Consider the following 56904-nt stretch of genomic DNA (forward strand, 5'->3'; position numbering starts at 1 on the left):
GGACCGGCCGCCTGGAGCGGTCGCTCAACGCCTCCAGCCCGTGCTCCTTGTAGCGGTCGAAAATCTTGTAGCCGGTCTTGCGGGAGATACCGAACTCCCGGCACACCTCGGTCATGGCTTCCCCATCCAGAAGCCGGGCGACAAAGCGCAGGCGCTCTTCCATGACCGAACTCGCTTTCCACGGCATCCACGCCTCCCGCAGAACAAAAGCGGAAAGTGTAACCCATGTGTCCGGTACGATTTGTCACCTATGTCTCGGGCCGCTCACTATTTCAAAACAATTGTTTGCTGGATTCCGCAGGCGAGCTTCGGGCGTCTTTCCTGATTTTCATACAACGCCCGCACAGCGAGGCACGAATTCTGCGTGCAACCGTCTGGGCGAGGTCGACGTCGATAAGCACGGACGCGTTGCCAAGAAAACGCGCTGGGAGAAGCGACGATGACGAATAACCCCTTGCCGGTCGTATTCGGCTGCGCCGGCCCGGTGCTCAGTGACGCCGAGGTCCGCTTCTTCCGGGAGACAAATCCGCTTGGCTTTATTCTGTTCGGACGCAATTGCCTCGCCCCGGATCAGATCAAGGCGCTGGTTGACGATCTGAGAAACTCGATCGGCCGTGCAGACGCGCCGGTGCTGATTGATCAGGAGGGCGGGCGGGTCTCTCGGCTCAAGCCGCCGCATTGGCCCGCCTATCCGGCCGCGCGCGCATTCGGCGATGCAGCGCGTGCCGACCGCACGGCGGCGCTCGAGGCGGTCCGGCTGAACAGCATGTTGATCGGCCTCGATCTGAACGCGCTCGGAATTTCAGTCAACTGCGCCCCGACGATCGATGTCCCCATCCCAGGCGCGCATGAGATGATCGGAAGCCGCGCCTATGGGCCGGATCCCCTTCTGGTGAGCGAGATGGGGCGCGCCGTCTGCGAGGGCCTGTTCGACGCCAACGTTCTTCCAGTGATCAAGCATTTGCCCGGATACGGCCGCGCCATGGTGGACAGCCATCTGGCGCTGCCGGTCATCGCAGAAGGTCTCGATGAGCTCGACGCGACAGATTTTGTGCCGTTCAAGGCGCTCGCGTCCATCCCGTGGGGCATGACAGCCCACGCGCTCGTTCGCAGTGTCGATCCGGATCGGCCCGCAACCCTGTCACCCGCCGTCATCAAGGACGTGATCCGGCAACGCATCGGATTCAAGGGCATCTTGATTACGGACGATTTGTCGATGAACGCGTTGGCGGGCGATGTGAGCACTCGCTCGATGCAGGCACTCGCGGCCGGTTGTGATGTGGCGCTTCATTGCAATGGCGACATGGCCGAGATGGAAAGCATTGCCAGGGTTGCGAGACCGATGTCGAGCCGCCTTCTGGGCGACATCGAGGCGGCGGAGCGGATGCGCGTTGAGCGCGTGCGGCCTGACATCGATCCGCAGTGGGCGCGGGGCCGCGTCCAACAGATTCTCGGGAACTCCTGAAGCGTGCGCCGATACACTTCAGGATAGGGAGATCACCCCCGAGCCCGTTCAATCCTTCAACGCGTAGGCGATGACGTAGTCGCCGCGCTTGGTGCCGAACGAGCCGTGGCCGCCGGCTGCGGTGACGACAAATTGCTTGCCGCCCGCCTCATAGCTCATCGGCGTTGATTGGGCGCCGGCCGGCAGGCGGTCTTCCCACAGCACCTTGCCGTCGCGCACGTCGTAAGCCCTTATCGTGTACTCATAGGTCCCGGTGTAGAACGCGACCCCGCCGGCGGTCGTGATCGGCCCACCCAGCATCGGCACGCCCATCCTGAACGGCAGCGGCAGCGGCGTGGTGTCCCGGATCGTGCCGTTCGGATGCTGCCAGACGATCTTCATCGTCTTCAGGTCGATCGCGGCCATCGAGCCCCATGGCGGCCGGTAGCACGGCACGGAGAGCGGCGAGAGAAAGCTCTGGATATCCACGCCGAACGGCGTGCCATACATCGGTTGCGTCCCGACCTCGCTGCCGACGGGCTTCTCGGCCGTCGGCGCCGGAGGATTTTGCGGCCCGCGCGGGATGAGCTTCGAGACGAACGGCAGTGACATCGGGTTGGCGATGGCGATCTGTCTCACCGGATCGATCGCGATGCCGCCCCATTCGAACATGCCGAGATTGCCGGGAAAGACCAGCGTGCCCTGCAGCGAGGGCGGCGTGAACGTGCCCTCGTAACGCAGCCGCTTGAACATGATCCGGCACAGCAGCTGATCGAAGATCGTGCCGCCCCACATGTCCGCGCCGGTCAGCTTCGCTTCGGGGCGGAACGTCAGCTCGGAGAACGGCTGCGTCGGCGCGGTGCGGTCGCCGGGCGCGGCGCCTTGCGGCACGGCGCGTTCCGGCGCCGGCACGATCAGCTCGCCGGTCCGTCGATCGAGCACGAAGATGTTGCCCACCTTGGTCGGCTGGATGATGGCGGGAACGACGCCCTTGGCGGTGGTGACATCGACCAGGCTCGGCTGCGAGGGCACGTCCATGTCCCAGAGGTCGTGATGCACCGTCTGGTATGACCAGGCGCGCTTGCCGGAGGCGATATCGAGCGCGACGATCGAGCTGGAATAGCGCTCGACCAGCGCATTGCGATTACCGCCCCAGATGTCGGGTCCGTTGTTGCCGGTGGGGATGTAGACGAGGTTCAATTTCGGATCGAACGAGGCGGTGATCCACGAATTCGGCGAGCCGTTGGTGTAGTGACGCGTCGGCGACGGCAGTTCGTTCTCGTCAGCCGCGCCGGAGTCCCAGGCCCAGATGAGCTTGCCGGTGTAGACGTCGAAGCCGCGGATCACGCCCGAGGGCACGTCGACCCCGTAATTGTCGATCACCGCGGCGGCGACGACGAGGATCTTGTCGCCGACGACAGGCGGCGACGTCGGCTCGAAGAAGCCCGCTGTCTTGTTGCCCATGCCCTGTTGCAGGTCGAGGCTGCCATGATCGCCAAAGCCCTCGCACGGCTTGCCGCTGTCGGCATCGAGCGCGATCATGCGCCCGTCATTGACCGGCAGGAAGATCCGCCGCGGACATTCGGCGGGCGCGGGAGCGCCAGTGCTGTCGAGGGCGCCTTCAGCGGTTTCGTGATAGGAGACCCCGCGGCAGGTCATGTGCTGGAACGTCTTGTTGAACACCAGCTTGGGATCGTATCGCCAGCGTTCCTTGCCGGTTCTGGCGTCGAGCGCAAACAGCACCTGGTGTTGCGAGCAGAGATAGAGCGTGTCACGCACCTTGATCGGCGTCACCTCGAAGGTGGTCTCGCCGGAATCCTCCGGCGTCGGCATGTCGCCGGTGCGGAAGGTCCAGGCGACCTGGAGCTTGCTGACATTGTCGGGCGTGATCTGCTTCAGCGGCGAATAACGTTGCCCGAATTGCGTGCGGCCATAGGCGCGCCAATCGCCGTCCGGCTGCGGGTCGGCTTCGCTTTGCGGCACGCTCGCCGCTCTCTCGGCGATCGTGCCGTTGACGTCGTGATAGCTGGAGAGCAGCGCGACGACGAGCACGACGCAAGACGCGGCAACGCCGATCCAGAGCGGCAGCGTCGCGCTGCCGTAGGCGACCTGCTCGCCTCGCACCAGCCCGCGAACGATCACCGGCGTCAGCAGCCAGAGCGCCATCGGCAGGACGACGTCACCGCGCGATGCCAGCGGCCACCAGTCGAACTGCACCTCGGAGATGGCCCAGCCCAGCGTGCCGACCAGCACGATCGCAAACAGCCACAGCGCCTGATGGCGCCGCGCCAGCAACAGCGCAGCCGTGGCAAGAATGCCGAACCCGAGCACGACATAGAAGATGGATCCGCCGAGTGCGGCGAGCCAGACGCCGCCGCCTGCGAGCACAAGACCGATCAGGGCGTAGACCACACCCGTGATGAAGACGGCCCTGGATCGCTGCATGGCTGCTCCGGCGCGGCAAGGGGATCAAGCCGGTCCGATGCAAACGCAGCAGACGGCGCTTCGTTGCAATCACTGTGGTCCAGTCAACCCCGGAGGGCAACCTTGAACTGCTGCGCCTGTGCCACATCTGCGCGCAAAAGCTCGCGATCCGATGTGATAAGCCTTTGTGCGGAATTGCGCGCCGGTTGAATAGGATCATTGTTGCGCATCGCAGTCTCCGCGCTCGCAGAATTCGGGAACCAGATTCGTCATGTATCTCGGCATCGATCTCGGCACCTCCGCGGTCAAGACCGTTCTCGTCGACGGCGCCCAGCGCGTGCTCGCGAGCGAGAGCCGGCCGTTGACGATGGCCTCGCCCCATCCAGGCTATTTCGAGCAGGATCCTGCGCAGTGGATCGCGGCGGCCTTTGCCACGCTCGATGCCTTGAAGGCGTCGCACGGAACGGAGCTCGCGGCGGTCGAAGGCGTCGGCCTTTCCGGCCAGATGCATGGCGCCACGTTGCTCGATGCGAACGACCGGCCGCTGCGGCCCTGCGTCCTCTGGAACGACGGACGCGCCGCCGCGGAGTGTCGCATTCTGGAGCAGCGCTGGCCCGGCTTGCGCGCGATCACGGGCAACAAGGCCATGCCGGGATTTACCGCGCCGAAGCTGCTGTGGATCGCGGCGCACGAGCCCGAGATCTTTGCGGCGACGACACGCGTCCTGATGCCGAAGGCCTATCTGCGTCTGGTGTTGTCGGGCGAGGCGATCGAGGATGTCTCGGACGCGTCGGGATCGCTGTGGCTCGACGCGGCGCGCCGGGACTGGTCGGATGCGGCATTGGCTGCGACCGGCCTGTCGCGCGCGCACATGCCGCCTCTGGTGGAGGGATGCGCGCCGACGGCCAAGCTGCGCAGCGAACTCGCGCAGCGCTGGGGCATGGCGAGGTGCCCGATGATCGCGGGCGGTGCCGGCGACAATCCGGCCGGCGCCGTCGGCATCGGCGCGATCAGGCCTGGAACCACGTTCATCTCGCTGGGAACCTCGGGCGCCTTGCTGGCGCCGACCGATCATATTGCCGCCAATCCGGACCGCGTCGTTCACACCTTCTGCCACGCCATTCCGGGCATGTGGATTGCGGCCGGCGCCATCCTGTCGGCGGCATCGTGTCTTGCCTGGGCCGCGCGGCTGTTCGGCGTCGCTGAGGCCGAGCTGCTGGCGCCGCTGGGAACGCGCCCACAGGCGCCGTCGCCCGTGAGCTTCCTGCCATATCTTGCAGGCGAGCGGACGCCGCACGATGATCCCGTGGTGCGCGGCATGCTCGATGGATTGAGCCACGGCACCGATCGCGCTGCAATTGTCCAAGCGGTGCTCGAGGGTGTCGCCTTCGCGCTGGCCGATTGCCGTGACGCGCTTGGCGATGCCGGCTTAGGGGTGACGGAGGCGGATGTCATCGGTGGCGGTTCACGGTCCCGGTTCTGGCTGGCGGTGCTGGCGAGCGTCCTGAACCTGCCGATCCATCGCTTTGCCGACGGCGAAACCGGCGCAGCGTTCGGTGCGGCGAGATTGGGGCGACTTGCTGTCACCGGCGAGGCAATCGAAACCGTCTGCACGCCACCGCAACGCGTCGAGACTTTCGAACCCGATCGCACGTTGGCGGAGGCCTATGCGATGCGGCTTCCCGCCTGGCGCGAACTGTATCGGCCCCGCCACTAGCTTCGCTTTGATTGCGCAATTCTGGCTGTTCGCTGTTGCCCTGTGCGGGGGCCTTTTGTTTAATGGGTGAACCGCGCTCGAAACGAAACGCGGACGAAAAACGCATTGTGCGCCGGGAGGCACGATGAACGATCCGATCCTCGAGATGCGGGGAGTCTCAAAATCCTTCTTCGGCATCAAGGCGCTGCGTGCGGTCGACCTGACCGTCTATGCCGGCGAGGTCCATGCCCTGATGGGCGAGAACGGCGCCGGCAAATCGACCCTGATGAAAATCCTGTCGGGGGCCTATCGGCCTGATCCCGGCGGCGAGATCCGCATCGAAGGCCAGCCGGTGCGGATCGAAGGTCCGCTCGGCGGCCGTGCCGCGGGCATCTCGATCATCTATCAGGAACTGTCTTTGGCCCCCAATCTGAGCGTTGCGGAGAATATTTATCTCGGCCGTGAGATCTCGCGTTCGGGTTTGCTGGCGCGCGGCGCCATGCGCGAGGGCGTCGGCCCGATCCTGGAGCGGCTGGGAGCCGATTTCCTGCCGTCGACCTTGGTGGCGCATCTCTCGATGGGGCAGCGCCAGCTCGTCGAGATCGCGCGCGCACTGCACGCGCGCTCGAAGATCCTGATCATGGACGAGCCGACCACCGCGCTGTCGGCCGGCGAGAGCGAGCGGCTGTTCGCGCTGATCCGTCAGCTTCGCGCCGAGGGACTTGCCATCATCTACATCTCGCACCGCATGGACGAGGTCTATGCGCTCGGGGACCGCGTCACCGTGCTGCGCGATGGCCGTCTGGTCGGCTCGCTCGACAAGCGGGACATCCGCGCCGAGGCCATCGTCCGCATGATGGTCGGACGCGATGTCTCGTCCTTCTACAAGAAGGATCACGATCCCGGGGCCGGGAAGGGGCACCCCGTGCTCACCGCCACCGACATGGCCGACGGGAAGCGCGTCAAGGGCTGCTCGCTCACGGTGCACGCGGGCGAGGTGGTGGGGCTTGCCGGCCTGATCGGCGCCGGCCGCACCGAGCTTGCGCATCTCATCGTCGGTGCAGCACCGAAGATTTCGGGCCGCCTGGAACTGGAAGGCCAGCCGATCGATATCCGCACCACAGGTGAAGCGCTCGAGGCCGGCATCGCCTATCTGACCGAAGACCGCAAGGCGCTCGGCCTGTTCCTCGACATGTCGTGCCTGGACAACATCAACCTTGCCGTGCTCGGGCGCGATGCCAAGCTCGGCTGGTTCCTGGATCGCGACAAGGCGCGCGAGCGCGCCGACCGCGCGTTTACGGGACTCAGTATCCGCGCCGCCAATGTCGGCGTGCCCGCAGGCGGCCTCTCCGGTGGCAACCAGCAGAAGGTGCTGCTGTCGCGCCTGCTCGCCATTGCGCCGAAGGTGCTGATCCTCGACGAGCCGACGCGCGGCGTCGATGTCGGTGCCAAGTCGGAGATCTATTCCATCATCGACAATCTCGCCAAGGTCGGCACGGCGATCCTCGTCATTTCGTCGGACCTGCCCGAGATCATCGGCATCTGCGACCGCGTCCTCGTGATGCGCTCCGGGCTCATCGCGGGCGAGGTGAGGCGAACCGAGACGGCGCCTTTGACTCAGGAGGACATCATGGCCCTCGCCACGGGGACGGAGCATCTCGATGCCTGACAACGCTGCCTCGAAGGCCCAACCCGCTCCGGTGATGACCAACGGGGGCGCCGCGGAGACGAAGCGCCAGCGGGTGAGGATGCTGATCAGCGCGCTCGGCATGCTGCCGGTGCTGCTGATCCTCTGCATTGGTTTCCACTTCCTGTCCGAGGGGCGTTTCTTCACCGGCCAGAATCTCGGCATCGTGTTGCAGCAGGCTGCGGTGAACACCGTGCTCGCCGCGGGCATGACCTTCGTCATTCTCACCGGCGGCATCGACCTCTCGGTCGGCTCGATCCTGGCGGTGTCCGCGATGGCGGGCCTGACGATGTCCAAGCTGCCCGCGGTGGGCGCGCTGTGGCTGCCGGTCGCCGTGCTCACCGGCCTCGGCTTCGGCGTCGTCAACGGCGCGTTGATCGCGCTGCTGCGCCTGCCGCCCTTCATCGTCACGCTGGGCTCGCTGACCGCCGTGCGCGGCCTGGCGCGGCTGTTAGGGGCCGATACCACGGTGTTCAACCCCTCGATTCCCTACGCCTTCATCGGCAACGGTTCACTGATACTCGTGCCCGGCGTCGCCTCGATCCCGTGGCTCTCGGTGATCGCGCTGCTCGTCATCCTGGTTTCCTGGCTGGTGCTGCGCCGGACCGTGCTCGGCGTGCACATCTATGCGGTGGGCGGCAATGAGAGCGCGGCGCGGCTTGCCGGCATCAAGGTCTGGGCCGTCCTGATCTTTGTCTATGGCGTGTCGGGTCTGCTGGCCGGGCTCGGCGGCGCGATGCAGGCGGCGCGGCTCTATGCCGCCAACGGCCTGCAGCTCGGACAGAGCTACGAACTCGACGCTATCACCGCGGTGATCCTCGGCGGCACGTCCTTCGTCGGCGGCATCGGTTCGATCTGGGGAACGCTGATCGGTGCGCTGATCATCGCCGTGCTCTCGAACGGTCTGATCCTGATCGGCGTCTCAGACATCTGGCAATACGTCATCAAGGGTCTCGTCATCATCGGCGCCGTCGCGCTCGACCGCTATCGGTTGCAAGGCTCCGCCAGAACCTAAAGAGGCTCCGCCAGAACCTAAAGAGGCTCCGCCAGAACCTAAAGAGGCTCCGCCAGAACCTAAAGAGGCTCCGCCAGAACTTAAGGGGGCTCCGCCAGGAAACCCGGAAGGAATCGGCGCGCGGGCAGAAATACGAGGTTCCGTTACGGCATCTGGTCTGCCGTGCCGGCTCTGAAGACAGACCAGGGAGGAAGCCAATGTTGAAGACCACCACGCTCGCCGGCGCCGCGATGGCGCTCGTCCTGACCACTGCGCCGTGCTTTGCCAAGGACCTCAAGTCGATCGGCGTCTCGCTGGGATCGATGGGCAATCCGTTCTTCGTCGCATTGTCGAAGGGCGCCGAGTTCGAAGCCAAGAAGACCAATCCCAATGTGAAGATCACCACCGTTGGCTTTGAATACGACCTTGGCAAGCAGGTCACCCAGATCGACAATTTCATCGCCGCCGGCGTCGACCTGATCCTGCTCAATCCCGGCGATCCCAAGGCGATCGGGCCTGCGATCAAGAAGGCGCAAGCCGCCGGCATCGTCGTCGTCGCGGTCGACACCGCGGCCGAAGGCGCCGATGCCACCGTCACCACCAACAACGTCCAGGCCGGCGAGATCTCGTGCCAGTACATCGTCGACAAGCTCGGCGGCAAGGGCGACGTGATCATCGAGAACGGGCCGCAAGTCTCGGCGGTGATCGACCGCGTCACCGGCTGCAAGAACGTCTTCGCGAAGAATGCCGGGATCAAGGTGCTCTCGAGCGACCAGGACGGCAAGGGCTCGCGCGAAGGCGGCCTCACCGTCGCGCAAGGCTATCTGACCCGCTTCCCCAAGATCGACGCCATCTTCGCCATCAACGACCCGCAGGCAATCGGCACCGATCTTGCGGCGCGCCAGCAGAACCGCAGCGGCATCATCATCACCGCGGTGGACGGCGCACCCGACATCGAGGCCGCGCTGAAGGATCCGCAGTCGCCGCAGATCCAGGCGTCGGCCTCGCAGGATCCGTTCTTCATGGCGCGACGCGCGGTGCAGGTCGGCGTCGGCATTCTCAATGGCCAGAAGCCGGCCTCGACCGTCGAACTGCTGCCGTCGAAGCTCGTGACCCGCGACAATATCGGGGATTACAAGGGTTGGACCTCGGACCGTTCGCAGTAGAACGGGGGTGATTGTGGGCGGCGATCCTGTTGCGGGATCGCCGTCCATTTATTCTCGCTCGACCAGCCGCTTCGGCAACGTCAGCAGCACCATCGGCACGGCGACTGCAAGAATAGCGACACCGATGGTCCACACGAGCCCGGTCCAGCCCGGCCGCGATAGCGCGTAAATTCCACCGAAGGCGAGCGGGCCGAGGATGGCCGCGAGGCTGACGAAGCTCGCGACCACGCCCTGCAACTGGCCTTGGCGGTCGCCATCGACGGCCTTGGATTGCAGCGCGCGCAATGCGGGCGCGCTGATGCCCCCGAACGCGATCAGCGGGATCAGCGCGAAGGCGATCCAGCCTTCTTGCGCGAAGGCGAGGGCGAGGAGAGCGATCGCCTCGCATGAGATGCCGAGAAGCAGCGTGCCGCGTTCGCCCAGCCGTCCCGTGAGCGGTGCAATGGCGAAAACCTGCACCAGGGCCACCAATGCGCCGAAGATGCCGAGCGAGATGCCGATATCGGTCGCCGTCCAGTGGAAGCGGTCGGTGACGAACAGCACCCAGACCGTGCTGTAGGTCTGGCCGACGAGACTGACCAGCAAGAACACCAGCAGCAACGGGATCAGGGCGCGAAACGTCAGCGCCCAGCGCAGCGGCGCGAACGGGTTCAGCGTCCGCCATGCGAACGGCTTGTGCCTGGTATGGTGCGTTTCCGGGAGAACGAAGAGCGCGATCAGCACGTTCACGCTGCTCAGCGCCGCGGCGGCAAGGAACGGCGCGCGCAACGAGATATCGCCGAGCATTCCGCCGATGACGGGCCCAATGACGAAGCCGGCGCCGAAGCAGGCGTGGAACAGGCCGAAGCGGTGGGCGCGCATCTTCTCCGGCGTGATGTCGGCGATGGCAGCGGTGATCATCGCGACGCCCGCTGCCGTCAATCCGGCGATGGTGCGGCTGAAGAACAGCAGCCACAGATATGGCGCGAAGGCCATGACCAGATAGTCGATGGTCGAGCCGGCCAGTGCGAGCAGCAGAACCGGCCGGCGGCCGAGCCGGTCGGAGAGAACGCCGAGCACCGGCGTGACGATGAATTGCGTGAGCGCGTGCAGCGCCAGCAGCGCGCCATAGAGCGCAGACACGTTGTCCGTGCCCGCCATGGCGCGCAGCAGATGAGGCAGCGTCGGGAAGATCAGCGCGATGCCTGATGCCTCGAGCGCGGCACAGGCGAGGATCGCGACGAGCGGCCGGCTCATGGGGGTTCGCGGCCTGTCAGTCAGCCGACCGTTTCCGGGAGCACGGACGATGTCAGGGGCGGCGCCTCCGTCCAGCGGATGGGGTCAGTTTGATCGGAGCCCGTCCATTTGGCATGCGCGGCTTCCACGGCGAGTGCGACGGCCTCGTCATCCCCAGGCACCAGCGCGGTCAGCAGATCCGGGCGCTGCCGCTCTGCGATCGCGAGATAGGGATCGTTGGGGATGGGGTGCCAGAGCCAATAGGCTGCGGGCTGCTCTGCCGTAAAGCCATCGACGCGGCTCGCGATGTCTTGCGTGAATTCGCGCGCCGCGGCCTCGACCGGCATCCATGTCCGGTAGGCGATCGGATCAAGGATGTTCATCGAAAAGCCGGCCGCGTCGCGGCGCGACGCAAAGCCGGGCAGAACCAGCGTACCCGTCCGCGCATAGCGCGCAGGTCCAGGTGGATAGCGGAAATCAGAATCGTGGGTCTTGACGGTGATCCCGGCATATTTGGCGCTGGGATAGACGTCGACGACCATGAAGACAACGCCGTTGTTCCGAAGCACCCGCGAGATCTCGGCGCCGGTGTTGCGTCGTGCAAACGCGATCGGGGTGGCCGCAGTCGCACTCCGGCCGGCATAGATCCAGCGTTCGGTCGGTGTCGGCTGGCGGCCGATTGAATAGACGAAGCCGACGTCGAAGCCGCGGTCTTTGAGATGGGCTGCGAACAATTCGAGGCTGCCGATGTGAGGCACTGCAATGATGCAGCCATTGTGCGATTGTGAAAGCGCCCGTCTGAGCCGGGCAACAGCCTTGTTCGGAAGTCTCGCTTCGAGCCTCATGGCCCTGTCGCGATCCTGCTGAAGGTTGGCAAGGTCGAACAGGACGGTGACCCAGGCGGCCAATCCATCGATCACCTGATCTGATGTTGCCGTGGCGCGGCGAATGATGCTCTGGCGCAGGAACATGTTGGCGGACATCGCGCTCGGCAGGCTCGCGATCAGGCTTGCGATCTCGCGCGCAACCTCGATCTGGCGCGCGACCGGGACGAGGGGGGCCAGATGGTCGACGAGGTTCACGACGGCGGTCTGGATGTCTCCGTGCTCGCGGGCAAAGGGGCGCGGATTCGCCTCGCGCGGTTCGGTGCCTGCTGCTGTGTCCCGGAACGTCACTTGAACCCCAAACCCGCCAGATATTGCCGGAAAATCACACCACACAAGTGTTACCAGCCTCTCAAGACGTCGCTTCGGCCGTTGACGGCCGCCTTGATTTCGCAACCGGAATCCTCGGAAAAAGAACGGTTTAGCGCCAGAGTGGGTTGACCCCGGCGAACGATATGGCAGAGAAGGACAGGTTTTGGCTGGAGCTGGAAGCCGGCCCACTCGGGCGCCCTTGGGAGCATTTGCGGATATGGCTGAGCGTGTTGCTCTCATTACCGGTGTGACGGGTCAGGACGGCGCCTATCTCGCCGAACATCTGCTGTCGCTCGGCTATGTCGTGCACGGCATCAAGCGGCGCTCGTCCTCGTTCAACACCGCGCGCGTCGATCATCTCTACCAGGACCCGCATGTCGGCAACGTGCCGTTCCTGATGCACTATGGCGACATGACTGACTCGACTAACCTGATCCGCCTGGTGCAGCAGATCCGCCCCACGGAGATCTACAATCTTGCGGCGCAGAGCCACGTCGCCGTCAGCTTCGAAAGCCCGGAATACACCGCCAATGCTGACGCCATCGGCGTGCTGCGGCTTCTGGAGGCGATCCGCATCCTCGGCATGGAGAAGGAGACGCGGTTCTACCAGGCCTCGACGTCCGAGCTCTATGGCCTCGTGCAGGAGATCCCGCAGAAGGAGACGACGCCGTTCTATCCGCGCTCGCCTTACGGTGTCGCCAAGCTCTATGGCTACTGGATCACGGTGAACTACCGCGAAGCCTATGGCATGTTTGCCAGTAACGGCATCCTGTTCAACCATGAGAGCCCGGTCCGCGGCGAGACCTTCGTCACCCGCAAGATCACGCGCGGCGTGGCGCGGATCGAGGTCGGGCTGGAGGAGACGCTCTATCTCGGCAATCTCGAGGCCAAGCGCGACTGGGGCCACGCGCGGGATTACGTCGAGGGCATGCACCTGATCCTGCAGGCCGACAAGGCGGACGATTTCGTGCTCGCCACCGGCGAGACGCGCTCGGTGCGCGAGCTGGTCGAGCTGTCCTTTGCCCATGTCGGCCGCCGCATCGAATGGCGGGGGAAGGGCATCGATGAGACCGGCATTGACGCAAAGAGCGGCAAGACGGTCGTGAAGATCGATCCGACCTATTTCCGTCCGACCGAGGTCGACCTCCTGATCGGCGATGCCAGCAAGGCGCAGAAGGTGCTGGGCTGGAAGCCGAAGCGGAGCTTCGCCCAGCTCGTCGAGGAGATGATGGCGAGCGATCTGGCTGAGGCCAAGCGGGACAGCGCGAATGGCAAGCGTACCGTTTGAGCTCAGCGGCAAAAGCGTCTACGTCGCCGGCCATCGCGGCATGGTCGGCAGCGCGCTTCTGCGCCGGCTGGCGCGGGAGGACGTGAATCTCGTCACCGTCGACAGGCGCGAGGTCGATCTCTGCAACCAGGCCCAAGTGTTCGCCTGGTTCGCGCAAGTGCGGCCGCAGGTGGTGTTCCTCGCCGCAGCCAAGGTCGGCGGCATCGTCGCCAACGATACGCTGCGCGCCGAATTCATCTACGACAACATCGCGATCGCCGCGAACGTGATCCACGCCGCGCATGTGAACGGCGCCGAGAAGCTGATGTTCCTTGGCTCGTCCTGCATCTATCCAAAGCTGGCGGCGCAGCCTTTGCGTGAGGATGCGGTCCTCACCGGTCCGCTGGAGCCGACCAACGAGCCCTATGCGATTGCCAAGATCGCCGGCATCAAGATGGCGGAAGCCTATCGCAGCCAGTATGGCAGCGACTTCATCAGCGTGATGCCGACCAATCTCTACGGCCCCGGCGACAATTATCACCCCGAATTGAGCCACGTCGTTGCGGCCCTGATCCGGCGCTTTCACGAGGCGAAACTGGCGGGCGCCAGGAGCGTCGCGGTCTGGGGCACGGGGACGCCACGGCGCGAGTTCCTCTATGTCGACGACATGGCGGATGCCTGCGTGCACCTGATGAAGACCTATTCGGGCAGCGAGCTGATCAACATCGGCACCGGCGAGGACATCGCCATCGCCGAGTTCGCCCGCGTGGTCGCCGAGATCGTCGGTTACAGCGGCGAGATCAGTTTCGACACCTCGCGCCCCGATGGCACCCCGCGCAAGCTGCTCAATGTCACGAGGCTTTCAAAGCTCGGCTGGCGCGCGACGACCTCGCTTCACGACGGCTTGAAGCGCGCCTACGAGGCGTATCAAGCGAGCCTGCTGGTTCCGGCGCAGCCATAGGAACCATCGCCGCAAGCACGAGTTGGCCGCTGGGGCAGGACGACATGCCACACGAGGCCCTCAGTGCAAGACATCGTGCGCGTGCGCTCGACAGCGCAGATCGCAGGCCATCCCATTCACCCGATGCTGGTACCGGTCCCGATCGTGTGCTTCGTCGGCGCGCTGCTGACCGACATCACCTATCTGGTTTCCGCCGAGATCATGTGGGCCGATTTCTCGGCCTGGCTTCTGGTCGTCGGCGTCATTTTCGGCGTGCTGGCGGCGATCGCCGGCCTGACCGATTTTCTCGGCAATCGTCTGGTGCGCGCGCAGACGCCCGCCTGGCCGCATCTGATTGGCAACGCCATCGCACTGATCCTCGCAATCATCAACGCGCTCATTCACACGCGTGATGCCTGGACTTCGGTGTGGCCGTGGGGGCTCGTGCTTTCGCTGCTCACCGTGCTGATCCTGCCTGTGACCGGCTGGCTCGGCTGGGCCATGGTGTACCGCCACGGCGTAGGAGTTGCGCGATGATGTCTTTCATCTCACGTGCGCTGCTATGCGCTTCGCTCCTTGCTCTTCTCGCCGGCTGCAACGACGGCAGCGGCGATCCGAAGGCGCAAATTGGCGCCAACCCCGTCTTGCCCGAGATCCAGCAATATCTGCTGCCGCCGATGCACATCGCCCGCATTATCGGCTGGAAGAAGGATGAGACGCCTGATGTCGCGCAGGGCTTGCAGGCCAAGGCCTTCGCGACCGGCCTGCAGCATCCGCGCTCGCTCTACGTGCTGCCCAATGGCGACGTGCTGGTGGTGGAATCCAAGGCGCCGAAGGCCGCCGCGATCAAGCGGCCCAAGGAGATCGTGATGGGCTACGTCGAGTCCTGGGCGACCTCCGGCGGCGATCCCGGCGAGAGCAACCGAATCACGCTGCTGCGCGACACCAACGGCGATGGTGTGCCTGACACGCAGAGCGTCTTCCTCGACCATCTCAACTCCCCGTTCGGCGTCGCCCTCGTCGGCAACGATTTCTATGTCGCCAATACCGACGCGATCGTGAGATATCCCTATAGCGAAGGCGACACCAAGATCACCAAGCCGGGCACGGTGCTGACGCCGTTGCCGGGCGGCCCGATCGACCACCACTGGACCAAGAGCCTGGTCGCGAGCCCCGACGGTTCGAAGCTCTATGTCGGCGTCGGCTCCAACAGCAACATCACCGAGAACGGAATGGAGGCCGAGCACAACAGGGCCGACATCCTCGAGGTCGATCGCGCCAGCGGCCGCTGGCGGATCTTTGCCAGCGGCCTGCGCAATCCCAACGGTCTCAGCTTCGAGCCGCAGACCGGCGCGCTGTGGACCGTGGTGAACGAGCGCGACGAGCTTGGCCCTGATCTGGTGCCTGACTACATGACCTCGGTGAAGGACGGCGCCTTCTATGGCTGGCCCTACAGCTATTACGGCCAGCACGTCGATCCCCGCGTCAAGCCGCAGCGGCCGGATCTGGTGGAAAAGGCCATCGTGCCCGACTATGCGCTGAGCTCGCATGTCGCGCCGCTCGGGCTTGCCTTCTCCGCCGGCAGCAGCCTGCCGGATGCTTATCGCCATGGCGCCTTCGTCGGCGAGCACGGCAGCTGGAACCGGCAGGTGCTGAATGGCTACAAGGTCGTGTATGTGCCTTTCTCGGACGGTAGGCCGAGCGGGCCGGCGCAGGACGTCGTCACCGGTTTCCTCACCAGCGACAACCAGGCGCGTGGCCGCCCGGTCGGCGTTGCCATCGACAAGTCAGGCGCGCTGCTGGTCGCCGACGACAGCGGCAACACGGTGTGGCGGGTGACGGCGGCGCATCCGCAAGTGACGCAGCGATAGGCAAGCCGCGCAGCGACAAGTATGCCGCGCAACAATAGGAGAGGGATGATGGGCCTTGCCCAATACGCGATCGTACCGGTGCAGGACGAATGGGGTGTGCTGCACGACGGCAACGTCAAGAGCAGATACGCCACGAAGGAAGCCGCCTTCGAGTCGGCGGTGGCCGCAGCATCGCTGGCGCTACGTGAGGGCCACGAAGTCCATGTCAGCGTGCCCGGCCGCGAGGCGGGCGAAAACGCGCTCGGAATCTAGCTGCTTCACACGATCAGCCGGCCGCGCCGCCTGGCGATTCCGATCGTGACCTCGGCGCCCGCATTGAAATCGAGGCGATCGGCTTCGACGCCGTCGCTGAAGATCACGCCGTTCTCCGCCATCAACGAACGGACGCGCAATTGTTGGTCGGATGCGACTCTGCCGCAGACGAGGTTGGTCTGCGAGGAGCGGCTCGGGAAGGGCTCGCGCACGGCGAAACGCAACTCTGCTGCGTCCCAGGGCAGGGTGTCGTAACCGCCCGGCAGGGACGGCTGGCCAAAGCTGCCGGCAATCGCCAGCGAGCCGGTGACGATGCTCTTGAACCAGGCGGTTGATCCGAGCCCGGTTGAGACGATCAGCCCGCTCGAGGATTGCCGCTCGGCCGTCCCGCCGCAGGCAATCTCGTAGATCGCCGAAACATGCGTGCGTGCCCCGACGAAGAGGTCGTTCACGGCATGCAGCACCTGGCCGTCGCTGAGCCGCGCTTCCGCCATCGTCACGGCCTGGCTGTCACGCTTGTCGGCGGCCACATCAGGCAGCAGCTTTGCAAGATCGCGCGGCGCGAAGGGAAGCAGGATGCCGTCATAGCGCGCGGGATCAGGGTTGAGGCCGATCAGCGGATGGCCGTCGAGATATTTCATCGTGTTGGCGACGACGCCGTCCTGTCCTAACGCGACGACGATGTCGTCGGGCGCGAAGATGAAGTTCGGCAGGAAGGCGCGCTCGATCACCTGATACCGCCCCCATTGCTCCAGCACTTCAACCGTCGTGCGCCGCTGCGCCTGATAGACCTCGTGCTCCCTTTCATAGTCGGAGAAATCGGCGCCGAGATGCTCGACATAGAAGCGTGCCTGCGCCGCCGTCAGGTAACGCGCGACCAGCTCCTCCAGCCTGGTCTTGCGCGTCACCAGCACGATCTTGCGGTCATTGCCGGCGGGCATTGGCGGCCTCCACCTTCGGCCTCTCGATCAGCTGGCTGAGCAGATCAGGCGAGACGTTGAGCTGACCGATCTTCTCGGCCTTTTCGGCGATGCCGGAGAAGGCCTGCGCAATCAGCTGGCCCGGCTGCATGCCGGCGGCGGCCAAAGCCTGGATCACGCGGGTATCGACACCCTCGAAGATCTTCATCAGCGCGCCAACGCGATAGGCCTCGGCGTCGGCCAGCGTGCGGGTGTTCTCGGCGTTGAGGCCGACGAAATCCTTGCGCTTACCCTCCAGCACGATATCAGCGGCCATGCCGGCCTGACGCAGCTCGTTGCGCTTGGCGGCCACGCTCGCCTCGGCGTCCATCTGGGTCTCGCGGATCGACCGCTTCTTCTGCTCGACAGCGATCTCTGTGTCGAGCTCGCTCTCGCGAATGGCGCGCTCCTGCTCGACGGCGAAATTGCGCCGCGCGAAGATCGCTTCGTCCGCGTTCTTCAAGATCGCCTCGCGCGCCTGCGCCTCCAGGGCCTTGGCGGTGTCAGGCGTGGGCTTGATGCCGCGGATCGAGACGCCGAGGATTTCCAGGCCAAGCGCTTCGATGTCGGCGCGGCCGCGCAAGCCGCCGGCGATGATGTCGGCGATGCGGTCGGAAGCCTGCAGCGCCTCTTTCAGCGTCAGCTCCTTGATGGCCTGCTGCGCCAGCACCTCGACCGTGCCGAGAATGCGCTCCGGCAGCTTCTCCGGATCGTCGCTCTCATAGGTCTTGCCGTCGCCCTTCAGGGTGAAGTTGAGCATCGAGGCCGCCTTCTTCGGCTCGCTGACGCGATAGGTGACCTGGCCCTGCACGGTCAGCGTCTGAAAGTCGCGTGCGATCAATGGGAAGATGAAGGAGGCGTCGCGGCTGCCGACGGGCACGGCAACGAGCGTGGTCACCGGCGCGTAGTAGAGCGCCGAGAGGCCGGTGCCCTCGGCGACAATGGCGCCGGCGCGATATTTCATCAGATAGGTGGTGGGCTGGGCCTTGATAAATCGGATGCCGAACATGGCTTGCCTCCTGTGGCTATAAGTTGGTCTGGGCAACTAAGTAAGTTGGACTGTACAACTAACTATGCTAGTGTCAAGGCCGAACAGGGGAGGTTGCCGATGGCGGGTAAGGACCGCGCCCAGGAATCTGGACAAGGACTTGGAAAGTCAGGGCATTTGGACTTCCCGCGTCCGCTGACCACGGTCGACGTCGTGATCTTTTCGATTTCTGGCGACAAGCTTCAGGTGCTGCTGGTGCAGCGTCCGGCCGGCGAGGGCGAGCCGTTTCCGCTTCTCCTGGCGCTGCCGGGCGGCTTCGTCGACGTTGCGAAGGACCGTGATCTGGCGGCCTGCGCGGCGCGCAAGCTCAAGGAGAAGACCGGCGTCACCAGCCCCTATCTGGAGCAGCTCGGAAGCTGGGGCAGCGCGTCGCGCGACCCGCGCGGCTGGTCGGCGACACACGCCTATTTCGCGCTGATTCCGGCGGAGGCAAGCGTGCTCACGCCAGATGCGCGCTGGTGTCCGATCCACGGCGGAAGGCTGAAGGAGAAGCTCGCCTTCGATCACGGTGACATCCTGGCAAGCGCGATCCAGCGCTTGCGCAACAAGGTGGAGTACACCTCGCTGCCCGCTTACCTGATGCCCGCGGAATTCACGCTGCCGGATTTGCAGCGCGTCTACGAGATCGTGCTCGACCGTCCGCTGGAGAAGAGCGCCTTCCGCACAAGGATCCTGTCGGCCGACATGATCGAGCCGGTCGCAAAGATGCGGCGCGGCCCGAACCGCCCGGCACAGCTCTATCGCCTGAAGAAGAGCAGCGAGCCCGTCTATTTCGTGCGGACATTCAATCCGCCGGAGTGATGAGCGTTCGGGCGCTCCGGACGCTGGAATAACATCATGTTAGGTTTATCGCATAACTGGGTAATTGTGTTAGCCCGGCGGAAGCCTAAAGTCGCGTCAATCAAATACCTATCGGCAGCGACGTACGCTTGCGGAAAGTCCGCACCGCGCGCGGAGAGGGCTGCCCCATTTCTCCAAGAAGCCCCGCCAGGGGACGCCAAAAAAACCAGTTCGGAGGACTCCCAGGATGACCGGAATCCATCAGTCGAGCCAGTCGAGGAAGGCCGCTGCGAGCGGCTGGATCGGGTCGGCGCTCGAATATTATGACTTCTTCATCTACGCGACCGCCGCCTCGCTGATCTTCCCGCAAATCTTCTTCCCGTCGAACAATCCCACGGTCGCCATCGTCGCGTCGCTGGCAACCTATGGCGTCGGCTATGTGGCCCGGCCGATCGGCGCCTTCGTGCTCGGGCATTGGGGCGATACCCATGGCCGCAAGACCGTTCTCATCGTCTGCATGTTCCTGATGGGCCTCTCGACCATGGCGGTCGGCATCCTGCCGACCTATCACCAAGTCGGCATCCTCGCGCCGATCCTGCTCGTCATCCTGCGCCTGATCCAGGGTTTTGCCGTGGCCGGTGAAATCTCCGGCGCCAGCTCGATGATCCTGGAGCACGCGCCGTTCGGTCGGCGCGGTTTCTATGCGAGCTTCGCCCTTCAGGGCGTGCAGGCCGGACAGATTTTGGCGGCCGCGGTCTTCCTGCCACTGGCCGCCTACATGCCGGCCGAGGCCTTCAACAGCTGGGGCTGGCGGATTCCGTTCCTGCTCAGCTTCTTCGTCATCGTTGCCGGCTACATCATCCGCCGCGAAGTCGAGGAGACACCAGCCTTTGCCCGCGAGGGCGAGCGCGGAGAAACGCCGCGGGCGCCGATCGTCCAGGCCATCAAGCTGAGCTGGCCCGACATGCTCAGGGTCATCTGCATGGCTTTGATGAACGTCATCCCGGTGGTTGCCACCATCTTCGGCGCTGCCTACGCGGTGCAGCCGGCCTACGGCATCGGTTTTGCCAAGGACGTCTATCTGTGGATCCCGGTGCTCGGAAACATGCTCGCCGTGTTCGTCATTCCCTTCGTCGGCCATCTCTCCGACAAGGTCGGTCGCAAGCCGCCGATCATCGTCGGCGCGCTGCTCTCGGGTCTGCTCGCGTTCGGCTATCTCTATGCCATCAGCATCAGGAACGTACCGCTGGCGATCCTGCTGTCGCTCTTGATGTGGGGCGTCGTCTATCAGGGCTATAACGCGATCTTCCCGAGCTTCTATCCGGAGCTGTTTCCGACCCGCACCCGCGTCTCGGCGATGGCGATCTCGCAGAACATCGGCACCACCATCACCGCGTTGCTCCCCGCGCTGTTTGCGACGGTGGCGCCTCCCGGCTCGGCCAACATTCCCCTGACGGTGGGGGCAATCGCCTTCGGCATCACCGTCATCGCGGCGCTGGCGGCGGTCACGGCCCGGGAAACCTACCGGATCAGCATCGACGATCTCGGTAATCCCCAGGCCGTTCCAATCCCTCGGGCCGACTATGATCGGCAGCGGACGGAGGCGGCGACCGGTGCGGCCGCAATTCAGACCTGACAAAGGCGCAAGGAGGCCATGCCGTTGCGATCGATGATTTGCAACAGCATGGCTCCGCGCGTTACGTCATCGCCTATTCGAACTCCGTGCGCGTGAGCGCGATCATCATGAGGCCGCCAGATGAACCCCGTCGTCGTCGCCGTCGCCATCACCGGCTCCGTTCCGCGCAAGAAGGACAATCCCGCGGTGCCGATCCTGCCGGCCGAGCAGATCGAATCGACGCACCAGGCTTTCGAGGCCGGCGCCACGCTGGCGCATATCCATGTTCGCAACGATGACGAGACGCCGTCCTCCGATCCGGAGCGCTTCGCGCTGGTGCAGGAGGGGATCCGCAAGCATTGTCCCGGCATGATCGTGCAGTTCTCGACCGGCGGGCGTGGCCGCGATCCCTCGGCGCGCGGGTCATCGCTCTATCTGAGGCCCGACATGGCCTCGCTGTCCACGGGGTCGGTGAACTTTCCGACCATTGTCTACGAGAACAGCGCCGCTTTGGTAGAAACGCTTGCCACCGGCATGAAGGCCAATGGCGTCCGGCCGGAAATCGAGATCTTCGATCTGTCGCATCTGCACGGCGCCCGGCGCCTGATCGAGGCCGGGCTGATCGATGCGCGTCCCCACGTGCAATTCGTCATGGGCGTCAAGAACGCGATGCCGGCCGACGAGCATGTGCTCGACATCCTCTTGGCAGAGCTGCGGCGCCTGATGCCGCAAGCGACCTGGACCGCGGCCGGGATCGGACGCCACCAGGCAGAGGTCATGGGCTGGGCCCTGGCGCGCGGTGCCGATGCGGTTCGCACCGGCCTAGAGGACAATATCAGGATCGACAAGACGCGCCTCGCCGCCAGCAATGCCGAGCTCGTCAGCATCGCCTGTGCAGCCGTCACGCGCCACGGCCGGCGTGTGGCGACCGCGGCCGAGGCGCGGTCCCTGCTCGGGCTTATCAGGTAGGTAGGGGGCGACCGTCCCTGACATTGGCCTGACATGCTTCTGGCCGCCTTCTGCCATTCGGCGGCCGGCGTTCCCGTGCGCCGAGTCTGCGGGTAAGACGGGTTCACAGGCGTGATCGGCGCCTGCCGGGCAGGCGACGACTGGAATGCGGTTCTTGAAATCTGACAGCAGGCTCATCGGGGTCCTGCTGGTGCTTGCAATCACCCAACTCATCGGATGGGGTACGATCGGCCTGCCGGCCGTGGTCGGCCGCGATCTCGGGGCCGATCTCGGCATGAGCCTGCCGGCGGTGTTCTCGGGTAGCTCGGTCCTCTACGTCACCATGGGCCTGTGCGCGCCCTGGCTCGCCAAGGCCTTTGCGCGGCACGGCGCGCGCAAGGTGATGATGGTCGGCACCGTCGTCTCTGTGCCCGGCTATGTCGTGCTGTTCTTCGCGCGCGAGCCGATGCTCTATTTTGCCGGCTGGATCATCCTCGGCATGGGCGGCAGCGCCACCTTGTCGACCGGCGCCTACATCATGCTCAACGAGGTCGCGGGGCGGGGCGCCAAGAATGCCATCGGCGCGCTGATGCTGGTGACCGGCCTCTCCAGCAGCATCTTCTGGCCGACCACCTCGTTCCTCAGCTTCTGGCTCGGCTGGCGCGGCACCTGTCTGGTCTATGCGGCGATGATGCTGGCCATCAACCTTCCGCTTTATGCGTTTGTCGCGCCGCGCCGCAAGATCGCCGCTGACGATGGTGGCGAGGCCATCAAGGCTGCGCCGCCGCCTGCGATTCCAAAAAGCACCTTCGGTCTCGTCGTCTGCGTGATCACGATGAATGCCTTCGTCAATTTCGGCATCAGCGCCATCCTGCTCGAGCTGTTGCGAGCGGAGGGCCTTGCGCCCGCGCAGGCGCTTGCATTCGGCTCCATGCTCGGCGTGATCCAGGTCAGCGCCCGCGGCCTGGACCTTCTCGGCGGCGGTCGCTGGGATGGCATCACCACCGGGATCGTGGCGGGCACGGCGCTTCCCGTCGCCATGATGCTGCTGATGCTGAGCGAGGGCGCGACCTGGGCGGTGGCGACCTTCATCCTGCTCTATGGCGCGGGCAGCGGCGCCATGGCGGTGGCGCGAGCGACGATCCCGCTCGTGTTCTACGACCAGGCCGAATTCGCCAAGGCGATGTCGATGATCGCATTGCCGCTCAATCTCGCCTCCGCGATCTCGCCGCCGCTGCTCGCCGGCCTGCTCACCCAGTTCGGCAGCCGCGGCGCGCTTGGCCTGACGCTGGTGATTTCCTGTGCGACGGTGCTGATCCTGATGATGCTCGGGCGGCGACGTCCGCGATTGGCTGCGGTCGCCGCGACCTGAGGTGTTATTCGCGGCGTGGAATTCGTCGCCGCGGGACTGCGTCAGCCGCCGGGGCAGGGATGGCCGTATGCCGCCAGTGCAGTGCTCGGGACACCAAAATGGTGTATCCGCAGGAAGCGCACGGCCTTGGGCACAGCGCCAAGATCCAGTTCAAGATCCAGTTCCCCGGAGGAAATCGACATGTCGGCCCTGCCGCTCTCAGGCATCAAGATCCTTGACCTCACGCGCGTGCTCGCCGGGCCGCTGTCGGCCCAGATGCTGGGCGATCTCGGCGCCGAAGTGATCAAGATCGAGCGGCCCGGTACCGGCGATGACGCGCGCGCCTTCGGCCCGCCTTACCTGACCGATCCCGAGGGCAAGGCCAACAATAACAATTCGTTCTATCTCTGCGCCAACCGCAACAAGAAGTCGGTCACCGTCAACATCGCCAAGCCCGAGGGGCAGGCGATCATCCGTGAGCTCGCCAAGGACGCCGACGTGTTCATGGAGAACTACAAGGTCGGCGATCTCAAGCGCTACGGCCTCGACTACGAGACCATCAAGGCGATCAACCCAAAAATCATCTATTGCTCGGTGACCGGTTTCGGCCAGACCGGGCCTTACGCGCCGCGCGCCGGCTATGACGCGATCCTCCAGGCCATGGGCGGCCTGATGAGCGTCACCGGCCATATCGACGGCGAACCCGGGGAGGGCCCGATGAAGGTCGGTCCCTCCATCGTCGATTACATGACCGGCATGAACGCCTCGATCGGGATTCTCTCGGCGCTCTACAATCGCGACGCCAATGGCGGCGTCGGGCAGCATCTCGACGTCTGCCTGTTCGACACCGTGATCGCCTCGCTCAGCCACTGGCTGCAGATCTATCTCGTCAACGGCAAGATCCCGCCGCGCCGCGGCACCTGGGGCAATGGCGGCATGCCGGCCGGCGTCTTCCGCTGCACCGACGGCGAGCTGATGGTGGTGGTCGGCAATGACGGCCAGTTCCGGAAGACCTGCGCCGTGCTCGGTGCGCCGGAACTCGCCAGCGATCCGCGCTTCGTCAAGAACAACGACCGCGTCGTGCACGGCAAGGAGATCATGGCGATCTTCGCCGGCCTGTTCCTGAAGCAGCCGGTGGCCTATTGGCTGGAGAAGCTGGAGGAGGCCGGCGTGCCCTCGGGCCCGATCAACAATTTCGAGCAGGTGTTCTCCGATCCGCACGTGCAGTCCCGCGGCATGCGGGTGAAGGTCGACCATCCGTTCCAGCCCGACCTGTCGCTGATCCGCAACGCGCTGACCCTTTCGGAGACGCCGATCGAGACTTACCGCGCCCCGCCGCTGCTCGGCGAGCACACGCAGGAAGTGCTCGGCGGCAAGCTCGGCTATGATGCGGAGAAAATCGAGGCGCTGAAGCAGCAGGGGATCATCTAGCGCTTTCCTTCTCGTCCGCGCGCGGGTCGGCCCGCCAGCATGTAACGGAAGCATGACGATCTCGCGGCCTTGCGCGAGGCTTGCGCGCAATCCCCAGATAATCCCGGTCCGTAGTCGCACAGGCTTCCGCTTCGCGTCCGACTCTGATTCGATCCCTCCACTTGCTCCGGGAGGGAAATGGATGTCCTACACGATCGGGTTCCAGGCCAAGGACCAGAAGGCCATTCTGGCGACAGAGGCGGCAACGGCCAACCAGGCTGTCGCCATCATTGCCGCGCTGCGGCAAAGCGCCGAGGAAATCAAGTTCATCCGTTCGCCGCAGGAAGGCGACATGGGCATCGAGATGCTGCTGCTGCTCGCCAAGGAAGAGGCCGAGGAGATGCCGCACCGGGGCTGACCCCCGCAACCACACTTCGAGCTCTGGCGAAACATGCCGGCTGCATAACGGCGTAGCCTGGCAGCCGTCCCGCTTGAACCGAAGGAGTGGCCCATGAAACGCGAAGCGCTTCGCGTCGAACCTGTCTCGACCTATCTCGATCGCTGGAAGGCGCCGGCTTCGCCCGTGACGCGCGCCGGCAACATGATCTTCGTCTCCGGCCTGCCGCCGTTCGATCCCGAGACGGGCGAGATCGCAGCGGTGCCGATCGAGCGCCAGAGCGAATTGATCATGGAGCAGTTGAAGCTGTGCCTTCACGCGGCCGGCGCCTCGCTCGACAACGTCATGAAGTGCAACGTCTACTGCACCTCGGCCAAACACTTCCCCGTCTTCAACGCGATCTATGCGCGTTACTTTCCGGAACAGCCGCCGGCGCGGATCTTCGTCTGCATCCCCGAATGGACCGGGCCTTTCGACATCGAGATCGACTGCATCGCGATGCTGTGAACCGCTATCGTGCCGCGAGCCGTGAGGGCGCCTTGGTCTCGGCCTTCGCCATCGTCAGCGCCATGGTCGCGACGCTGACGACGCGCGCGACCACGTCCTCGACGTCGTCGAGGTCGCATTGGCCTTCCGACAGCTTTGTCAGGCGCTCGCTTTCGCGGATGGTGTGGTGCGCCATGGCGAGCGCGAAGTTGAGTCCCCAATAGATGTCGACGTCGCTGCGGTCGGGCAGGGAACGGCGCATCGCGCCGGCGAATTTCCGCAAATGATCGATCTCGCGGTTCTTGATGCGGCGGATCGGCGGCACGGATTCGATCGAGGCGCGGATCATGAAGCGCGCCGCGGTGGAACGCTGGTTTTCCGGCCCGAGGCATCCACGCAAGGTCGGCCCGACCAGCGCCCGCAGGATCACCTCGATCGGTGCGCGGCCGCCGCCTGCTTCCTCCGCGGCCTTCAACTCGCGCAGGCGCTCGCGGTTGGTCGCGATCGAGCGGGTCACGAATAATTCCGCGATCAGTTCGTCCTTCGAACCGAAATGGTAGTTCACCGCGGCCAGATTGACGTTGGCCTCCGCGACGATGTCGCGCAGCGTGACGTCGCCGAAGCCGCGATCGGCATAGAGCCGTTCGGCGGCGGCGAGAATGGCAGACCTCGTATGATCGCTGGCCATGGATGCCCTCAGGGGAGGGAGTTGCAATTCAAACACTTGTATGAAACTATCGTTTGAAGGCCGGACAAAGTCAATCCGCAATCGCAACTCGTTCGCAATAGGCGAGCCGGTTCCGAGGTCTCGCAGGGGGCGCATTCGCGCTTGCGGGCAGAGCGAGGCGGGAGGACAGTCCGGCGCAAAACGAGATCGCAAAGAGAGACGAGGAGCGTCCCATGGACTTCGATATGTCGCCCAAGCAGAAGGAATGGCTCGAGCGCGTGCAATCCTTCATGGCCAAGCATGTGCGTCCGGCGGTGCCGATCTACGATCAGCAGGACAAGAGCGGCGACCGCTGGAAGGTGATTCCTGTTCTCGAAGACCTCAAGAAGAAGGCCAAGGCGGAAGGCCTCTGGAACATGTTCATGCCGCCGAGCGAGCATGAGGACGACGAATTCCGCGGTGCGGGATTGACCAATCTCGAATATGCCCTGCTGTCGGAAGAGATGGGCCGCATCACCTGGGCCTCGGAAGTCTTCAACTGCTCGGCGCCCGACACCGGCAACATGGAAGTGTTCATCCGCTACGGCTCCAAGGAGCAGAAGCGCAAATGGCTGCGCCCGCTGATGGACGGCGAGATCCGCTCCGCCTTCCTGATGACCGAACCGGCGGTGGCCTCGTCCGACGCGACCAACATCGAGACCCGGATCGAGAAGGACGGCGATCACTACGTCATCAACGGCCGCAAATGGTGGTCGTCCGGCGTCGGCGATCCCCGCTGCAAGATCGCGATCCTGATGGGCAAGACCGATTTCAACGCGGCCAAGCATCAGCAGCAGTCGCAGATCCTGGTTCCGCTCGACACGCCAGGCATCAAGGTCGAGAAGATGCTGCCCGTGTTCGGCTTCGATGACGCGCCGCACGGCCATGCCCAGGTGCTGCTCGAGAATGTGCGCGTTCCGAAGGAGAACATCCTGCTCGGCGAAGGCCGCGGCTTCGAGATCGCGCAGGGCCGCCTCGGCCCCGGCCGTATTCATCACTGCATGCGCACCATCGGCAAGGCCGAAGAGGCGCTGGAGAAGATGGTGAAGCGGCTTTCCTCGCGCACCGCCTTCGGCAAGAAGATCGTTGAACACTCGGTGTGGGAGCAGCGCATCGGCGAAGCCCGCACCAACATCGAAATGACGCGTCTGCTGTGCCTCAAGGCCGCCGACATGATGGACAAGGTCGGCAACAAGACCGCGCAGGCCGAGATCGCCATGATCAAGGTCGCAGCGCCCAACATGGCGCTGAAGATCATCGACGAGGCGATCCAGGCGTTCGGCGGCGCCGGCGTTTCCGATGATGCCGGCCTTGCCAAGGACTACGCCCACATCCGCACCCTGCGTCTCGCCGACGGTCCGGACGAGGTGCACAATCGCGCCATTGCACGGCTCGAAGTTCGGAAGTATGCCAACTCTCCCAAGCACTAAGCGGGAGGGCTGCGCGGCGCTTCCGACTTGAAGAAACGACACGGGCATGATCCGCATTCGGCAATGACCGCTTGACGCAAGTGCGTCAGCGGTTACCGATTAGGATCATGTTCGGACTGAAGAGGGAGCGTCACCGTGGCTGACGGCGTCAGGAAAGACGAAGAGTTCTCGGGCACCAAGCCGGTCGAGGAGCGTCATCGCTTCGACGAGCTCAGGCTCGAGGCCTGGATGCGCGAGCACGTCGAAGGCTTCGAAGGCCCGCTGGTCGTGCTGCAGTTCAAGGGCGGCCAGTCCAATCCGACCTACCGGCTCAACACGCCGAAGCGCTCTTACGTGATGCGCCGAAAGCCGTTCGGCAAGCTGCTGCCGTCGGCGCATGCGGTCGATCGTGAGTACCGCGTCATCGCAGCGCTTGGAAAGCAGGGTTTCCCGGTCGCGCATGCCTATGCGCTGTGCCAGGACGACAGCGTCATCGGCGCTGCCTTCTACATCATGTCGATGGAAGAGGGGCGCGTGTTCTGGGATCCGACGCTGCCGAGCCAGGACAACGATGCGCGCCGGAAAATCTTCACCAGCAAGATCGAGACGCTGGCCAAGCTCCATATGTACGACCCAGTCGCGATCGGTCTCGGCGATTTCGGCAAGCCCGGCAATTACTTTGCGCGGCAGATCGATCGCTGGACCAAGCAATATCGCGCCTCCGAGACCCAGCACATTCCGGAGTTCGAGAAGGTCGCCGAATGGTTGCCCAAGACCGTGCCGGAGCAGGCGCGGGTCTCGATCGTCCATGGCGACTATCGGCTCGACAACATGATTTTCCACGCGACGGAACCGCGCGTGCAGGCCGTGCTCGACTGGGAGCTGTCGACGCTCGGCGATCCCATGGCCGACTTCACCTACCTCCTGATGCAGTGGATCATGCCGGGCCTCGAGGGCGCAGATTTGAAGGCGCTCAACATCCCGAGCCTGGAAGAGGCCGCCCAGATCTATTGCAACGTCACCAAGATGACGGTGCCTGACCTCAACTGGTATTTCGCCTACAATCTGTTCCGCCTCGCCGGCATCACCCAAGGCATCGCCGGCCGCGTCCGCGACGGCACCGCCGCCAACGCCAAGGCGCTGGAGTCAGCCAAGCGCACCGTGCCGCTGTCGAAGGCATCCTGGGACTACGCGCAGAAGGCGGGCGCGGTGTAGGAAGAGCGAAGAGCGCGGCTGACGGCCGCGCTTGGAGCGGTGCTGTCGCCACACACTCCGTCATTGCGAGCGCAGCGAAGCAATCCAGAATTTTCCCGCGGCGGCAGTCTGGATTGCTTCGCTGCGCTCGCAATGACGAGGAGGCGGAATACGAGACCCGCAATTCGCGCCGGTGCCGTAGGGCGGATTAGCGGAGCATAATCCGCCGTTCGCGCCGCGCAACAATAGGATGCGCAAACGCCCGCAGCGCTGTGCCGCCACCTAGTCCCTGGTTTGACACCGCGGCCTCCGACCATATCTCCTCCCCAAGGAGACCAATCATGATCCAGCAACTGCGCATCTACGAAATCTTCGAAAAGAACAAGGCTGCCTTCCACGCCCCGTTTTCGCGACCATGCCGCGCGCATCATGCGCACCAAGTATGGCTTTCAGATCGTGGCGATGTGGGACACAAAGTCCGGTGATCGCACCGAGTTCGCCTATCTGCTGGAGTGGCCGGACGAGGCAACCAAGACGTCGGCATGGTCGGCCTTCATGGCGGACGCCGAGTGGGCCGAGATCAAGCGGGTCACTCACGCCGAGCACGGACTCATGGTAGGGCAAATCGAGGACCGCCTGCTCGTGCCGGTGGACTATTCGCCATCGTTCAGCCTTCTGCACTGATACGCCTTCGGAGCCGCCGCCCATGATCGACCACGCCACCCTTGTCACCTACATCGTCATCGTGCTCGGCTTCGTTTTCATTCCGGGTCCGGCGACGCTGCTCACCATGGCACGGGCGGCAAGCTCCGGCACAAAGGTCGGTATCGCGACGGGAGCGGGGATTGCGGCGGGGGACTTGATCCACACATCGATGGCGATTGTCGGCTTGTCGGCCATTGTTGCGACGTCGGCGCTGCTGTTCAGCATCGTCAAATATGCCGGCGCGGCGTTCCTGATCTATCTCGGCATTCGCGCCATGCTCGACAAGGCTCCGGTCGAGCTGAACGGCGGTGTGCCTGCCATCAGCGCGGGCCGCGCCTTCCGGCAGGCTGTGCTGACCGAGGTGCTCAATCCCAAGACGGCGCTGTTCTTCCTCGCCTTCCTGCCGCAATTCGTACGGCCGGAGCACGGCTCGACCGCGCTTCAACTCGCGACCCTCGGCATTGTCTTCGTGCTGCTCGGCCTCGTCAGCACGGTCGTGTTTGCCGTTGGCGCGGGCCGCCTTGGCTCTCTCCTGCGCCGCCATCCTGCTGTGGTGAAGTGGCAGGGCAAAGTGGTCGGGACCATCTACTGCGCTGTCGGCGTGCGGCTGGCCTTGCAGGAGCGATGAGGCGCGGTCCACTGCCTGCGGCAGCGTCGCCTATGTCTTCGCACAATGCGCGATCAGCTTCTCCACGAAGCCCGCGCATTTCTCCAGCTCGGCCATCTCCACGAACTCATCCGGCGTGTGCGCCTGCGCGATCGCGCCAGGGCCGATCACCACGGAGGGGATGTCGGCCATGCTGGCGAACAAGCTCGCTTCGGTGCCGAAGGCGACCTTGGCGTGGTCGTTCCGGCCCGCAAGGCTCTTGGCCAGCGTCACGATCGCCGCATCGGCCCTGGTGTCGAGGGCGGGGTAATCGAGGATCTCCTCGAAATCGATGCCGCATTCGGGGTGTCTCGCCTTCATCGCCGGCTCAAGCTCGGCCTTGGCCCAGGCGACGATCGCATCCGTCACCTCCCTGGATTCGGTGATGCCGATGCCGCGGCATTCGAAATCCACCGTGCAGGTATCGGGCACGATGTTCAGCGCCGCGCCGCCATGGACGATGCTGGTCAGCAGCGTCGAGTGCGGCACGTCGTAAAGGCTGTTGCGCTCGGCTTCGCCCGCAAGCTTCACGGCGCGGCGGCGGATCTCGGTGATCAACTCGGCGGCATATTCGATCGCGTTGACGCCGTCGGGCGCGATCGAGGAATGGCGGGCGAGGCCGTGGAAGGTCGCACGTACGCCGTGCTTGCCCTTGTGGCCGATGATGACCTTCATCTCGGTCGGCTCGCCGATGAAGGCGCCGAGCGGCCGTACCTTCTTCTTGGCGACCTCGCGAAGCATCGGGCGGACGCCGACGCAGCCGATCTCCTCGTCATAGGAGATCGCAAGATGGATCGGCGTATTCAGCTTCGCTTCGAGCATCTCCGGCACCATCGCAAGGCACACCGCGACAAAGCCCTTCATGTCGGTGGTGCCGCGGCCAAAGAGCTTGCCGTCGCGCTCGACCAGCTTGAAGGGATCATGGCTCCAATCCTGGCCCACGACCGGCACGACGTCGGTATGGCCCGACAGGACATAGCCCGGCCGATCCTCGGGGCCGATCGTCACCCAGAGCGAGGCTTTCTCGCCGGTTACGTCGGTGATGCGCTCGAAGCCGATGCCGAAGCCGGCGAGGTAGCTCTCGATATGCGCGATCAAGGGCAGGTTGGTGCGATCGCTGATCGTGTCGAACGAGACGAGGTCGGCGAGCAGCTTGCGAATACGGTCGGGTCTTGAGCTTGGCATTGTCACAGTCTTGTCAGGGGATTGCAGAGGCTGAAGTTGCCTGCAGGAACCATACCAATGTGACGGCTGGTCAGGCAAATCACACAGACTTACGAGATTTGGCCCCACCCGCCGGCGGGCGAGTTAGCAAAGCTCGGCGAGATGAGCCGCGAGGATGCGAATGCGTGTCTGCGATGGAAATGCGAAATGAATATAGCGACGCTGCCCACCGCGTACTCCGTCATTGCGAGCGCAGCGAAGCAATCCAGAAATGCATCCGTGGAAAGATTCTGGATTGCTTCGCTGCGCTCGCAATGACGATATTGATGCAGGTGTGCCCAAAACGCGAGATCGTGCCCCGGACGTAGCGCAGCAGCGTAAGACGCTGCAGCGCGTCCGGGACTCGAGACAGTGTCAGACCGGCTTTCCCGTATACGGCATCGACGCCGTGAGGCCGCCATCGACCGGGAATGCCTGGCCATTCACATACGACGCTTCGTCGCTGGCCAGGAACAATCCCATCGCGGCGAGCTCGTGCGGCTGGCCGGGGCGCTTGAGCGGATTGAGCTGGCCGATCTTGTCCTGGGTGCCGCGCTCTTTCGCGCGGTCGAAGATCGGCTTGGTCATGCCGGTTTCGATCAGGCCGGGGCACACCGCGTTGATGCGAACGCCGGTGCCGGTGAGCGAGTAGGCGGTGGTTTGCACGAGGCTGATCACGCCGGCCTTGCTCGCGGCATAGGGGTGCCCGCTGGCGCCGGCCTTGAGGCCCGCGACGGATGCAGTGAGCACGATCGCGCCGGACTGTTGCTTCACCATGTGCGGCATCGCATGCTTCACGGCGAGGAACGGCCCGATCAGATTGACGCGCAGCACCTCCTGCCAATGTTCGACGGTCTGCTCGCCGAGCGGAATGAGCCCGCCGGAAATGCCGGCATTGGCCCAGATCACGTCGAGCCGGCCATGCGTCTTCACCGCCTTGTCGATGACGGCGATGACGTCCTTCTCGGAACCGGCATCGGCGAGCATCGCTTCCGCAACGCCGCCGGCCTTCTTGATCTCGTCCACCGTCTCCTTCACCGCCTCGGTGCGATCGACGGCAATCAGTTTTGCGCCTTCCTTGGTGAAGAGGTGCGCAGCCGCGCGGCCGATGCCGCTGCCAGCGCCGGTGATGATGACGGATTTGCCTTGCAGGCGGCCCATGCGTTTCTCCCTTTTGGTTCTCGCGCGACGCTTGCCGCGCGACGGAATTTCAAACAGAATTTCAAACGGCAAAGTGTCTTGAGACGCGTTCACACCTGACGTACAGCGACATCACACGAGATGGAAGGGCTTCAATGGCAACCGCAGACAAGCCTGATGTGATCACGACGCGCTGGTGGTGGGTTCGTCACGCCCCCGTGCGCAATGACGGTGGCAACATCTACGGACAGAGCGATCTTCCCTGCGACACCAGCGACACTTACGTGTTCAATGCGGTTGCCAAGGTGCTGCCGCGCAAGGCGGTCTGGTATTCGAGCAATCTGATGCGCACGCATCAGACCGCGGAAGCGATCTGGGCGGCGGGCTACCCAAAGCCTGACTCGATGACGTGGGAAGCCGACCTTGCCGAACAGAATCTCGGAAAATGGCAGGGCATGAATCGCGCTGCCTTTATCGCCAGCCGTCCCGTCGGTTCGAGCTGGTTCGCCGACATCAACGAGCCCGCGCCCGGCGGCGAGAGCTTCATGGATCTCTATAACAGGGCGCGTCGGACGATCGAGCGGATCAACAATGAGGCGGCCGGACAGGACGTGATTGCGGTTGCGCATGGCGGCACCATCAAGGCGGCGATCGGCCTCGCGCTGGATGGCCAGGTCGAGAAGGCGCTGTCGTTCGACATCGACAATGTCTCGATCACGCGGCTCGATTATTTCGCCAGCCCCGCGCGCAGCGTCTGGCGGCTGCCGATGGTGAACCAGCAGCCCTGGATCGCCGATGATGCGCATGCCGAGTTGCATCAGCCGTCCGGGCCGGAAGTGAAGAAGCTCGCGTGAGTTCCGCCGTTATTCCGGACGGCCCGCGGGGCCGGGGCCCGGAATCTCGAAGTGAATACGAACATCAATCTGGGAGGAAAGCATGACCTTGTTCGACATGAAGGGAAAAGTCGCCGTCATTACCGGCTCGACGCGCGGCATCGGGCTTGCGATCGCCGAGCGCATGGCCGAGCACGGCGCCAAGGTCGTGATCTCCTCGCGCAAGGCCGACGTCTGCGAGCAGGTCGCCAAGGACATCAACGACAGGTTCGGCAAGGGCACGGCGGTGGCCATTGCCGCCAACATCTCCTCGAAGGAGAATTTGCAGAACCTCGTCGACGAGAGCAACCGCGCCTTCGGCAAGATTGACGTGCTGGTCTGTAACGCGGCCTCGAACCCGTATTACGGTCCGCTCGCCGGCATCTCCGACGATCAATTCCGCAAGATTCTCGACAACAACATCGTCGCCAACAACTGGCTGATCTCGATGGTGGTGCCCCAGATGATCGAGCGCAAGGACGGCTCGGTGATCATCGTGTCGTCGATCGGTGGATTGAAGGGCTCAACCATCCTCGGCGCCTATGCGATCTCGAAAGCCGCCGACATGCAGCTCGCGCGGAACCTCGCTTGCGAATACGGCAAGCACAATATCCGCGTGAACTGCATCGCGCCCGGCCTGATCAAGACCGATTTTGCCAAGGCGCTGTGGGACAATCCGGAGAATCTGAAAGCCTCGACCGCGCGCTCGCCGCTCTTGCGCATCGGCATCCCCGACGAGATCGCGGGCGCAGCCGTATTCCTGGGCTCGAAGGCCGGCGACTTCATGACCGGCCAGACCATGGTCATCGACGGCGGCGCGACGATCAGTTGATCTCTCGTGTCCCGGACGCGGTGCAGCGTGAAACGCTGCTCCGCAGAGCCGCGGCACGCGTCTCAATCCACTGCCGCGTAAACCAGATCCCGCACCAAGGTCCGTGTAAAATCGCGCTGTCCCGGGCCCTGGCTCATGAACACCGCGAACAGATCCTCCTTCGGATCGATCCAGAAGAACGTGCCGGCAATGCCGCTCCAGAAATAGTTGCCGACGCTGCCGGGGAAGGGGGCGATGCCGGCCTCGCGGCGCACGGCAAAGCCGAGACCGAAGCCGTGGCTGGGCGACAGCAGCGTGCCGTTGGTCACGACATGCGGCCCGAGATGATCGGAGGCCATCAACTCCAGCGTCTTGCGGCCGATGATCCTGGTGCCGTCGAGCGTGCCGCCATTGCGCAGCATCAGCGCGAAACGGGCGTAGTCCATCGTGGTGGAGACCAGGCCGCCGCCGCCTGATTCCATCACCGGATGCTCGAGCATGTTGAACAGCGCGACCTTGTCGCCGGTCCAGGGATCGGTTTCGAATGGCTGGGCGAGCCTGGCGGCGTTGGCCTCGGAGGTCGAGAAGCCGGTTTCGCTCATTTGCAGTGGCGCGAGGATGCGCTCGGTGAGGAAGGCGCCGAGCGACTTGCCGCTGACGATCTCGATGATGCGGCCGAGGATGTCGGTGGAGCGGCTGTAGTTGAACTCGTCGCCGGGGTGGCAGACCAGCGGGAAGCTCGCGACCAGCGCGGCGTGTTCGGCATTGGTGATCTTGCGGCTGCGGACGCGGGACTCCTGGTAGAGCTTGTGCACGGGGCCGTCGCCCTGGTGCTCATACGTTAAACCAGACGTGTGGCGGAGCAGGTCCTGCACCGTCATCGGCCGCTTCGGCGGAACCAGTTCCAGCTTGCCGCCGCTGACGACGCCGACCTTCTGCTCCGCGAATTCCGGGATGAACTTGGCGACGGGGTCGCCGAGGAGCAGGTGGCCGTCCTCGACCAGCGCCATGATTCCGACCGAGACGATCGGCTTGGTCATCGAGAAGATCCGGAAGATCGAATCCGGCGCCATCGCCGGGCCCGCGGGGCTCTGCCTGCCGAGCGCCTCGAACCACCCGACCTGACCACGGCGGGCCACCAGCACCGTCACGCCGGGCACGGTTCCCTTGTCGATTTCGCGCTTGAACGCCTCCGACATCGCCTGGAGCCGAGGGCGCGACAGGCCGATCATTTCCGGCTTGGCTTCGGGGATCGGCGGGGTTTTCGACGTGGTCGAGAGGCGAGGGGCGGCGGTCATGTTCACTCCCGGGGGGCACATTTATTATCGGAAGCGAAGAGTGGCCCAGAAGTCGCGGTATAAACAAGGCAAGCCAGCGCGCTTCACCCTTGCAATCCGTCCTTGCATTCGAGCCGTCCCCTGTGCTTGAAAGCGCCCCTGATCCGGCGGCGACGCAAGGGTCCGTAGGAGTGTAGCTCAATTGGTAGAGCACCGGTCTCCAAAACCGGGGGTCGCAGGTTCGAGCCCTGCCACTCCTGCCAGCGCATCCGCTGGCTAACCCCTTGATCCCGAACTATTCCGATCTGCCTACCGGCGACGCCGGCCGACTGGGCGCGTCCCGTCCACACCTTGACCTTTGGCCCCATCCGCAGTAGATACCCCGCACTCGCAGCCGGCCCGTTAAACGCGGATTTCCGGCGCGGCTTTGAAATCCCCCGAACATCAGAGCCCGGTTTTCCGGCTCATCCTTCGAGACAGAGGGCTGGGCCCCAGGCGGCTGTTCGGATCCCCGAAATCCTTATTGGCGTCTCAAACGATGGCAGTCAGCCCGTTCAAGTTCTTGCAGGAAGTGCGCTCGGAGACCGCCAAGGTCACTTGGCCGACCCGTCGTGAGACCACGATCACCACCATCATGGTGTTCGTCATGGTCGCCGTGGCCTCGATCTTCTTCTTCGCCGCCGACCAGATCATCCGCTACCTCATCACCTTCCTTTTGGGCATTCACTGATGGCAACAGCCGCCGCAACCCAATCGTCCGACAAGCGCTGGTACATCGTCCACGCCTATTCGAACTTCGAGAAGAAGGTCGCCGAGTCGATCCGCGAGCAGGCCAAGCAGCGCGGGCTCGAGGATCTGTTCGAGCTGGTGCTGGTTCCGACCGAGAAGGTCACGGAAGTGCGCCGCGGCCGCAAGATCGACGCCGAGCGCAAGTTCTTCCCGGGCTACGTGCTGGTCAAGATGAAGCTGACCGACGAGGCGTTCCACCTGATCAAGAACACCCCGAAGGTCACGGGTTTCCTGGGCGCCGAAAACAAGCCGATGCCCATCTCGGAATCCGAGGCCATGCGCATCCTGCACCAGGTGCAAGAGGGCGTGGAACGGCCGAAGGCGTCGGTGTCGTTCGAGATCGGCGAGAACGTGCGCGTGGCCGATGGCCCATTCGCCTCGTTCTCGGGTGTGGTCGAGGAAATCGACGAGGCGCGCTCGCGCGTGAAGGTCGCCGTGTCGATCTTCGGCCGCGCCACGCCGGTCGAACTGGAATTCGGTCAGGTCGAGAAGGTCTGATCGGGTAGCGCGGGAGGCCGAGAGGCTTCCGGCAAAGAGAGGCCGTGGGAGGGAGAGGGCGGTTGCCAGCCGCCTCCGACCCAGACCACGAACCTGAAACCGCCGGCGTCAGCCGGCACAACAGGAGTGATACATGGCAAAGAAAGTGACCGGATACCTGAAGCTTCAGGTCCCGGCCGGTGCGGCGAATCCCTCGCCCCCGATCGGTCCCGCGCTCGGTCAGCGCGGTCTCAACATCATGGAGTTCTGCAAGGCGTTCAACGCCCAGACCCAGAAGGAAGAGAAGAACACCCCGATCCCGGTGATCATCACCATCTATGCGGACCGTTCCTTCACCTTCGAGATGAAGACGCCGCCGATGTCCTACTTCCTCAAGCAGGCCGCCAAGATCCAGTCCGGCTCGAAGGCGCCGGGCCGTGACAAGGCCGGCAAGGTGACGAAGGCGCAGGTGCGCGAGATCGCCGAGAAGAAGATGAAGGACCTGAATTGCGACACCATCGAATCGGCCATGAAGATGGTCGAGGGCTCCGCCCGTTCGATGGGTCTGGAAGTTGCGGGGTAATCGGCAATGGCAATCGGAAAGCGTTTGAACAAAGCCCGCGAAGGCATTGACCGCGAAAAGCTTTACCCCCTCGCGGACGCCATCAAGATGGTCAAGGAACGCGCCAAGGCGAAGTTCGACGAGACCATCGAGGTCGCGATCAATCTCGGCGTCGATCCGCGTCACGCCGATCAGATGGTCCGCGGCGTCGTGACCCTGCCGAACGGCACTGGCCGTACGCTCCGCGTCGGCGTGTTCGCCCGCGGTGCCAAGGCTGACGAGGCCAAGGCTGCAGGTGCCGACGTCGTCGGCGCCGAAGACCTGGTCCAGAAGGTGCAGGAAGGCACGATCGATTTCGACCGCTGCATCGCCACCCCCGACATGATGCCGCTGGTCGGCCGTCTCGGTAAGGTGCTCGGCCCGCGCGGCCTGATGCCGAACCCGAAGATCGGCACCGTGACCATGGACGTCACCGGTGCGGTGAAGGGCGCCAAGGGCGGCTCGGTCGAGTTTCGCGTCGAGAAGGCCGGCATCCTGCAGGCCGGCGTCGGCAAGGCCTCGTTCTCCGAGGAGAAGCTGGTCGAGAATATCAAGGCTCTGGCCGATGCGGTCTCGAAGGCGAAGCCGGCTGGCTCCAAGGGCACCTACATCCAGCGCGTTGCGGTGTCCTCGACCATGGGCCCCGGCGTGAAGGTCGAGCCGGGTACGATTCTCGGCTAAGGCTTGCCTAGGGTAAGTCTGGAAATTGCATGAGGCGAGGGGCGGAATTGGGCAACCGATTCCGCCCCTCGTCGTTTGTGGCGGCACTCACCGGAAACAAGAACAATGGCTGACAAGGTCCTGGTCTACTCGCGTTTTCCCAAGACGATGATGGCGCGCTTCGCCGAGCGGTTCGAGTTGCTCGACACCGGTGGCAAGCAGGCCACGGAGGTGTTTCCCCCGGACGAGCTCGGCGGCATCCGCGCGCTGCTGACAGCGGGCGGCTCGCCGCTCGGGGCGGAGGCGATGGACCTGTTTCCGAAGCTTGGCGCCATCGTCTGCTACGGCACCGGCTATGACGGCGTCGACCTGAAAGCGGCCGCCGCGCGCAACATCGCGGTCGGCCACAGCCCCGGTGCCAACGCCGCCTCGGTCGCAGATATCGCGATGACCCTGATGCTGGCGACGACCCGCCGGCTGCTGGTCGCTGATCAATATGTCCGCAGCGGCGACTGGGCTGCGTCAAAACAGTCGCCGATGATGCGCCCGCAGGCCGGCATGCCCGGCCGCCGCATCGGCATCTACGGCATGGGCGAGATCGGCCGCAAGATCGCCGCGCGCTGCGCCGCCTTCGAGAGCGAGGTCGGCTATTTCAGCCGCACCAAATACGATCTGCCCTATCAATATTTTCCGTCGCTGGAAGCGCTCGCCGATTGGTGCAGCGTGCTGATGATCGCGGTGCGGGCAGGGGCCGAGACCCAGCACGTGGTCAATGCCGATATCCTCAAGCGCCTCGGCGCGGACGGCTATGTCGTCAACATCTCCCGCGGCTCGGTCATCGACGAGAAGGCCCTGGTCGCCGCGCTGACCGACAAGACCATTGCGGGTGCCGGTCTCGACGTCTTCGAAAAGGAACCGCACGCCCCGGGCGCCCTGACGGCGCTCCCCAATGTGGTGTTCGCCCCCCATATCGGTGGCCACACCCTCGAATCGCACGTCGCCATGCAGAGCTGCGTCCTGGCCAATCTCAGCGCGTTTTTCGCGGGCAAGCCGCTGCCGTACGGGGTCAAATCGGCCTGAATCGACGCTTGTCGGCCCGGATCAAGCCTTGATGGCAACGGATTGGAACTGGTGCGAATTTTGCTCTTGGCAATCCGGCAGAGAGCGGTTAAAGAACCGCCTCCGGACGTGCCGGCCCCGGCTGGCGCGTCCGTGCACGCATTCCGAAAACCGACGCGCAGGAGATCATTCCTTTTCAGGACGTCCGCAAGGATTTGCCCGAAAAGGAAGGAAAATCCATCGGTTTGGTGAGGATGCGGGCAGAGGTCAGGCGGTTCGCCGGCTGGCCTTGTCCTGTCCAAGACTGCAGGCGCCCGCGGGAAGTTTCGATTTTCCAACGGCTTAATCGCATGGCCTGCATAGACGGGTGAAGACCGGATTTCACTTCGCTTTCCACTTTAGGGTGGTCGCGAAAGGAGTTTGGTTCGGACCTCGACACGCCGTGGGCCCTTTGGGCTCCCGGAGGGCAGGCTTTGAATTGTCGTCTTGCCCGGCGTGTCCGAAGGGTTTTTGCCCCGAGGTTCAAGTTTGGGCGGGACGATGGGTGCAACCCGGCGGTCCCGCTTTCGCGATGACCGCCAACCGGAAAGAGCTTGCTGTGGAACGAGCGGCAAAGAAAGAGGCGGTCGAACAGCTCAACGGGGTCTTCAAGACCACGAGCGTCGCGATCGTTGCTCAATATTCCGGCCTCACCGTCGCCCAGATGCAGAAGCTGCGTCAGCAGATGAAGCAGGCGGGTGCCTCGGTGAAGGTCTCGAAGAACCGTCTCGCCAAAATTGCTCTTGAAGGCACTGACGTCGTTGCCATCGGCCCCATGCTGAAGGGGCCGACCGTGATCGCCACTTCGAACGATCCGGTAGCGGCGCCGAAGGTCGCCATCGAATTCGCCAAGGCGAACGAAAAGTTCGTCATCATCGGCGGCTCGATGGGAAAGACCGTCCTGAATGTCGACGGCGTGAAGGCGCTTGCCTCGCTGCCGTCGCTTGACGAACTGCGCGGCAAGATCGTCGGCCTGCTTGTGGCCCCGGCGACCAAGCTGGCTCAGCTCGCCAACGCGCCCGCGGGCAAACTCGCGCGCGTCATCCAGGCTCATGCCTCAAAGGGCGAAGCGGCCTGACGCCCTTCGCAAAACTCAAACCCGAACCAGACTTACACCTAAGGAAACTGAACAATGGCTGACTTGCAGAAGATCGTTGACGACCTCTCGAGCCTCACCGTGCTCGAAGCCGCTGAACTTGCCAAGCTCCTCGAAGAGAAGTGGGGCGTTTCGGCTGCCGCGGCTGTCGCCGTGGCTGCTCCGGGTGGTGGTGGCGCTGCCGCCGCTCCGGCGGAAGAGAAGACCGAGTTCACGGTCGTTCTCGCCGCGGCCGGCGAGAAGAAGATCGAGGTCATCAAGGAAGTCCGCGCCATCACCGGTCTCGGCCTGAAGGAAGCAAAGGACCTCGTCGAGGGTGCTCCGAAGCCGCTGAAGGAAGGCGTGAACAAGGAAGAAGCCGAGAAGATCAAGGCCCAGATCGAGAAGGCTGGCGCCAAGGTCGAGCTCAAGTAAGCAACGCTTACGGGCAGGGTTCCGGGCTGCGGCCCGGGACCTTGGTCCTCCCTCAAAAGGGCGGGCCGGATGCAAAAGGCGTGCGACGGATCGTCCCGACGCAGGCCAAACACGAAAATGTGTGGGGATTTGAGGGTTTAACCCTCGAATCTACACTATTGTCGCCCCATATCGGGTCGGCAGCACGAAAGCGCGGTGGGCAGGGATGCCGGATTTCCCTGTAAGCCGTTGGGAGAGCAGGCTATTTCGGGCTTTTGCAGTCCGTGAAGACGATCGTTGTGACGGGCGGGCGCGCGCTAGCGCCCCGCGCGTCGTTTTGCGTTTTGAAGGTCTGAAGAACAGATTCAGGACATTCCCGCCTGAAACTGAGTCTCCGGCCCCCAAAGCGGGTTCGAAAATTCAACCCGGGGAGCGGTGGCAGCCGCGTTCCGGACGGTTCGCCCAGAGCGGGCGACGAAAATGAGAGGCCACGATGGCGCAGCAGACATTCACCGGTCGCAAACGCGTTCGCAAGTTCTTCGGACACATCAAGGAAGTCGCCGAGATGCCGAACCTCATCGAGGTTCAGAAGGCGTCCTATGACCAGTTCCTGATGGTCGACGAACCCGCGGGCGGGCGCCTCGACGAGGGCCTGCAGGCCGTGTTCCGTTCCGTGTTCCCGATCTCGGACTTCTCGGGCACCTCGATGCTGGAGTTCGTCCGCTACGAGTTCGAGCAGCCGAAGTATGACGTCGACGAGTGCCGCCAGCGCGGCATGACCTTCGCGGCTCCCCTCAAGGTGACGCTGCGCCTCATCGTGTTCGATATCGACGAGGAAACCGGCGCGAAGTCGGTCAAGGACATCAAGGAGCAGGACGTCTACATGGGCGACATTCCGCTCATGACGATGAACGGCACCTTCATCGTCAACGGCACCGAGCGCGTCATCGTCTCGCAGATGCACCGGTCGCCGGGCGTGTTCTTCGACCACGACAAGGGCAAGACCCATTCGTCGGGCAAGCTGCTGTTCGCTGCCCGCGTCATCCCGTATCGCGGCTCCTGGCTCGACATCGAGTTCGACGCCAAGGACATCGTCTATGCGCGTATCGACCGTCGCCGCAAGATTCCGGTGACGTCGCTGATGTTCGCCCTCGGCCTCGACGGCGAGGCGATCCTGTCCACGTTCTACAAGAAGATCCTCTACAAGCGGACCAAGGAAGGCTGGCGCGTTCCGTTCGACGCCAACCGTTTCCGCGGCTACTCGACCATCAACGATTTGATCGACGCCGACACCGGCAAGGTCGTGCTCGAGGCCGGCAAGAAGCTCACCGTCCGCGCCGCCCGCCAGCTCCAGGAGAAGGGGCTCAAGGCGCTGCGCCTGTCGGATGAGGAACTCGTCGGCAACTATCTCGCCGAGGACCTCGTCAACCCGAAGACCGGTGAGATCCACGCCGAAGCCGGTGAGGAAATCACCGACAAGTCGCTGAAGGTCCTCAACGAGCAGGGCTACAAGGAGCTGCCGCTGCTCGACATCGACCACGTCAATGTCGGCGCCTACATCCGCAACACGCTCGCGGCGGACAAGAACATGACGCGTGAAGACGCGCTGTTCGACATCTACCGCGTGATGCGTCCGGGCGAGCCGCCGACGCTGGATTCGGCGCAGGCGATGTTCCAGTCGCTGTTCTTCGACGCCGAGCGTTACGACCTCTCCGCGGTCGGCCGCGTCAAGATGAACATGCGCCTCGACCTCGATGCGCCCGACACCCAGCGCACGCTGCGCAAGGAAGACATCCTCTGCGTCATCAAGACGCTGGTGGACCTGCGCGACGGCAAGGGCGAGATCGACGACATCGACCATCTCGGCAATCGCCGTGTGCGCTCGGTCGGCGAGCTCATGGAGAACCAGTATCGCATCGGCCTGCTCCGCATGGAGCGCGCGATCAAGGAGCGCATGTCCTCGGTCGACATCGACACGGTCATGCCGCAGGACCTGATCAACGCCAAGCCGGCGGCTGCCGCCGTGCGCGAGTTCTTCGGCTCCTCGCAGCTCTCGCAGTTCATGGACCAGACCAACCCGCTCAGCGAAATCACCCACAAGCGCCGTCTCTCGGCGCTTGGACCGGGCGGTCTGACCCGCGAGCGCGCCGGCTTCGAGGTGCGCGACGTGCATCCGACGCATTACGGCCGTATCTGCCCGATCGAGACGCCGGAAGGTCCGAACATCGGCCTGATCAACTCGCTCGCCACGTTCGCACGCGTGAACAAGTACGGCTTCGTCGAGACGCCATATCGCAAGGTCAAGGATGGTCGCGTCACCGACGAGGTCGTGTACCTCTCGGCGATGGAAGAAGGCCGCTATTCGGTCGCGCAGGCCAACGTGCCCGTCGACGCCAAGGGCCGCTTCACCGAGGATCTCGTGGTCTGCCGCGCGAGCGGCACCCGCGACGTCGTGCCGCTGACGCCCGACAAGGTCGACTACATGGACGTGTCGCCGAAGCAGCTGGTTTCGGTCGCCGCGGCGCTGATCCCGTTCCTCGAGAACGACGACGCCAACCGCGCGCTGATGGGCTCGAACATGCAGCGCCAGGCGGTGCCGCTGGTTCGTGCCGAGGCGCCGTTCGTCGGCACCGGCATGGAAGGCGTGGTTGCGCGCGACTCGGGTGCTGCGATCGCGGCGCGCCGTTCGGGCGTGATCGACCAGATCGACGCGACCCGCGTGGTCATCCGCGCCACGGAAGATCTCGATCCGACCAAGTCGGGCGTCGATATCTACCGGCTGATGAAGTACCAGCGTTCCAACCAGTCGACCTGCATCAACCAGCGTCCGCTGGTGAAGGTCGGCGACATCGTCAAGAAGGGCGACATCATCGCTGACGGTCCGTCGACCGATCTCGGCGAGCTCGCGCTCGGCCGCAACGTGCTCGTCGCGTTCATGCCGTGGAACGGCTACAACTTCGAAGACTCGATCCTGCTCTCCGAGCGGATCGTGAAGGAAGACGTCTTCACCTCGATCCATATCGAGGAGTTCGAGGTGATGGCCCGCGACACCAAGCTGGGACCTGAGGAAATCACCCGCGACATTCCGAACGTCTCGGAAGAAGCGCTGAAGAACCTCGACGAAGCCGGTATCGTCTACATCGGCGCGGAAGTGCGCGCCGGCGACATCCTGGTCGGCAAGATCACGCCGAAGGGCGAAAGCCCGATGACGCCGGAAGAAAAGCTCCTGCGCGCCATCTTCGGTGAAAAGGCCTCCGACGTTCGCGACACCTCGCTGCGCGTTCCCCCGGGCGTGCAGGGCACGATCGTGGAAGTCCGCGTGTTCAACCGCCACGGCGTCGACAAGGACGAGCGTGCGCTGGCGATCGAGCGGGAAGAGATCGAGCGTCTGGCCAAGGACCGCGACGACGAGCAGGCGATCCTGGACCGCAACGTCTACAACCGTCTTGCCGAGCTTCTCGAAGGGAGGCAGGGCATTGCCGGTCCCAAGGGCTTCAAGAAGGACACCAAGATCACCCGCGCGGTGCTCGAGGAGTACCCGAAGTCGCAGTGGTGGCTGTTCGCCTCGCCGAACGACAAGCTGATGGCCGAGATCGAGGCCATGCGGAAGCAGTACGACGAATCGAAGAAGGGGCTCGAGCAGCGCTTCCTCGACAAGGTCGAGAAGCTTCAGCGTGGTGACGAGCTTCCGCCCGGCGTGATGAAGATGGTCAAGGTCTTCGTCGCGGTGAAGCGCAAGATCCAACCCGGCGACAAGATGGCCGGCCGTCACGGCAACAAGGGCGTGGTGTCGAAGATCGTGCCGATCGAGGACATGCCGTTCCTCGAAGACGGCACGCACGCCGACATCGTGCTCAATCCGCTGGGCGTGCCCTCGCGCATGAACGTCGGACAGATCCTCGAGACGCATCTCGGCTGGGCTTGTGCCGGCCTCGGCAAGCGGATCGGCCAGACGGTCGATGCGTATCTGTCGAAGCAGGACATCAAGCCGCTGAAGGAAACCTTGAAGAAGGTCTATGGCGAGGACGAGACCATCAAGACGCTCAACGACAACGAGCTGCTTGAACTCGGCCACAATTTGAGCCGCGGCGTGCCGATCGCGACGCCGGTGTTCGATGGTGCCAAGGAGACCGACATCGAGGAGATGCTGAAGCTCGCGGGCCTGGACGCTTCGGGCCAGTCGACCGTCTATGACGGCCGTACCGGCGATGCCTTCGATCGCAAGGTGACGGTGGGCTACATCTACATGCTCAAGCTGCACCATCTCGTGGACGACAAGATCCACGCGCGTTCGATCGGTCCGTACTCGCTCGTCACCCAGCAGCCGCTGGGCGGCAAGGCGCAGTTCGGCGGCCAGCGTTTCGGCGAAATGGAGGTGTGGGCGCTCGAAGCTTACGGCGCGGCCTACACGCTGCAGGAAATGCTGACCGTGAAGTCGGACGACGTCGCCGGCCGTACCAAGGTGTACGAGGCGATCGTGCGTGGCGACGACACCTTCGAGGCCGGTATTCCGGAATCGTTCAACGTGCTGGTCAAGGAAATGCGCTCGCTCGGCCTCAACGTCGACCTGCACAATTCCAAGATGGGTCCGGCGCCGACGTCGGAAGCGGCCGAGTAACACGACCTTTCATGCCCGGCCTTCGCGGCCGGGCATTGGCGCCCCTCCCGATGCCTTGAGGGCAGGGCGCCCCGCTAAAGTGATTTTCGAATTTGCGGCCGGAGGCGACCGGTACGCGAGGAGAAGACGATGAACCAAGAAATTATGAATCTCTTCAACCCGACGACGCCGGCTCAGGTCTTCGACCAGATCCGCATCTCGATCGCGTCTCCGGAGAAGATTCTGTCCTGGTCCTACGGCGAGATCAAGAAGCCGGAGACCATCAACTACCGCACCTTCAAGCCCGAGCGCGACGGTCTGTTCTGCGCGCGCATCTTCGGGCCGATCAAGGATTACGAGTGCTTGTGCGGCAAGTACAAGCGCATGAAGTACAAGGGCATCATCTGCGAGAAGTGCTCGGTCGAAGTCACGCTGTCGCGCGTCCGGCGCGAGCGCATGGGCCATATCGAGCTCGCAGCTCCCGTCGCCCACATCTGGTTCCTGAAGTCGCTGCCCTCGCGCATCGGCCTCCTGCTCGACATGACGCTGAAGGATCTCGAGCGGATCCTCTACTTCGAATATTACGTCGTGCTGGAGCCGGGCCTCACCGCGCTGAAGGACCGTCAGCTGCTGTCGGAAGACGAGTATCTGAAGGCGCAGGACGAGTACGGCCAGGATTCCTTCACCGCCATGATCGGCGCGGAGGCGATCCGCGAGCTGCTCAAGGGCATGGACCTGGAGAAGCTCGAGCTCAGCTTGCGCGCGGAGATGCAGGAGACCGACTCCGACATCAAGCACAAGAAGCTCGCCAAGCGCCTGAAGATCGTCGAGGCCTTCCGCCACTCCGGCAACAAGCCGGAATGGATGATCCTGACCGTCGTTCCCGTGATTCCGCCGGACCTGCGTCCGCTGGTGCCGCTGGACGGCGGCCGCTTCGCGACCTCCGACCTCAACGACCTCTATCGCCGCGTCATCAACCGCAACAACCGCCTGAAGCGGCTGATGGAGCTGCGCGCGCCCGACATCATCATCCGCAACGAGAAGCGCATGCTTCAGGAAGCGGTCGATGCGCTGTTCGACAACGGCCGCCGCGGCCGCGTCATCACGGGTGCCAACAAGCGCCCGCTGAAGTCGCTCGCCGACATGCTGAAGGGCAAGCAGGGTCGCTTCCGTCAGAACCTGCTCGGCAAGCGCGTCGACTATTCGGGCCGTTCGGTGATCGTGGTCGGTCCCGAGCTGCGCCTGCATCAGTGCGGCCTGCCGAAGAAGATGGCGCTCGAGCTGTTCAAGCCGTTCATCTATTCGCGGCTTGACGCCAAGGGCCTGTCCACCACCGTGAAGCAGGCGAAAAAGCTGGTCGAAAAGGAGCGGCCCGAGGTCTGGGACATCCTGGACGAGGTCATCCGCGAGCATCCGGTGCTGCTCAACCGCGCGCCGACGCTGCATCGTCTGGGCATCCAGGCGTTCGAGCCGGTTCTGATCGAAGGCAAGGCGATCCAGCTTCACCCGCTGGTCTGCTCGGCATTCAACGCCGACTTCGACGGCGACCAGATGGCCGTGCACGTTCCGCTGTCGCTCGAAGCGCAGCTGGAAGCGCGCGTCCTGATGATGTCGACCAACAACATCCTGCATCCGGCGAACGGCCAGCCGATCATCGTGCCGTCGCAGGACATCGTGCTCGGTCTCTACTACGTCTCGATCATGCGCGAAGGCCTGCCCGGCGAAGGCAAGCTGTTCGGCGACATGGCCGAGCTCGAACACGCGCTGCACGCGAAGGTCATCCACCTCCACACCAAGATCAAGTACCGGTGGGAAGGCATGGATGAGACCGGCAAGGTCTCCAAGCGCTGGATCGAAACCACCGCCGGCCGCGTCATGCTCGGCAACCTGCTGCCGAAGAACCCGCGCATCTCGTACGAGATCATCAACAAGCTGATGACCAAGCGCGAGATCTCGGGCGTCATCGACCAGGTCTACCGTCACTGCGGCCAGAAGGAGACGGTGATCTTCTGCGACCGCATCATGGCGCTCGGCTTCTACAATGCGTTCAAGGCCGGCATCTCGTTCGGCAAGGACGACATGGTCGTGCCGCACTCCAAGTGGAAGATCGTCGATACCACCCGTACGCTGGCGAAGGATTTCGAGCAGCAGTACAACGACGGTCTGATCACCCATGGCGAGAAGTACAACAAGGTCGTCGACGCCTGGTCGAAGGCCACGGAAGAAATCGCCAAGGCGATGATGAAGGAGATCTCCTCCACCAAGAAGACCGCGGCTGGAGCCGATGCCGACATCAACTCGATCTACATGATGGCTCACTCCGGTGCCCGCGGTTCGCCGGCCCAGATGCGCCAGCTCGCCGGCATGCGCGGCCTGATGGCCAAGCCGTCGGGCGAGATCATCGAGACGCCGATCATCTCGAACTTCAAGGAAGGCCTCTCGGTTCTCGAGTACTTCAACTCGACCCACGGCGCCCGTAAGGGCCTCGCGGACACCGCGTTGAAGACCGCGAACTCGGGCTACCTGACCCGTCGTCTGGTCGACGTCGCGCAGGACTGCATCATCACGCAGTCTGATTGCGGCACCAAGCTCGGCATCAAGATGCGGGCGATCGTCGATGCCGGCACCGTGGTCGCTTCGCTCGGCTCGCGCATCCTCGGACGCACGGCCTGCGAAGACATTCGCGACAGCTCGGGCAAGGTGATCATCAAGCGCGACACGCTGATGGAAGAGAGCCATCTGGAGGCCATCCAGCAGGGTGGCGTGCAGGAGGTGAAGATCCGCTCGGCGCTGACCTGCGAACTCGTCAACGGCATCTGTGGCAAGTGCTACGGCCGCGACCTCGCCCGCGGCACGCCGGTCAACCACGGCGAAGCGGTCGGCGTCATCGCGGCGCAGTCGATCGGCGAGCCGGGCACCCAGCTCACCATGCGCACCTTCCACATCGGTGGTGCGGCGCAGCTCAACGAGCAGTCGTTCGTCGAAGCCAATTTCGACGGCAAGATCGTGATCCGAAACAAGGCCATCGCCCGCAACAGCGAGGGTCACCTGGTCGCGATGGTGCGCAACATGGTGGTGGCCGTGGTCGATGCCGACGGCACCGAGCGTGCGACGCACCGTGTCCAATACGGCTCGCGTCTGCACGTCGACGAGGGCGACATGGTCAAGCGCGGCCAGCGCATCGTCGAGTGGGATCCGTACACCCGTCCGCTTCTCACCGAAGTGGAAGGCACCATCGGCTTCGAGGATCTGGTCGAGGGACAGTCGATCTCGGAAACGCTGGACGAGGCGACCGGTATCGCCAAGCGCGTGGTCATCGACTGGCGCTCGACCCGCGGCGGCTCGGACCTGCGTCCGGCCATCGTGGTGAAGGGCAAGGACGGCAAGGTGCTCAAGCTCGCCCGTGGCGGCGATGCCCGCTACATGCTGTCGGTCGACGCCATTCTCTCGGTCGACGTCGGAGCCAAGGTCAATCCGGGCGACATCCTCGCCCGTGTCTCGACCGAAAGCGCCAAGACGCGTGACATCACCGGCGGTCTGCCGCGGGTGGCGGAACTGTTCGAGGCACGGCGTCCGAAAGATGCGGCGATCATCGCCGAAATCGCGGGCACCATCCGGTTCGGGCGCGACTACAAGAACAAGCGTCGCATCTCGATCGAGCCGATGGACAAGACCGACGAGCCGCGCGAGTACCTGATCCCGAAGGGCAAGCACATCCACCTTCAGGACGGCGACGTCGTCGAAAAGGGCGACTTCATCGTAGAAGGCAACCCGGCGCCGCACGACATCCTTGCGGTCAAGGGTATCGAGGAGCTCGCGGCCTACCTGGTCAACGAAATCCAGGAGGTCTACCGGCTCCAGGGCGTGCTCATCAACGACAAGCACATCGAGGTGATTGTCCGTCAGATGCTCCAGAAGGTGGAAATCACCGACCAGGGCGACACGGACATGATCTCCGGCGAGCAGGTCGACAAGATCGAGTTCGACGCGCTGAACGCGAAGGCGAAGGAAGAGGGCAAGAAGCCCGCCACGGGTACGCCGGTTCTGCTCGGCATCACCAAGGCGAGCCTGCAAACCCGCTCCTTCTTCTCGGCGGCCTCGTTCCAGGAGACCACCCGCGTCCTCACCGAGGCGGCGGTCAACGGCAAGATCGATCCGCTCGAGGGCCTCAAGGAGAACGTCATCGTCGGCCGGCTGATCCCGGCAGGCACCGGCGCCTCCATGGCCAAGATCCGCGAAGTCGCCATGAAGCGCGACAAGCTGATTCTCGACGAGCGCGAGAAGCAGCAGTCCGTCGTGCCGCCGGCACCGGAAGCCGAGCTTCCGGCGCTGCCGCCAGCGGAATGATGGTTCATCCGTAAGAATACCGAGGACAACGAAAAGGCCGGCGAAAGCCGGCCTTTTTGCTGCTTTGATTGCCTGTTGCGATGCGGGATCGACCTTTGTTCATCTTTCCTTCAGGCGCAAAAGCGCTTCTGCTAAGGGAGCTTAGACCGGTGGTCCCGTGACGGGGGCAGGGCCGGAGACCCTCGGAACTCACATGCTTGATCTCGCAATCGTAGGCGGCGGCCCTGGCGGGCTGATGAGCGCCTGGTACCTGAAGCGTAAGCTCGGCGATCTCTGCCGCATCACCATCTACGAAGCGTCCGACCGGCTCGGCGGCAAGATCGTCACGCGCAAATTCGATTCGGCGCCGGCGATGTACGAGGCCGGCGTGGCCGAGATCTACGATTACTCGATGACGGGTCCCGATCCGCTGCGCGAACTGATCCAGCATTTCGGATTGCAGACCATTCCGATGGACGCCGAGCAGGTTCATCTCGACGGCGAACTGCTGAACGATGTTCCCGGCATGCGCCGCAAATACGGCGCCAAGACCGCGGCTGCGATCGAGGCCTTCCGCAAGCGCTGCGCCGACGAGATGTCGCCGATCGAATATTACGAAGGTGTCGGCGCCCACGACAACGAAAACCCCTGGGCCTACAAGACCGCCGAGCAGGTGCTCGACGAAGAGGTCGAGGACGAGACGGCAAAGCGCTTCTTCAAGGTGATGGCGCGCTCGGACATCGCGACCGAAAGCCACAACACCAACGGCCTCAACGCGCTCAAGAACTATCTGATGGATGTCGATGGCTATATCGGCCTCTACTCCATCCAGAACGGCAACGAGCAACTGATCGAGTGCCTGCAGTCGGAGGTCAACGCCGACATCCAGCTCAACCACCGCGTGCTCACGGTCGGCAAGGCGACGACCGGCCGCTACCAGCTGAAGATGATGAACGGCAAGGGGCCGGAGACGCGCGATTTCGACCTCGTGCTGGTCTGCCTGCCGCATTCCTGGCTCGCCACGATGGCGTGGGAAGGCGAGCAGCTGCGCAAGTCGATGGTCAAGCACGTCGCCTATTTCGACCGTCCGGCGCATTACCTGCGGGTCTCGATCCTGTTCGATACCCCGTTCTGGGGCGACAGGATTCCGGGCGCGTGGTTCATGTCGGAGGCGTTCGGCGGCTGCTGCGTCTACAACGAGGGCGCGCGTCACGATGTCGGCAAGCATGGTGTGCTGAACTGGCTGATCCCCGGATCCGATGCGCTGGCTTTCGCCAATCTGTCGGACCAGGAACTGATCGATGCCGCGCTGAAATCGCTGCCGGCCTCGCTTGGGGATGCGCGCGCGCATTTCATGGAAGGCAAGATCCACCGCTGGCTGTCGTCGGTGAACGCCATACCGGGCGGTCTGCCCGTGCGCGACGTCATGACCAATCACCGCCCGGAGCCGAAGGACCATCCCGGGATTGTCGTGGTCGGCGACTATCTGTTCGACTCCACGCTGAACGGTTTGCTCGACTCCTCGGACGCAGCGACCGACATCATCCTGACCGAGATGATGCGGCTGCGCCGCGAACGCGCGCAGGAAGGCAAGCCGGTCTCGGACAAGATCGACCGGGATTATTTCGAGAACTATCGCGGTCTTGGCCCCTACAATGAAGTTTGGCAGCACTTCACCGATCCCGACTATCTGACCAACCTGATCAGCATCGTCTGGGGCAAGACGAAGGGCGCCAAGCTGCTGGTCGCAGGCTCGGCCAGCGGCGAACTGGTCGGCGCACTGCGCGAGCGCGGCATCGACGCGTGGGGCATCGAGAACAACCGCGCGATCCACGCCAGGACGCCGAAGGCACTCAAGAAGTACAACAAGCTCGGCTCGATCACCGACATGCCGTTCAAGAACGGCAGCTTCGACTACGTGTTCGAGACCAGCCTCTGCCATGTCTCGCCGAAGCAGGTGGTGCGCGCGATCAAGGAACTGAATCGCGTGGTCAGGACCGGGCTCGTGTTCGGCTCGGTCACCTCTGACATGGCGCCGGCCCTGATCGACCGGTACGACCTCCTGCGCGGGGTCAAGAAGCTCGGCACCTGGTGGGAATGGTCCGAACTGTTCTTCGGCAACGGCTTCGATCTGTCGATGCACCGCAAGGACTGCACCGATGCGCTCTGGACGGCGACGCTCGCCGCCAACAAAGGTCCCGGGCAGTGGTACGCCGACGCCGATTCTTTGCGCTATTCCTTCTTCGACAAGGTCGAGGACGAAGACGACGACTAGCATCCCGAGGCGGATGAACTCGCCAATTGTTTTGCCGAATTCATCCTGATCGCATAGAATCAGGATCAGTAGCGGCTTTCCGCTATCTCCCTGCTTTCTCTGCGGTCATGCCGGCCGTCAGCATCGGTTGGTATCATGGCGTCCAGGCCTCTTTCGCCCGACAAACAGAAGCTTGCTGCCGCAGAGGCGGCCGAGCTCGAGGACAAGCTCGCCGCGGGCAAAGAGCCCGCGCTGGAAGACGACGAGGAAGACGAGGACGAAGACGAGGGCGACGACGAGCTCGAGCTCGACGACGATGATGACGAGGACCTCGTCGTCTTTACCGCCCGTGAGGCCGCCGGCGCGCTCGCGACCATCCTCGGCTTCGTCAAGCCCTTCCTGTCCAACTACAAGCGTATCCTGGGCTATGTGGCGTTTGGCGTGCTGGTCGAGACGCTGTTCAACGTCATCATGCCGCTCAGCCTGAAGTTCCTGATCGACGACGCGCTCGGTGAGGAGGATTTCCAGGCGCTGTACAAGATCCTCGGCGTGCTCGCGGTCGCCGGTATCTTCACCTCGATCATCGCGGTCTGGTACGAGCGCTGGGACGCGCGGCTGGCAGCCTGCGTCATCTCCGACGTCCGCAAGCGCCTGTTCGAGCACGTCCAGGATCTGCCGGCGGCCTATTTCGGCCGCACCAAGCGCGGCGAGATCCTGTCGCGCTTCTCGGTTGATCTCTCGGCCTTCGAGGGCTCGGTCAAGACCTTCGCCAACAGCGCGGCGCTGCCCTTCCTGGAGTTGATCGCCGGCATCATCCTGATGCTGTTCCTGAACTGGCAGCTCGCGGTGGTCGCGCTGCTGGTGTTTCCGATCACGCTGATTGGCCCGCGCATCCTGACGCCGAAGGCGGTGCAGGCCAATTACGAGCAGAAGCTCAACGAAAGCGCGCTGCTCGGCATGGTGCAGGAGAACATCGCGGCGCAGGCCGTGATCAAGGCGTTCAGCCTGCAGCGCAAGATGTTCGGCTTTTTCGCCTTCCGCAACGAGGCGACCCGCGACAGGATCGCAGCCGCCGGGTTCCTGTCGACGATGGTGGAACGGACCGTCACCATCTCGGTGCTCCTGCTGCACCTCGTCGTACTCGCGATCGGCGCTTATCTCGCGACCAAGGGCCAGATCACCATCGGCACCTTCGTCACCTTCGAGAGCGCGTTCTGGGAGGTCTCCTACAACATCGCGCACGTGATGCACTTCATCCCGGTGTCGATCTCCTCGGCGGCCGCGATTCGCCACATGCAGGAGTTGCTGGACGAGCCCACCCGCGGTGCCGATCGTCCCGGTGCGCCCGATCTGCCGCGCATCACCCACGACATCACCTTCGACCACGTGACGTTCCAGTACGAGGGCGCGCAGACGCCGGTACTGGACAATCTCAGCCTCAAGCTCAATGCCGGCAAGCGCATCGCCATCGTCGGCCCCTCCGGTTCGGGCAAGAGCACGCTGCTCAATCTGATCCTGCGTCTCTACGTGCCGGACGAGGGGCGCGTCACCATCGACGGCGTCGATGTCCGCAAGGTGACGCTGGATTCGCTCCGCCGCAGCATGGCGGTGGTGTTCCAGGAGAACATGCTGTTCAACATGTCGATCCGCGAGAACATCCGGCTCGGCAAGGAGGGCGCGACCGACGCGGAAGTGGAGGAGGCCGCCAAGAAGGCCGAGATCCACCGCTACATCATGAGCCTGCCGCAGCGCTACGACACCCCGGTCGGCGAGCGCGGCGATACGTTGTCGGGCGGCCAGCGCCAGCGCATCGCGATCGCGCGCGCGATCATCCGCAATCCCTCGGTGCTGCTGCTCGATGAAGCGACCTCCGCACTCGACCAGACCACGGAGGCGGCGATCAACCGCACGCTGCTGAAGGTCGCCAAGGGCCGCACCATGATCTGGTCGACCCATCGCCTGGCGTCGGTGGTCGAGATGGACGAGATCATCGTGATCTCAGGGGGCAGGGCGATCGAGCGCGGCTCGCATGCCGAACTGCTCGCCAGGAACGGCACCTATCGCAAGCTGTGGAACGACCAGATCCACCAGCCCCACGGTGCGGCTGCTCAGGCCGACGACGACAGCGATGACGACGAAGACGATGAGGACGATGAGGACGACCTCGACGAGGATGATGAGGACGAGGACGACGAGGAGGAGTGACCGAGGAAGTTCGGCTCCAGATGGATCGTCCCTCCAAACCGCCGCAACAATCCCTGGGCCGACCACGCCATGAAGCGCGCCCAGCGCTGCGCGCTCCAGTAGGGGCTCGTCGCAATCGAAACCGAGCGGAAGTCGAAGGCTTTCGCCGCCGCCCATTGGTCGCAGGCCCGCTTCACCGGATCTGCGTAGAACGCGGCGATCTTGCCCGCATCCATTCCGTCGGACGCCAGCCATCGCGGGATGTGGACGTTGCAGAGCCGCTCGACGTCGGTGAACACCTTGTCGCAACCGGTGCCGGCGACGGGGCAGGAGGTTGCGAAGGCATCGCCCGCCAGCACCACGCCCGGCTGGTGGCCGGCATCATTCACGTAGAGATCGACCGGACGGATCTTGATCTCGCCGGTGATGTCGAACGGGCCGGCAATGCGCTTGAGCCGCGGCAGGGCGGCATTCAATGTCTCGGCCGGCGCGCGGCGGAATTCGCGCAGCCAGGGATCGTCGAAGCCGCGGTACACGAACAGATTGGCCCGCATTCGCGTGCCGATCGGAAACAGCGAGATGTAGGGGATTCGGTCGCGCGGGCGCTCCGAGAAATAGGTCAGGGCCGGGAAGTCGAACGAGTTCCGCCCGGCTGGCACCGCGTCGAATCCGATCGAGATCGAATGGCAGGCGCTGATGACGTGTCTGACGATGCCAAGCTGGTGGCGCAGGCCGACATTCAGGCCGTTGGCGAGCACGACCAGGCGGGCCGATATCGTCTCGTCATTGGCGAGCGCTATCCTCTGCCGCTCCGGGCTGGTCTGGACCGCCACGGCCTTGGTCCAGATCCGTTCGACCGCTTCAGGAATCTCGTCGCGGATCGCATTGACCAGGGAATCATAGCGGATGTTGAACTGCCGGCTCGGTGCCTTGTCCAGCAGATGGCCGAATCGAGCAATCCAGTTCTCGCCCGAAAAGGTCGCCCGGCGCAGCACCGCGTCGGCGATTCCCGTCCGCTGGAAACGCTCGATCTGTCCGTGGCCGCTGAGCTTCTCGACGCGAAAATCGGCCGGATAGCTTGCGTGCGGGTCGATCAGCACGGCCGAAATACCGGCGCGCCCGAGCATCGCGGCGGCGGTCGAGCCGGCAAGTCCCCCGCCGATGATGGCAATATCGGTGTACCGCATGGCGCCTGTCTCTGCCGGAGGCGGCAGATTGACGCATCAAGAGGAAAAAAAGCCTTAGCACAGGATATAAAAGTATATTTCTTCCGGGTAAAAACTGACTGAGACTGGTGGAACCGGCGCTTCGTCCCCATATGTGGCAAGGCGCCAAGCCGGCGATTTCTCAAGGCGCGAGAAGCGCTTTGTGACTGTCGTTTCGCCTTGACTTGACCGATTCTCACTTATAGAAAGCGCCTCACTTAACGACAGGCGGTGAGCATTGCCAACGTCGGAACGGGCCACCCGCTGATCCCCAGGGATCGCCAAAGCGGGCACCAACCTCGACGAATGCCGCTCAAACGCTGTCGATAATAGCTAGGCAATGCCAGTGCGATTTTAGGCCTCTCGAGCTTGTTCTCCTGAGACCGAATTCGGATGCATGACCTCGGTGCGCAGGCCGCGGCTTTACGCTGATCGGCCCTGATACTGCGGTCCTCTGTGGCGTCGAAGCGCTTTCCGCTCGGTGATGGAGCGGTTGGCGCGATTTCGCTTTGCGCGGATTGTTTCGCGCGGAGCGGGCTCCGTCGAGCGGGACGCTCGACAAGAATTTGCGGTCCCGGCAACGGGCCGCGGCAAGACAGCGGGCCCGCAAGGGGTCGCGATAACAAAGGGTAAGGCCAGGATGCCGACGATCAACCAGCTGATCGCTCAACCGCGTGAAGTGCAGAAGTCGCGCAAGAAGGTGCCGGCGCTGCAGCAGTCGCCGCAGAAGCGTGGTGTTTGCACCCGCGTCTACACCACGACCCCGAAGAAGCCGAACTCGGCGCTTCGTAAGGTCGCCAAGGTGCGTCTGACCAATGGTTTCGAGGTGATCGGCTACATCCCGGGTGAGGGCCATAACCTTCAGGAGCACTCGGTGGTCATGATCCGCGGCGGCCGCGTCAAGGACTTGCCCGGCGTGCGCTACCACATCCTCCGCGGCGTTCTGGATACCCAGGGCGTCAAGAACCGTAAGCAGCGTCGTTCGAAGTACGGCGCGAAGCGTCCGAAGTAAGCGGGAACCAGCTCCATGTCTCGTCGCCACTCAGCGGAAAAGCGCGAAGTTCTTCCCGATCCGAAGTTCGGGAACATCATCGTCACCAAGTTCATGAACTCGGTGATGTACGCCGGCAAGAAGTCGGTCGCCGAAGGCATCGTCTACGGCGCGTTCGGCATCATCGAATCCAAGACCAAGCAGAACCCGCTTGGCGTGTTCGAGCAGGCGCTCGAGAACGTCATGCCGACGATTGAAGTGCGCTCCCGCCGCGTCGGCGGTGCGACCTATCAGGTCCCCGTCGAAGTTCGCTCGACCCGCCGCCAGGCGCTGGGCATTCGCTGGCTGATCTCGGCCGCACGCGAGCGCAACGAAAAGACGATGACCGAGCGTCTGTCGGCTGAGCTCCTGGATGCGTCGAACAACCGTGGGAACGCCGTCAAGAAGCGTGAAGACGTGCACCGGATGGCGGAAGCCAACCGTGCCTTCTCGCACTATCGCTGGTAACGGCGAAACAAACGGACTCGCAAGGAACACCCCATGCCCCGCCAACATGCCATCGAGGACTACCGTAACTTCGGTATCATGGCGCATATCGACGCCGGCAAGACGACGACGACCGAGCGCATCCTCTATTACACCGGCAAGAGCCACAAGATCGGCGAAGTGCACGAAGGTGCCGCGACGATGGACTGGATGGAGCAGGAGCAGGAGCGTGGCATCACGATCACCTCGGCTGCGACCACCGCGTTCTGGAACGGCAAGCGCCTGAACATCATCGACACCCCCGGCCACGTCGACTTCACCATCGAAGTCGAGCGCAGCTTGCGCGTGCTCGACGGCGCCGTCTGCGTGCTCGACTCGAACCAGGGCGTCGAGCCCCAGACCGAGACCGTCTGGCGCCAGGGCGACAAGTACAAGGTTCCGCGCATCGTCTTCGCCAACAAGATGGACAAGATCGGCGCCGACTTCTTCAAGTGTCTGGCCGACATCGTTGACCGTCTCGGCGCCAAGCCCGTTGCGATCCAGCTGCCGATCGGTGCCGAGAACAACTTCAAGGGTCTGGTCGACCTCGTGAAGATGAAGGGCGTCGTCTGGAACGACGAGTCGCTCGGCGCGAAGTT

At 64.0% G+C, this 56904-nt stretch carries 50 protein-coding genes and 1 tRNA gene (1 of these 51 only partly in view); 39 read left to right on the top strand and 12 right to left on the bottom strand.

The window, feature by feature from the left end; all coding sequences use genetic code 11:
• Positions 1-187, bottom strand: a 187-nt coding sequence (locus tag G8O24_RS26670; protein WP_188101895.1) for a helix-turn-helix domain-containing protein, incomplete at its 3' end; no start/stop codon positions are given.
• Here G8O24_RS26670 and G8O24_RS26675 point away from each other — a divergent pair.
• Positions 162-443, top strand: coding sequence for a hypothetical protein (locus G8O24_RS26675; RefSeq protein WP_188104685.1), 282 nt, complete (start codon positions 162-164; stop codon positions 441-443). The two genes, G8O24_RS26670 and G8O24_RS26675, sit on opposite strands and share 26 nt — an antisense overlap.
• On the top strand, positions 440-1465 hold the full coding sequence (locus tag G8O24_RS26680; protein WP_188104591.1) for a glycoside hydrolase family 3 N-terminal domain-containing protein: 1026 nt from the start codon (positions 440-442) through the stop codon (positions 1463-1465). The genes G8O24_RS26675 and G8O24_RS26680 overlap by 4 nt, the downstream gene beginning before the upstream one ends.
• Positions 1466-1513: 48 nt before the next feature.
• On the opposite strand, the gene G8O24_RS26685 is transcribed toward G8O24_RS26680, so the two are convergent.
• Together G8O24_RS26685 and G8O24_RS45225 are read right to left on the bottom strand one after the other, a co-directional pair.
• The gene (locus G8O24_RS26685) at positions 1514-3889 is read right to left on the bottom strand and encodes a glucose/quinate/shikimate family membrane-bound PQQ-dependent dehydrogenase (RefSeq protein WP_188104593.1); all 2376 of its coding nucleotides are present in this window, start codon (positions 3887-3889) and stop codon (positions 1514-1516) included.
• Positions 3890-3972: 83 nt separating this feature from the next.
• Entirely contained in the window at positions 3973-4098 is a 126-nt protein-coding gene (locus G8O24_RS45225; RefSeq protein ID WP_283815587.1) for a hypothetical protein, read from the bottom strand.
• Between the two features lie 41 nt (positions 4099-4139).
• Here G8O24_RS45225 and xylB point away from each other — a divergent pair, with 41 nt between their 5' ends.
• From xylB to G8O24_RS26705, 4 genes are all read left to right on the top strand, one after another.
• A complete protein-coding gene (gene xylB / locus G8O24_RS26690) occupies positions 4140-5585 on the top strand; it encodes a xylulokinase (protein ID WP_188104595.1) in 1446 nt (481 codons plus the stop codon).
• A gap of 124 nt (positions 5586-5709) precedes the next feature.
• Positions 5710-7233 (top strand): sugar ABC transporter ATP-binding protein, encoded by a 1524-nt coding sequence (locus G8O24_RS26695; protein ID WP_188104597.1) that lies wholly within the window; start codon positions 5710-5712, stop codon positions 7231-7233.
• Positions 7226-8266 (top strand): ABC transporter permease subunit, encoded by a 1041-nt coding sequence (locus G8O24_RS26700; RefSeq protein ID WP_188104598.1) that lies wholly within the window; start codon positions 7226-7228, stop codon positions 8264-8266. The genes G8O24_RS26695 and G8O24_RS26700 overlap by 8 nt, the downstream gene beginning before the upstream one ends.
• 197 nt (positions 8267-8463) lie before the next feature.
• A complete protein-coding gene (locus G8O24_RS26705) occupies positions 8464-9411 on the top strand; it encodes an ABC transporter substrate-binding protein (protein WP_188104600.1) in 948 nt (315 codons plus the stop codon).
• A 48-nt stretch (positions 9412-9459) separates the two neighbouring features.
• On the opposite strand, the gene G8O24_RS26710 is transcribed toward G8O24_RS26705, so the two are convergent.
• Positions 9460-10647, bottom strand: a complete 1188-nt coding sequence (locus G8O24_RS26710) for a TCR/Tet family MFS transporter (protein ID WP_188104602.1) — start codon at positions 10645-10647, stop codon at positions 9460-9462.
• Between the two features lie 20 nt (positions 10648-10667).
• A complete protein-coding gene (locus G8O24_RS45420; RefSeq protein WP_188104604.1) occupies positions 10668-11801 on the bottom strand; it encodes a lysophospholipid acyltransferase family protein in 1134 nt (377 codons plus the stop codon).
• A gap of 238 nt (positions 11802-12039) precedes the next feature.
• Here G8O24_RS45420 and gmd point away from each other — a divergent pair, with 238 nt between their 5' ends.
• The 5 genes from gmd (at position 12040) to G8O24_RS26740 (ending at position 16152) form a co-directional block, all read left to right on the top strand.
• The gene (gene gmd / locus G8O24_RS26720; protein WP_188104605.1) at positions 12040-13110 is read left to right on the top strand and encodes a GDP-mannose 4,6-dehydratase; all 1071 of its coding nucleotides are present in this window, start codon (positions 12040-12042) and stop codon (positions 13108-13110) included.
• Complete coding sequence (gene fcl / locus G8O24_RS26725; RefSeq protein WP_188104607.1) at positions 13091-14050, top strand: GDP-L-fucose synthase; 960 nt, start codon at positions 13091-13093, stop codon at positions 14048-14050. Before gmd ends, fcl begins: the two co-directional genes overlap by 20 nt.
• 63 nt (positions 14051-14113) lie before the next feature.
• Positions 14114-14566, top strand: a complete 453-nt coding sequence (locus G8O24_RS26730) for a DUF2231 domain-containing protein (protein ID WP_188104609.1) — start codon at positions 14114-14116, stop codon at positions 14564-14566.
• Entirely contained in the window at positions 14563-15900 is a 1338-nt protein-coding gene (locus G8O24_RS26735; RefSeq protein WP_188104610.1) for a PQQ-dependent sugar dehydrogenase, read from the top strand. Before G8O24_RS26730 ends, G8O24_RS26735 begins: the two co-directional genes overlap by 4 nt.
• A gap of 48 nt (positions 15901-15948) precedes the next feature.
• A complete protein-coding gene (locus G8O24_RS26740; protein WP_128951167.1) occupies positions 15949-16152 on the top strand; it encodes a hypothetical protein in 204 nt (67 codons plus the stop codon).
• A gap of 5 nt (positions 16153-16157) precedes the next feature.
• On the opposite strand, the gene G8O24_RS26745 is transcribed toward G8O24_RS26740, so the two are convergent.
• Positions 16158-17093 carry a diacylglycerol kinase catalytic domain-containing protein gene (locus G8O24_RS26745; RefSeq protein WP_188104612.1) on the bottom strand — a complete coding sequence of 312 codons (936 nt, stop codon included), beginning with the start codon at positions 17091-17093 and terminating at the stop codon, positions 16158-16160.
• Positions 17077-18120: an SPFH domain-containing protein gene (locus G8O24_RS26750; protein ID WP_188104614.1), complete on the bottom strand. Its 1044-nt coding sequence runs from the start codon at positions 18118-18120 to the stop codon at positions 17077-17079. The genes G8O24_RS26745 and G8O24_RS26750 overlap by 17 nt, the downstream gene beginning before the upstream one ends.
• 99 nt (positions 18121-18219) lie before the next feature.
• Here G8O24_RS26750 and G8O24_RS26755 point away from each other — a divergent pair, with 99 nt between their 5' ends.
• From G8O24_RS26755 to G8O24_RS26785, 7 genes are all read left to right on the top strand, one after another.
• A complete protein-coding gene (locus G8O24_RS26755; protein WP_188104615.1) occupies positions 18220-18960 on the top strand; it encodes an NUDIX hydrolase in 741 nt (246 codons plus the stop codon).
• A gap of 226 nt (positions 18961-19186) precedes the next feature.
• Positions 19187-20575, top strand: a complete 1389-nt coding sequence (locus tag G8O24_RS26760) for an MFS transporter (RefSeq protein ID WP_188104617.1) — start codon at positions 19187-19189, stop codon at positions 20573-20575.
• 120 nt (positions 20576-20695) lie between these two features.
• Positions 20696-21523 carry a 3-oxoadipate:acetyl-CoA acetyltransferase gene (locus G8O24_RS26765; RefSeq protein WP_188104619.1) on the top strand — a complete coding sequence of 276 codons (828 nt, stop codon included), beginning with the start codon at positions 20696-20698 and terminating at the stop codon, positions 21521-21523.
• A 145-nt stretch (positions 21524-21668) separates the two neighbouring features.
• Positions 21669-22874, top strand: a complete 1206-nt coding sequence (locus G8O24_RS26770; RefSeq protein WP_188104620.1) for an MFS transporter — start codon at positions 21669-21671, stop codon at positions 22872-22874.
• Between the two features lie 180 nt (positions 22875-23054).
• On the top strand, positions 23055-24284 hold the full coding sequence (locus G8O24_RS26775; RefSeq protein ID WP_188104622.1) for a CaiB/BaiF CoA transferase family protein: 1230 nt from the start codon (positions 23055-23057) through the stop codon (positions 24282-24284).
• A 181-nt stretch (positions 24285-24465) separates the two neighbouring features.
• On the top strand, positions 24466-24681 hold the full coding sequence (locus G8O24_RS26780) for a hypothetical protein (RefSeq protein WP_188104624.1): 216 nt from the start codon (positions 24466-24468) through the stop codon (positions 24679-24681).
• A gap of 93 nt (positions 24682-24774) precedes the next feature.
• Positions 24775-25167 carry a RidA family protein gene (locus G8O24_RS26785; protein ID WP_188104625.1) on the top strand — a complete coding sequence of 131 codons (393 nt, stop codon included), beginning with the start codon at positions 24775-24777 and terminating at the stop codon, positions 25165-25167.
• A 4-nt stretch (positions 25168-25171) separates the two neighbouring features.
• On the opposite strand, the gene G8O24_RS26790 is transcribed toward G8O24_RS26785, so the two are convergent.
• Complete coding sequence (locus G8O24_RS26790) at positions 25172-25834, bottom strand: TetR/AcrR family transcriptional regulator (protein ID WP_188104627.1); 663 nt, start codon at positions 25832-25834, stop codon at positions 25172-25174.
• Between the two features lie 212 nt (positions 25835-26046).
• On the opposite strand from G8O24_RS26790, the gene G8O24_RS26795 reads away from it, so the two are divergent.
• The 4 genes from G8O24_RS26795 (at position 26047) to G8O24_RS26810 (ending at position 29788) form a co-directional block, all read left to right on the top strand.
• The gene (locus tag G8O24_RS26795; RefSeq protein WP_188104629.1) at positions 26047-27282 is read left to right on the top strand and encodes an acyl-CoA dehydrogenase family protein; all 1236 of its coding nucleotides are present in this window, start codon (positions 26047-26049) and stop codon (positions 27280-27282) included.
• A gap of 135 nt (positions 27283-27417) precedes the next feature.
• Positions 27418-28476 (top strand): phosphotransferase family protein, encoded by a 1059-nt coding sequence (locus tag G8O24_RS26800; RefSeq protein WP_188104630.1) that lies wholly within the window; start codon positions 27418-27420, stop codon positions 28474-28476.
• A gap of 408 nt (positions 28477-28884) precedes the next feature.
• Positions 28885-29139 carry an NIPSNAP family protein gene (locus G8O24_RS26805; protein WP_244646002.1) on the top strand — a complete coding sequence of 85 codons (255 nt, stop codon included), beginning with the start codon at positions 28885-28887 and terminating at the stop codon, positions 29137-29139.
• A gap of 22 nt (positions 29140-29161) precedes the next feature.
• The gene (locus tag G8O24_RS26810) at positions 29162-29788 is read left to right on the top strand and encodes a LysE family translocator (RefSeq protein ID WP_188104632.1); all 627 of its coding nucleotides are present in this window, start codon (positions 29162-29164) and stop codon (positions 29786-29788) included.
• 30 nt (positions 29789-29818) lie between these two features.
• Here G8O24_RS26810 and argE read toward each other — a convergent pair whose 3' ends face one another.
• Together argE and G8O24_RS26820 are read right to left on the bottom strand one after the other, a co-directional pair.
• On the bottom strand, positions 29819-30991 hold the full coding sequence (gene argE, locus G8O24_RS26815) for an acetylornithine deacetylase (protein ID WP_188104634.1): 1173 nt from the start codon (positions 30989-30991) through the stop codon (positions 29819-29821).
• 393 nt (positions 30992-31384) lie between these two features.
• Positions 31385-32170 (bottom strand): SDR family NAD(P)-dependent oxidoreductase, encoded by a 786-nt coding sequence (locus tag G8O24_RS26820; RefSeq protein ID WP_188104636.1) that lies wholly within the window; start codon positions 32168-32170, stop codon positions 31385-31387.
• A 134-nt stretch (positions 32171-32304) separates the two neighbouring features.
• Here G8O24_RS26820 and G8O24_RS26825 point away from each other — a divergent pair, with 134 nt between their 5' ends.
• Both G8O24_RS26825 and G8O24_RS26830 read left to right on the top strand, forming a co-directional pair.
• Positions 32305-33003, top strand: a complete 699-nt coding sequence (locus G8O24_RS26825; RefSeq protein WP_188104637.1) for a histidine phosphatase family protein — start codon at positions 32305-32307, stop codon at positions 33001-33003.
• 82 nt (positions 33004-33085) lie between these two features.
• Positions 33086-33853 (top strand): SDR family NAD(P)-dependent oxidoreductase, encoded by a 768-nt coding sequence (locus tag G8O24_RS26830; RefSeq protein WP_188104639.1) that lies wholly within the window; start codon positions 33086-33088, stop codon positions 33851-33853.
• Between the two features lie 62 nt (positions 33854-33915).
• On the opposite strand, the gene G8O24_RS26835 is transcribed toward G8O24_RS26830, so the two are convergent.
• A complete protein-coding gene (locus G8O24_RS26835) occupies positions 33916-35130 on the bottom strand; it encodes a serine hydrolase domain-containing protein (RefSeq protein ID WP_376708079.1) in 1215 nt (404 codons plus the stop codon).
• 166 nt (positions 35131-35296) lie between these two features.
• On the opposite strand from G8O24_RS26835, the gene G8O24_RS26840 reads away from it, so the two are divergent.
• From G8O24_RS26840 to G8O24_RS26895, 12 genes are all read left to right on the top strand, one after another.
• A tRNA-Trp gene (locus G8O24_RS26840) sits at positions 35297-35372 on the top strand.
• 275 nt (positions 35373-35647) lie between these two features.
• Positions 35648-35839 carry a preprotein translocase subunit SecE gene (secE, locus tag G8O24_RS26845; protein WP_007611620.1) on the top strand — a complete coding sequence of 64 codons (192 nt, stop codon included), beginning with the start codon at positions 35648-35650 and terminating at the stop codon, positions 35837-35839.
• Positions 35839-36396 carry a transcription termination/antitermination protein NusG gene (gene nusG / locus G8O24_RS26850; RefSeq protein ID WP_188104643.1) on the top strand — a complete coding sequence of 186 codons (558 nt, stop codon included), beginning with the start codon at positions 35839-35841 and terminating at the stop codon, positions 36394-36396. Before secE ends, nusG begins: the two co-directional genes overlap by 1 nt.
• Positions 36397-36529: 133 nt before the next feature.
• Complete coding sequence (gene rplK, locus G8O24_RS26855) at positions 36530-36958, top strand: 50S ribosomal protein L11 (protein WP_011088164.1); 429 nt, start codon at positions 36530-36532, stop codon at positions 36956-36958.
• Positions 36959-36964: 6 nt separating this feature from the next.
• Entirely contained in the window at positions 36965-37657 is a 693-nt protein-coding gene (gene rplA / locus G8O24_RS26860; RefSeq protein ID WP_188104644.1) for a 50S ribosomal protein L1, read from the top strand.
• Between the two features lie 105 nt (positions 37658-37762).
• Positions 37763-38716: a 2-hydroxyacid dehydrogenase gene (locus G8O24_RS26865; protein ID WP_188104646.1), complete on the top strand. Its 954-nt coding sequence runs from the start codon at positions 37763-37765 to the stop codon at positions 38714-38716.
• A gap of 577 nt (positions 38717-39293) precedes the next feature.
• A complete protein-coding gene (gene rplJ, locus G8O24_RS26870; protein WP_188104648.1) occupies positions 39294-39812 on the top strand; it encodes a 50S ribosomal protein L10 in 519 nt (172 codons plus the stop codon).
• A 54-nt stretch (positions 39813-39866) separates the two neighbouring features.
• Positions 39867-40244 (top strand): 50S ribosomal protein L7/L12, encoded by a 378-nt coding sequence (rplL, locus tag G8O24_RS26875; protein WP_188104650.1) that lies wholly within the window; start codon positions 39867-39869, stop codon positions 40242-40244.
• Positions 40245-40716: 472 nt separating this feature from the next.
• On the top strand, positions 40717-44841 hold the full coding sequence (gene rpoB / locus G8O24_RS26880; protein ID WP_188104652.1) for a DNA-directed RNA polymerase subunit beta: 4125 nt from the start codon (positions 40717-40719) through the stop codon (positions 44839-44841).
• A gap of 129 nt (positions 44842-44970) precedes the next feature.
• Complete coding sequence (gene rpoC, locus G8O24_RS26885; RefSeq protein WP_188104654.1) at positions 44971-49167, top strand: DNA-directed RNA polymerase subunit beta'; 4197 nt, start codon at positions 44971-44973, stop codon at positions 49165-49167.
• A 193-nt stretch (positions 49168-49360) separates the two neighbouring features.
• A complete protein-coding gene (locus G8O24_RS26890) occupies positions 49361-51421 on the top strand; it encodes an FAD-dependent oxidoreductase (protein ID WP_188104656.1) in 2061 nt (686 codons plus the stop codon).
• A gap of 135 nt (positions 51422-51556) precedes the next feature.
• On the top strand, positions 51557-53605 hold the full coding sequence (locus G8O24_RS26895) for an ABC transporter ATP-binding protein (protein ID WP_188104658.1): 2049 nt from the start codon (positions 51557-51559) through the stop codon (positions 53603-53605).
• On the opposite strand, the gene G8O24_RS26900 is transcribed toward G8O24_RS26895, so the two are convergent.
• Positions 53509-54771 carry an FAD-dependent oxidoreductase gene (locus G8O24_RS26900; RefSeq protein WP_188104660.1) on the bottom strand — a complete coding sequence of 421 codons (1263 nt, stop codon included), beginning with the start codon at positions 54769-54771 and terminating at the stop codon, positions 53509-53511. The genes G8O24_RS26895 and G8O24_RS26900 overlap by 97 nt on opposite strands.
• A gap of 658 nt (positions 54772-55429) precedes the next feature.
• Between G8O24_RS26900 and rpsL the strand changes: the two genes are divergently transcribed.
• The 3 genes in view from rpsL to fusA are tightly spaced (at most 33 nt apart) and all read left to right on the top strand, a layout consistent with a single transcriptional unit that may run on beyond the window.
• The gene (rpsL, locus tag G8O24_RS26905; RefSeq protein WP_007603006.1) at positions 55430-55801 is read left to right on the top strand and encodes a 30S ribosomal protein S12; all 372 of its coding nucleotides are present in this window, start codon (positions 55430-55432) and stop codon (positions 55799-55801) included.
• A gap of 15 nt (positions 55802-55816) precedes the next feature.
• Positions 55817-56287 (top strand): 30S ribosomal protein S7, encoded by a 471-nt coding sequence (gene rpsG, locus G8O24_RS26910; RefSeq protein ID WP_008136420.1) that lies wholly within the window; start codon positions 55817-55819, stop codon positions 56285-56287.
• Between the two features lie 33 nt (positions 56288-56320).
• Positions 56321-56904, top strand: partial view of an elongation factor G gene (gene fusA, locus G8O24_RS26915; RefSeq protein WP_061876883.1) — the 5' portion only. 1489 nt of this gene lie beyond the right edge of the window; 584 of the gene's 2073 nt are visible here — the first part of the coding sequence; the start codon lies at positions 56321-56323; its stop codon lies beyond the right edge, outside the window.

Source organism: Bradyrhizobium campsiandrae, from assembly GCF_014529705.1.
GTDB lineage: Bacteria > Pseudomonadota > Alphaproteobacteria > Rhizobiales > Xanthobacteraceae > Bradyrhizobium > Bradyrhizobium campsiandrae.

What these genes read in the sequence shown, in the direction of transcription:
- rplK (WP_011088164.1), top strand. Translation starts at nt 36,530, where the DNA reads ATGGCAAAGAAAGTGACCGGATACCTGAAGCTTCAGGTCCCGGCCGGT.
- G8O24_RS26735 (WP_188104610.1), top strand. Translation starts at nt 14,563, where the DNA reads ATGATGTCTTTCATCTCACGTGCGCTGCTATGCGCTTCGCTCCTTGCT.
- G8O24_RS26775 (WP_188104622.1), top strand. Translation starts at nt 23,055, where the DNA reads ATGTCGGCCCTGCCGCTCTCAGGCATCAAGATCCTTGACCTCACGCGC.
- gmd (WP_188104605.1), top strand. Translation starts at nt 12,040, where the DNA reads ATGGCTGAGCGTGTTGCTCTCATTACCGGTGTGACGGGTCAGGACGGC.
- xylB (WP_188104595.1), top strand. Translation starts at nt 4,140, where the DNA reads ATGTATCTCGGCATCGATCTCGGCACCTCCGCGGTCAAGACCGTTCTC.
- G8O24_RS26900 (WP_188104660.1), bottom strand. Translation starts at nt 54,771, where the DNA reads ATGCGGTACACCGATATTGCCATCATCGGCGGGGGACTTGCCGGCTCG.
- rpsL (WP_007603006.1), top strand. Translation starts at nt 55,430, where the DNA reads ATGCCGACGATCAACCAGCTGATCGCTCAACCGCGTGAAGTGCAGAAG.
- G8O24_RS45225 (WP_283815587.1), bottom strand. Translation starts at nt 4,098, where the DNA reads ATGCGCAACAATGATCCTATTCAACCGGCGCGCAATTCCGCACAAAGG.
- nusG (WP_188104643.1), top strand. Translation starts at nt 35,839, where the DNA reads ATGGCAACAGCCGCCGCAACCCAATCGTCCGACAAGCGCTGGTACATC.
- rpoC (WP_188104654.1), top strand. Translation starts at nt 44,971, where the DNA reads ATGAACCAAGAAATTATGAATCTCTTCAACCCGACGACGCCGGCTCAG.
- G8O24_RS26700 (WP_188104598.1), top strand. Translation starts at nt 7,226, where the DNA reads ATGCCTGACAACGCTGCCTCGAAGGCCCAACCCGCTCCGGTGATGACC.
- G8O24_RS26760 (WP_188104617.1), top strand. Translation starts at nt 19,187, where the DNA reads ATGACCGGAATCCATCAGTCGAGCCAGTCGAGGAAGGCCGCTGCGAGC.
- G8O24_RS26695 (WP_188104597.1), top strand. Translation starts at nt 5,710, where the DNA reads ATGAACGATCCGATCCTCGAGATGCGGGGAGTCTCAAAATCCTTCTTC.
- rplA (WP_188104644.1), top strand. Translation starts at nt 36,965, where the DNA reads ATGGCAATCGGAAAGCGTTTGAACAAAGCCCGCGAAGGCATTGACCGC.
- G8O24_RS26785 (WP_188104625.1), top strand. Translation starts at nt 24,775, where the DNA reads ATGAAACGCGAAGCGCTTCGCGTCGAACCTGTCTCGACCTATCTCGAT.
- fcl (WP_188104607.1), top strand. Translation starts at nt 13,091, where the DNA reads ATGGCAAGCGTACCGTTTGAGCTCAGCGGCAAAAGCGTCTACGTCGCC.
- argE (WP_188104634.1), bottom strand. Translation starts at nt 30,991, where the DNA reads ATGCCAAGCTCAAGACCCGACCGTATTCGCAAGCTGCTCGCCGACCTC.
- rplL (WP_188104650.1), top strand. Translation starts at nt 39,867, where the DNA reads ATGGCTGACTTGCAGAAGATCGTTGACGACCTCTCGAGCCTCACCGTG.
- G8O24_RS26790 (WP_188104627.1), bottom strand. Translation starts at nt 25,834, where the DNA reads ATGGCCAGCGATCATACGAGGTCTGCCATTCTCGCCGCCGCCGAACGG.
- G8O24_RS26745 (WP_188104612.1), bottom strand. Translation starts at nt 17,093, where the DNA reads ATGCCCGCCGGCAATGACCGCAAGATCGTGCTGGTGACGCGCAAGACC.
- G8O24_RS26675 (WP_188104685.1), top strand. Translation starts at nt 162, where the DNA reads ATGACCGAACTCGCTTTCCACGGCATCCACGCCTCCCGCAGAACAAAA.
- G8O24_RS26825 (WP_188104637.1), top strand. Translation starts at nt 32,305, where the DNA reads ATGGCAACCGCAGACAAGCCTGATGTGATCACGACGCGCTGGTGGTGG.
- rpoB (WP_188104652.1), top strand. Translation starts at nt 40,717, where the DNA reads ATGGCGCAGCAGACATTCACCGGTCGCAAACGCGTTCGCAAGTTCTTC.
- secE (WP_007611620.1), top strand. Translation starts at nt 35,648, where the DNA reads ATGGCAGTCAGCCCGTTCAAGTTCTTGCAGGAAGTGCGCTCGGAGACC.
- G8O24_RS26765 (WP_188104619.1), top strand. Translation starts at nt 20,696, where the DNA reads ATGAACCCCGTCGTCGTCGCCGTCGCCATCACCGGCTCCGTTCCGCGC.
- rpsG (WP_008136420.1), top strand. Translation starts at nt 55,817, where the DNA reads ATGTCTCGTCGCCACTCAGCGGAAAAGCGCGAAGTTCTTCCCGATCCG.
- G8O24_RS26895 (WP_188104658.1), top strand. Translation starts at nt 51,557, where the DNA reads ATGGCGTCCAGGCCTCTTTCGCCCGACAAACAGAAGCTTGCTGCCGCA.
- G8O24_RS26680 (WP_188104591.1), top strand. Translation starts at nt 440, where the DNA reads ATGACGAATAACCCCTTGCCGGTCGTATTCGGCTGCGCCGGCCCGGTG.
- G8O24_RS26810 (WP_188104632.1), top strand. Translation starts at nt 29,162, where the DNA reads ATGATCGACCACGCCACCCTTGTCACCTACATCGTCATCGTGCTCGGC.
- G8O24_RS26830 (WP_188104639.1), top strand. Translation starts at nt 33,086, where the DNA reads ATGACCTTGTTCGACATGAAGGGAAAAGTCGCCGTCATTACCGGCTCG.
- G8O24_RS26890 (WP_188104656.1), top strand. Translation starts at nt 49,361, where the DNA reads ATGCTTGATCTCGCAATCGTAGGCGGCGGCCCTGGCGGGCTGATGAGC.
- G8O24_RS26770 (WP_188104620.1), top strand. Translation starts at nt 21,669, where the DNA reads ATGCGGTTCTTGAAATCTGACAGCAGGCTCATCGGGGTCCTGCTGGTG.
- G8O24_RS26865 (WP_188104646.1), top strand. Translation starts at nt 37,763, where the DNA reads ATGGCTGACAAGGTCCTGGTCTACTCGCGTTTTCCCAAGACGATGATG.
- G8O24_RS26805 (WP_244646002.1), top strand. Translation starts at nt 28,885, where the DNA reads ATGCGCACCAAGTATGGCTTTCAGATCGTGGCGATGTGGGACACAAAG.
- G8O24_RS26780 (WP_188104624.1), top strand. Translation starts at nt 24,466, where the DNA reads ATGTCCTACACGATCGGGTTCCAGGCCAAGGACCAGAAGGCCATTCTG.
- G8O24_RS26750 (WP_188104614.1), bottom strand. Translation starts at nt 18,120, where the DNA reads ATGTTCGGCATCCGATTTATCAAGGCCCAGCCCACCACCTATCTGATG.
- G8O24_RS26835 (WP_376708079.1), bottom strand. Translation starts at nt 35,130, where the DNA reads ATGACCGCCGCCCCTCGCCTCTCGACCACGTCGAAAACCCCGCCGATC.
- G8O24_RS26740 (WP_128951167.1), top strand. Translation starts at nt 15,949, where the DNA reads ATGGGCCTTGCCCAATACGCGATCGTACCGGTGCAGGACGAATGGGGT.
- G8O24_RS26820 (WP_188104636.1), bottom strand. Translation starts at nt 32,170, where the DNA reads ATGGGCCGCCTGCAAGGCAAATCCGTCATCATCACCGGCGCTGGCAGC.
- G8O24_RS26685 (WP_188104593.1), bottom strand. Translation starts at nt 3,889, where the DNA reads ATGCAGCGATCCAGGGCCGTCTTCATCACGGGTGTGGTCTACGCCCTG.
- G8O24_RS26755 (WP_188104615.1), top strand. Translation starts at nt 18,220, where the DNA reads ATGGCGGGTAAGGACCGCGCCCAGGAATCTGGACAAGGACTTGGAAAG.
- G8O24_RS26705 (WP_188104600.1), top strand. Translation starts at nt 8,464, where the DNA reads ATGTTGAAGACCACCACGCTCGCCGGCGCCGCGATGGCGCTCGTCCTG.
- G8O24_RS26710 (WP_188104602.1), bottom strand. Translation starts at nt 10,647, where the DNA reads ATGAGCCGGCCGCTCGTCGCGATCCTCGCCTGTGCCGCGCTCGAGGCA.
- G8O24_RS26795 (WP_188104629.1), top strand. Translation starts at nt 26,047, where the DNA reads ATGGACTTCGATATGTCGCCCAAGCAGAAGGAATGGCTCGAGCGCGTG.